The organism is Pseudomonas sp. H3_E04 (genome assembly GCF_054668915.1).
The window spans coordinates 2,625,366-2,682,192 of the sequence record NZ_CP162797.1 but is presented as its reverse complement, the minus strand read 5'-3'; the positions used below and the strand labels follow the sequence as shown (position 1 = coordinate 2,682,192).

At 60.4% G+C, this 56,827-nt stretch carries 51 protein-coding genes (2 of these 51 only partly in view); 36 read left to right on the top strand and 15 right to left on the bottom strand.

From position 1 onward, the window contains the following. The 10 genes from AB4N53_RS11975 to AB4N53_RS11930 form a co-directional block, all read left to right on the top strand. Positions 1-409, top strand: partial view of an N-acetyltransferase family protein gene (locus tag AB4N53_RS11975; protein WP_460120703.1) — the 3' portion only. 71 nt of this gene lie to the left of the window's left edge; only the last 409 of its 480 coding nucleotides appear in the window; its start codon lies beyond the left edge, outside the window; it ends in the stop codon at positions 407-409. Positions 410-568: 159 nt separating this feature from the next. Then, a complete protein-coding gene (locus AB4N53_RS11970; protein WP_460120701.1) occupies positions 569-1,231 on the top strand; it encodes a hypothetical protein in 663 nt (220 codons plus the stop codon). Beyond that, the gene (locus tag AB4N53_RS11965; protein WP_076563791.1) at positions 1,228-1,722 is read left to right on the top strand and encodes a PAAR domain-containing protein; all 495 of its coding nucleotides are present in this window, start codon (positions 1,228-1,230) and stop codon (positions 1,720-1,722) included. Before AB4N53_RS11970 ends, AB4N53_RS11965 begins: the two co-directional genes overlap by 4 nt. A 6-nt stretch (positions 1,723-1,728) precedes the next feature. Beyond that, the gene (locus AB4N53_RS11960) at positions 1,729-2,469 is read left to right on the top strand and encodes an alpha/beta hydrolase (RefSeq protein ID WP_460120699.1); all 741 of its coding nucleotides are present in this window, start codon (positions 1,729-1,731) and stop codon (positions 2,467-2,469) included. Then, on the top strand, positions 2,462-2,956 hold the full coding sequence (locus tag AB4N53_RS11955) for a hypothetical protein (protein WP_460120696.1): 495 nt from the start codon (positions 2,462-2,464) through the stop codon (positions 2,954-2,956). The genes AB4N53_RS11960 and AB4N53_RS11955 overlap by 8 nt, the downstream gene beginning before the upstream one ends. Before the next feature lie 205 nt (positions 2,957-3,161). Continuing rightward, positions 3,162-4,151, top strand: coding sequence for a 2-dehydro-3-deoxygalactonokinase (locus AB4N53_RS11950; protein WP_460120694.1), 990 nt, complete (start codon positions 3,162-3,164; stop codon positions 4,149-4,151). 19 nt (positions 4,152-4,170) lie between these two features. Further along, positions 4,171-4,791 carry a 2-dehydro-3-deoxy-6-phosphogalactonate aldolase gene (locus AB4N53_RS11945; protein ID WP_460120692.1) on the top strand — a complete coding sequence of 207 codons (621 nt, stop codon included), beginning with the start codon at positions 4,171-4,173 and terminating at the stop codon, positions 4,789-4,791. A gap of 61 nt (positions 4,792-4,852) precedes the next feature. Then, entirely contained in the window at positions 4,853-6,001 is a 1,149-nt protein-coding gene (dgoD, locus tag AB4N53_RS11940) for a galactonate dehydratase (RefSeq protein ID WP_016770960.1), read from the top strand. Between the two features lie 194 nt (positions 6,002-6,195). Then, entirely contained in the window at positions 6,196-7,506 is a 1,311-nt protein-coding gene (locus AB4N53_RS11935) for an MFS transporter (RefSeq protein ID WP_460120690.1), read from the top strand. 61 nt (positions 7,507-7,567) lie between these two features. After that, entirely contained in the window at positions 7,568-8,371 is an 804-nt protein-coding gene (locus AB4N53_RS11930; protein WP_016770958.1) for an IclR family transcriptional regulator, read from the top strand. On the opposite strand, the gene AB4N53_RS11925 is transcribed toward AB4N53_RS11930, so the two are convergent. Next, the gene (locus AB4N53_RS11925) at positions 8,368-9,420 is read right to left on the bottom strand and encodes an NAD(P)-dependent alcohol dehydrogenase (protein WP_460120688.1); all 1,053 of its coding nucleotides are present in this window, start codon (positions 9,418-9,420) and stop codon (positions 8,368-8,370) included. The genes AB4N53_RS11930 and AB4N53_RS11925 overlap by 4 nt on opposite strands. 190 nt (positions 9,421-9,610) lie before the next feature. Here AB4N53_RS11925 and AB4N53_RS11920 point away from each other — a divergent pair, with 190 nt between their 5' ends. After that, a complete protein-coding gene (locus AB4N53_RS11920; RefSeq protein WP_460120686.1) occupies positions 9,611-10,501 on the top strand; it encodes an AraC family transcriptional regulator in 891 nt (296 codons plus the stop codon). Positions 10,502-10,684: 183 nt separating this feature from the next. Here AB4N53_RS11920 and AB4N53_RS11915 read toward each other — a convergent pair whose 3' ends face one another. Then, positions 10,685-12,349, bottom strand: a complete 1,665-nt coding sequence (locus tag AB4N53_RS11915; RefSeq protein WP_024013896.1) for an electron transfer flavoprotein-ubiquinone oxidoreductase — start codon at positions 12,347-12,349, stop codon at positions 10,685-10,687. A gap of 550 nt (positions 12,350-12,899) precedes the next feature. On the opposite strand from AB4N53_RS11915, the gene AB4N53_RS11910 reads away from it, so the two are divergent. The 10 genes from AB4N53_RS11910 to AB4N53_RS11865 all read left to right on the top strand — a co-directional run bounded on the left by AB4N53_RS11910 (position 12,900) and on the right by AB4N53_RS11865 (position 22,328). Then, positions 12,900-13,649: an electron transfer flavoprotein subunit beta/FixA family protein gene (locus tag AB4N53_RS11910; protein WP_007908338.1), complete on the top strand. Its 750-nt coding sequence runs from the start codon at positions 12,900-12,902 to the stop codon at positions 13,647-13,649. After that, a complete protein-coding gene (locus AB4N53_RS11905; protein WP_460120684.1) occupies positions 13,650-14,579 on the top strand; it encodes an electron transfer flavoprotein subunit alpha/FixB family protein in 930 nt (309 codons plus the stop codon). A gap of 81 nt (positions 14,580-14,660) precedes the next feature. After that, positions 14,661-15,482, top strand: a complete 822-nt coding sequence (locus AB4N53_RS11900) for a substrate-binding periplasmic protein (RefSeq protein ID WP_460120682.1) — start codon at positions 14,661-14,663, stop codon at positions 15,480-15,482. Between the two features lie 9 nt (positions 15,483-15,491). After that, complete coding sequence (locus AB4N53_RS11895) at positions 15,492-15,854, top strand: DUF4398 domain-containing protein (RefSeq protein WP_172667940.1); 363 nt, start codon at positions 15,492-15,494, stop codon at positions 15,852-15,854. Then, on the top strand, positions 15,851-16,663 hold the full coding sequence (locus tag AB4N53_RS11890; RefSeq protein ID WP_101156315.1) for an OmpA family protein: 813 nt from the start codon (positions 15,851-15,853) through the stop codon (positions 16,661-16,663). Before AB4N53_RS11895 ends, AB4N53_RS11890 begins: the two co-directional genes overlap by 4 nt. Before the next feature lie 201 nt (positions 16,664-16,864). After that, positions 16,865-18,304 carry an aminotransferase-like domain-containing protein gene (locus AB4N53_RS11885; protein WP_024013893.1) on the top strand — a complete coding sequence of 480 codons (1,440 nt, stop codon included), beginning with the start codon at positions 16,865-16,867 and terminating at the stop codon, positions 18,302-18,304. A 78-nt stretch (positions 18,305-18,382) separates the two neighbouring features. Beyond that, positions 18,383-18,856, top strand: coding sequence for a translation initiation factor 2 (locus tag AB4N53_RS11880; RefSeq protein WP_460120678.1), 474 nt, complete (start codon positions 18,383-18,385; stop codon positions 18,854-18,856). Between the two features lie 163 nt (positions 18,857-19,019). Continuing rightward, positions 19,020-19,274 carry a YkgJ family cysteine cluster protein gene (locus AB4N53_RS11875; RefSeq protein ID WP_460120676.1) on the top strand — a complete coding sequence of 85 codons (255 nt, stop codon included), beginning with the start codon at positions 19,020-19,022 and terminating at the stop codon, positions 19,272-19,274. Positions 19,275-19,314: 40 nt separating this feature from the next. Next, the gene (locus AB4N53_RS11870; protein WP_460120674.1) at positions 19,315-19,920 is read left to right on the top strand and encodes an START domain-containing protein; all 606 of its coding nucleotides are present in this window, start codon (positions 19,315-19,317) and stop codon (positions 19,918-19,920) included. Between the two features lie 314 nt (positions 19,921-20,234). Next, positions 20,235-22,328: an LTA synthase family protein gene (locus AB4N53_RS11865; protein ID WP_460120672.1), complete on the top strand. Its 2,094-nt coding sequence runs from the start codon at positions 20,235-20,237 to the stop codon at positions 22,326-22,328. Positions 22,329-22,405: 77 nt separating this feature from the next. Here AB4N53_RS11865 and AB4N53_RS11860 read toward each other — a convergent pair whose 3' ends face one another. Next, positions 22,406-22,558, bottom strand: coding sequence for a DUF3309 family protein (locus AB4N53_RS11860; protein ID WP_003183939.1), 153 nt, complete (start codon positions 22,556-22,558; stop codon positions 22,406-22,408). 331 nt (positions 22,559-22,889) lie between these two features. On the opposite strand from AB4N53_RS11860, the gene AB4N53_RS11855 reads away from it, so the two are divergent. The 3 genes from AB4N53_RS11855 (at position 22,890) to csrA (ending at position 24,420) form a co-directional block, all read left to right on the top strand. After that, on the top strand, positions 22,890-23,705 hold the full coding sequence (locus tag AB4N53_RS11855) for an SDR family oxidoreductase (protein ID WP_460120670.1): 816 nt from the start codon (positions 22,890-22,892) through the stop codon (positions 23,703-23,705). A 63-nt stretch (positions 23,706-23,768) separates the two neighbouring features. Then, a complete protein-coding gene (locus tag AB4N53_RS11850) occupies positions 23,769-24,101 on the top strand; it encodes a YnfA family protein (RefSeq protein ID WP_125917295.1) in 333 nt (110 codons plus the stop codon). Between the two features lie 133 nt (positions 24,102-24,234). After that, positions 24,235-24,420 carry a carbon storage regulator CsrA gene (gene csrA, locus AB4N53_RS11845; protein WP_460120667.1) on the top strand — a complete coding sequence of 62 codons (186 nt, stop codon included), beginning with the start codon at positions 24,235-24,237 and terminating at the stop codon, positions 24,418-24,420. A 5-nt stretch (positions 24,421-24,425) separates the two neighbouring features. Here csrA and AB4N53_RS11840 read toward each other — a convergent pair whose 3' ends face one another. The 4 genes from AB4N53_RS11840 to AB4N53_RS11825 form a co-directional block, all read right to left on the bottom strand. Further along, complete coding sequence (locus tag AB4N53_RS11840; RefSeq protein WP_003172962.1) at positions 24,426-24,653, bottom strand: YheU family protein; 228 nt, start codon at positions 24,651-24,653, stop codon at positions 24,426-24,428. Positions 24,654-24,821: 168 nt separating this feature from the next. Then, positions 24,822-26,012, bottom strand: a complete 1,191-nt coding sequence (locus tag AB4N53_RS11835) for an osmoprotectant NAGGN system M42 family peptidase (protein ID WP_024013890.1) — start codon at positions 26,010-26,012, stop codon at positions 24,822-24,824. Positions 26,013-26,178: 166 nt separating this feature from the next. After that, positions 26,179-27,927, bottom strand: a complete 1,749-nt coding sequence (gene ngg, locus AB4N53_RS11830; protein ID WP_460120665.1) for an N-acetylglutaminylglutamine synthetase — start codon at positions 27,925-27,927, stop codon at positions 26,179-26,181. A gap of 3 nt (positions 27,928-27,930) precedes the next feature. After that, a complete protein-coding gene (locus AB4N53_RS11825) occupies positions 27,931-29,703 on the bottom strand; it encodes an N-acetylglutaminylglutamine amidotransferase (protein WP_460120663.1) in 1,773 nt (590 codons plus the stop codon). A 316-nt stretch (positions 29,704-30,019) separates the two neighbouring features. Here AB4N53_RS11825 and AB4N53_RS11820 point away from each other — a divergent pair, with 316 nt between their 5' ends. Next, positions 30,020-34,831, top strand: coding sequence for an NEL-type E3 ubiquitin ligase domain-containing protein (locus AB4N53_RS11820; RefSeq protein ID WP_460120661.1), 4,812 nt, complete (start codon positions 30,020-30,022; stop codon positions 34,829-34,831). 3 nt (positions 34,832-34,834) lie between these two features. Here AB4N53_RS11820 and mnmC read toward each other — a convergent pair whose 3' ends face one another. Next, positions 34,835-36,814, bottom strand: a complete 1,980-nt coding sequence (gene mnmC, locus AB4N53_RS11815) for a bifunctional tRNA (5-methylaminomethyl-2-thiouridine)(34)-methyltransferase MnmD/FAD-dependent 5-carboxymethylaminomethyl-2-thiouridine(34) oxidoreductase MnmC (RefSeq protein ID WP_460120659.1) — start codon at positions 36,812-36,814, stop codon at positions 34,835-34,837. 228 nt (positions 36,815-37,042) lie between these two features. Here mnmC and pap point away from each other — a divergent pair, with 228 nt between their 5' ends. Further along, a complete protein-coding gene (pap, locus tag AB4N53_RS11810; RefSeq protein WP_460120657.1) occupies positions 37,043-38,557 on the top strand; it encodes a polyphosphate:AMP phosphotransferase in 1,515 nt (504 codons plus the stop codon). Positions 38,558-38,660: 103 nt separating this feature from the next. Next, on the top strand, positions 38,661-39,845 hold the full coding sequence (locus tag AB4N53_RS11805; protein WP_262136223.1) for a thiolase family protein: 1,185 nt from the start codon (positions 38,661-38,663) through the stop codon (positions 39,843-39,845). A gap of 103 nt (positions 39,846-39,948) precedes the next feature. Here AB4N53_RS11805 and AB4N53_RS11800 read toward each other — a convergent pair whose 3' ends face one another. Next, complete coding sequence (locus tag AB4N53_RS11800; RefSeq protein WP_056788322.1) at positions 39,949-40,140, bottom strand: DUF6316 family protein; 192 nt, start codon at positions 40,138-40,140, stop codon at positions 39,949-39,951. A gap of 208 nt (positions 40,141-40,348) precedes the next feature. Here AB4N53_RS11800 and AB4N53_RS11795 point away from each other — a divergent pair, with 208 nt between their 5' ends. Further along, positions 40,349-41,302, top strand: a complete 954-nt coding sequence (locus tag AB4N53_RS11795; protein WP_460120654.1) for a DMT family transporter — start codon at positions 40,349-40,351, stop codon at positions 41,300-41,302. A gap of 85 nt (positions 41,303-41,387) precedes the next feature. On the opposite strand, the gene AB4N53_RS11790 is transcribed toward AB4N53_RS11795, so the two are convergent. Continuing rightward, the gene (locus AB4N53_RS11790; RefSeq protein ID WP_016770937.1) at positions 41,388-42,782 is read right to left on the bottom strand and encodes a class II fumarate hydratase; all 1,395 of its coding nucleotides are present in this window, start codon (positions 42,780-42,782) and stop codon (positions 41,388-41,390) included. A 191-nt stretch (positions 42,783-42,973) separates the two neighbouring features. Here AB4N53_RS11790 and AB4N53_RS11785 point away from each other — a divergent pair, with 191 nt between their 5' ends. The 7 genes from AB4N53_RS11785 to AB4N53_RS11755 all read left to right on the top strand — a co-directional run bounded on the left by AB4N53_RS11785 (position 42,974) and on the right by AB4N53_RS11755 (position 50,800). Then, complete coding sequence (locus AB4N53_RS11785) at positions 42,974-43,495, top strand: DUF2059 domain-containing protein (protein WP_039760068.1); 522 nt, start codon at positions 42,974-42,976, stop codon at positions 43,493-43,495. Positions 43,496-43,507: 12 nt separating this feature from the next. Then, positions 43,508-43,807 (top strand): BolA family protein, encoded by a 300-nt coding sequence (locus AB4N53_RS11780; RefSeq protein ID WP_041478259.1) that lies wholly within the window; start codon positions 43,508-43,510, stop codon positions 43,805-43,807. Positions 43,808-43,972: 165 nt separating this feature from the next. After that, positions 43,973-44,914 (top strand): oxygen-dependent tRNA uridine(34) hydroxylase TrhO, encoded by a 942-nt coding sequence (gene trhO, locus AB4N53_RS11775; protein WP_336353848.1) that lies wholly within the window; start codon positions 43,973-43,975, stop codon positions 44,912-44,914. A 35-nt stretch (positions 44,915-44,949) separates the two neighbouring features. Beyond that, positions 44,950-45,552 carry a DsbA family protein gene (locus tag AB4N53_RS11770; protein WP_177180902.1) on the top strand — a complete coding sequence of 201 codons (603 nt, stop codon included), beginning with the start codon at positions 44,950-44,952 and terminating at the stop codon, positions 45,550-45,552. Next, entirely contained in the window at positions 45,545-47,362 is a 1,818-nt protein-coding gene (locus AB4N53_RS11765) for an ABC transporter ATP-binding protein (RefSeq protein ID WP_460120651.1), read from the top strand. The genes AB4N53_RS11770 and AB4N53_RS11765 overlap by 8 nt, the downstream gene beginning before the upstream one ends. Positions 47,363-47,499: 137 nt before the next feature. Further along, complete coding sequence (locus tag AB4N53_RS11760) at positions 47,500-49,959, top strand: EAL domain-containing protein (RefSeq protein ID WP_460120649.1); 2,460 nt, start codon at positions 47,500-47,502, stop codon at positions 49,957-49,959. Positions 49,960-50,038: 79 nt separating this feature from the next. Beyond that, entirely contained in the window at positions 50,039-50,800 is a 762-nt protein-coding gene (locus AB4N53_RS11755; protein ID WP_166554491.1) for a TenA family transcriptional regulator, read from the top strand. A gap of 103 nt (positions 50,801-50,903) precedes the next feature. Here the strand turns inward: AB4N53_RS11755 and AB4N53_RS11750 are convergent, their stop codons facing one another. The 5 genes from AB4N53_RS11750 to AB4N53_RS11730 form a co-directional block, all read right to left on the bottom strand. After that, positions 50,904-51,830, bottom strand: a complete 927-nt coding sequence (locus tag AB4N53_RS11750) for a GGDEF domain-containing protein (protein WP_460120647.1) — start codon at positions 51,828-51,830, stop codon at positions 50,904-50,906. 362 nt (positions 51,831-52,192) lie between these two features. Continuing rightward, complete coding sequence (locus AB4N53_RS11745; protein WP_460120645.1) at positions 52,193-52,933, bottom strand: YciK family oxidoreductase; 741 nt, start codon at positions 52,931-52,933, stop codon at positions 52,193-52,195. 28 nt (positions 52,934-52,961) lie between these two features. Next, positions 52,962-53,633, bottom strand: coding sequence for an N-acetylmuramic acid 6-phosphate phosphatase MupP (mupP, locus tag AB4N53_RS11740; RefSeq protein WP_460120643.1), 672 nt, complete (start codon positions 53,631-53,633; stop codon positions 52,962-52,964). 4 nt (positions 53,634-53,637) lie between these two features. Further along, on the bottom strand, positions 53,638-54,336 hold the full coding sequence (gene ubiG / locus AB4N53_RS11735) for a bifunctional 2-polyprenyl-6-hydroxyphenol methylase/3-demethylubiquinol 3-O-methyltransferase UbiG (protein ID WP_007908399.1): 699 nt from the start codon (positions 54,334-54,336) through the stop codon (positions 53,638-53,640). 58 nt (positions 54,337-54,394) lie between these two features. Then, complete coding sequence (locus tag AB4N53_RS11730; RefSeq protein ID WP_460120640.1) at positions 54,395-55,729, bottom strand: TRZ/ATZ family hydrolase; 1,335 nt, start codon at positions 55,727-55,729, stop codon at positions 54,395-54,397. A 108-nt stretch (positions 55,730-55,837) separates the two neighbouring features. Here AB4N53_RS11730 and mtnA point away from each other — a divergent pair, with 108 nt between their 5' ends. Next, positions 55,838-56,827 carry the 5' portion of an S-methyl-5-thioribose-1-phosphate isomerase gene (gene mtnA, locus AB4N53_RS11725; RefSeq protein ID WP_016770927.1) on the top strand. 87 nt of this gene lie beyond the right edge of the window, so 990 of the gene's 1,077 nt are visible here — the first part of the coding sequence; the start codon lies at positions 55,838-55,840; its stop codon lies beyond the right edge, outside the window.

The following is a 56,827-nucleotide window of genomic DNA, read 5'->3' as shown; positions in this document are numbered from 1 at the left end:
AGATTTCGAAAAGGCCCGTCACGAAGTCATCGCCAGCGTCGCCGACATCGAACGCAGCCTGTTCGGCGAAGGCGCGACCGCCCATGGCCTGATCTGCCTGCGCGACGGCTTGCCAATCGGCTTTGCGGTGTTCTTCTTCAGTTATTCAACGTGGCTGGGCAGCAACTGCCTGTACCTCGAAGACCTCTACATCACCCCCGAACAGCGCGGCGGCGGCGCCGGCAAAACCTTATTGCGCCACCTGGCAAAAATCGCCTGCGCCAACGACTGCGGCCGCTTCGAATGGAGTGTGCTGGATTGGAACACTCCGGCCATCGAATTCTACAAATCCCTCGGTGCGCAACCGCAGGAGGAATGGGTGCGGTATCGCATGGATGGGAAGGTGTTGCGCGAATTTGCCGAGGGCTGAGCACAATGATGGCAATCTACTGCTGATTCAGTTGTCGCCACCGCTCTAGTCCGGCATTCTGTGCGCCATTTTTGCGCGCTCACGGACGACACCTGCAATGCATCTGGCAAAATTTCTCCGCGCCTGTGGAGCCCTCGCTGCGTCAATGAGTGACCAGCTATGAGCGGACTGCAGGCGTCCATGCGTCTGTATGGTCTGGTGAAAACCACCGGCTCTTCTGACGACCCGAATCGACAGGCTGTCGAAATCCTCTGCATGGCCCAGCGCACCGGCGGCCTGGCTATTCGGGCTTTCGTGTCGCGGCTCGACGCTGAGTTGATGTCGCGCAGCGCCGGCCTCGGCGAATACCGTGTGGTAGCGCTGAGAACCTTTGATCCCACAGCGATTATCGACGCTCATCAAGGCTGGCTGATGCTGCACATCTGTTGCGGCTTCGTCGCTCTCGCCGGCCATTCTCTGTTGGAAAACGGTGCGTTGATCCCGATGGGCTGGCACGTCTACTCCGAAGTGGGGCGCTGGACCTCCAGGCATCATCTGGACCTTGGCGTGGAAATGGGCGACTTGCTGCAATCGACTTTCGAGCGCAATCACCTGCGCAACTACAACGCCTGGCTCAACGAACTTGATGATGCAACGCCTGCCGAGTTGAGGTGGCAAGCCAACGAAGCCTGGCGTGCCATACAAACCGCGACATCACCTGAAAGCCGGGAGCATTGTCATGCTCTGTTCGACCCGGTCGACAATCGCTGGCGCTTTGCCGCGACCGACATCGACATCTATCAGCCATCCCCGGCACCCCTTAAGCAAGGAGCTTTGAATTGAGTGGTAAACCCGCAGCACGCGTCACCGACCCAACCGCCTGCCCACTGCCAGGTCATGGCACCAACCCGATTGTCTCCGGCTCGCCGGACGTATTCTTCGACGGCCTCGCTGCTGCACGCATGACCGATAAATCAGCGTGTGGCAGCCCTATCACCGGAGCGGTCTCCGGCACTGTTTTCATTAACGGCCTGAACGCCGCGATGCTCGATAGCACTGGTGGGCATGGCAATGTCGTGATCGGTGGCTCGGGCACGGTGATCATCGGCCAAAGTGGGGGAGGGGCTGCGTTTAGCGGGCTGTTGCCGATGCCGGTGCATTTCAACGATCGGATGCAAGTGATCAATGAGATCACAGGAGAGCCCATGCCGAATCATCCCTACGCGATTCAACGCGGTGATGGACGCGTCGAACACGGCGTTACCGATGGCAAGGGTTTCACTCACACGGTGAGCTCGCACCTGCCTGAATCCATCAAATTGTTCGTAGAGTAAGAAGCCATGGCCGCTGAAAATTCGCAATTGAAAGGCTGTCAAAGATTGGTCGTGACACACGAATTAACATGTAAAACCGACGCGACCGTAAAGCAGGCTACGGTTAGCCCGAAAAAAATTGTTTTATTTTTCGTCGGAGGGGCGGGAGACAAGGAGAGTTATTACGGAACGGGACCGAACAATAATGTGGCGGAGGCGCTGAAAATATTCATCAAGAATATGGATGCCGAAGGCCTTTGCGCTGATACCTACGACGCGTATCACATCGGTTATAACGACTTCATCAGTGACGAGGGATTGAAAGCGAATGTGTTGGCGAAGATTCCTGATCTCACAACTCCCGTTTACATCGTCGGCCATAGCCTGGGGGGCTGGAATGGAGCTCATCTGTCTAAAGTGCTGTCCGATAAAGGCTATCGAGTCGCGGTATTGGTTACTTTGGATCCCGTCGGAGAGGGCCAGATCGTATGGGGCATATCTAATATTTATCAAAAAGAGCCTACTCCCAAAGCTGAATATTGGGTGAATGTAAGGGCTGATGCCAAAGACTGGAACTTTTCTGATCTCGTGGCGGATTTTGGAGAGCAGTGGGACATGACAAGCGGCCCGAACATGAACGGCCGGGTAGATGTGAACCACGCCGACGCCTGGGCTATTTACATTGCCGTATTAAGTAGCGGAATGTCTGCTAGGGATGTTCTTATGCAGTCAGTGGTATTGCATTTCAAGGGGCGGAAATGTGCGTAAATTTTTACTGGTTTTAATGTTTTTGGTCTGTGCGTCATGCGCTATCAGTCACGGGCGGCCAACTGCCCATATTGAGTACATGAGTACGGAGCGTTATCTAAATCGAAATATTTACCAAGTCAAGTTTTCTTCTGACGTTGATGTGGGGCAGTTATTCGAGTCAAAAATAAGCCAATCGCTTCTCTGTTCTTTTGATCAAAAGACGGATTTCTCAACGGCGCAGAATCTGAAGGAATACGGCGAGGGCTGGCTAGAGCCGGTAAATTCAGGGGAAGGGATGGTCTTTAAAGCAGATCTGATGTTTTACAAGGTTAAGGAATCGACAAGTTATGCGCTTATGAGTAACGATGAGTTAAAGGCATTGCTGGCTCGTCAACAGTCAATAGCTTGTAAAGTCAGAATCAACTCATACTCTTACAAGATCTATTTATCGAAGGTCATGGAGATTCCAGTTGAAGATCTAATGAGAGAAGTCAATAAATACTGAGGTGGCAGGGCTCGCTGATTGATACGGGCATTTCGGGCCCGTAGGCCCGACCGATTCGCCAGCGCGACTGAGCCATCCTTTATGCAAGCCAAAAGCTAAAATGCATAATCCCACAATGTGGGATTGATATTTATATATTGAGATTTCCCGTCCCTCGGGTTTATAGTCCATCGCACTCACTGCCAAAAACAAAACAGGTGAAGCGATGCAGGCGCAATTGATCGCGCTCGATTGGGGGACGACCTCATTACGTGCTTACAAACTCGCGGCGGACGGTGTGGTGCTGGAGCAGCGTGCGCTGTCGTCCGGGATCATGCAGTTGCCCAAGACCCCGCGAATCATCCACGGGCGTGAATGCGCCGATGGTTTTGAACTGGCCTTTGACGAGGCCTGCGGTGACTGGCTCGATGCGCAGCCGGATCTGCCGGTGATCGCTTGCGGCATGGTCGGCAGTGCGCAGGGCTGGCGCGAAGCGGCTTACTGCGAAACGCCCGCCGACGTCGCTCATCTCGGAAATTCCCTACAAACCGTTATCAGTCTGCGCGGCAAGCCGGTGCATATCGTTCCGGGCGTGATCCAGCGTTCGCGACTGCCCAATGTAATGCGCGGCGAAGAAACCCAAGTCCTCGGCGTGCTGCAAAGTCTGCCGGCCGAGGCGGGTAATGATCTGCTGATCGGCCTGCCCGGCAGCCACTCGAAATGGGTGGAGGTGGTCGATGGCCGCATCATCCATTTCGATACGTTCATGACCGGCGAAGTTTTTGCCGTGCTCAGCGAGCACAGCATCCTTGGCCGTACACAGCAACCGAGCGCGACCTTCGATGCGCAAGCGTTCGATCGCGGCGTACAAATCGCGCTGTCGACGGATGCCGAGCTCGGTGTGCTCTCGACCTTGTTCAGCGCCCGCACCCTTGGCCTGACCGGTGAATTGAGCCCGACTGCTCAGGCGGATTATCTCTCCGGCCTGATGATCGGCCATGAGCTGGCAGCGCTTGCCAATGTGCAGCGGCGCCGGCGCAATCAAGCAAACCTTCCAGCGATCGTGCTCATCGGCAATGCGCAATTGTGCACGCGCTACCAACGTGCCCTCGACGCCTGCGGCTTTGCTCAGGTAACGCTGGCCGAGCAGGCGACCGAGCGTGGCCTGTGGCAACTGGCGCGTGCCGCCGGACTGATCGATTCCTCATCCCGTTAACCCTGACTGGAGGCCTGACATGCTCAAGCAAGCACTGGCACAAAACGGTCTGATCGCGATTCTGCGTGGCCTGCAACCGCAGGAAGCGGCGGCTGTCGGAGAAGTCCTGTATTCCGCCGGATTTCGCGTCATCGAAGTACCGCTCAATTCCCCATCGCCATACGAAAGTATCCGCATCCTGCGCGACGCGCTGCCCGCCGATTGCCTGATCGGTGCCGGCACGGTGCTCACCCCCGAGCAGGTCGAGCAGGTCAAAGCTGCTGGCGGACAAGTGATCGTCATGCCGCACAGCGATGCCAAGGTGTTGCGCGCCGCGAAAGCGGCGGGGCTGTACCTGTCGCCTGGTGTGGCCACGCCGACCGAAGCCTTCGCCGCTTTGGCCGAGGGTGCGGACATTCTCAAGCTGTTTCCGGCCGAGCAAATGAACCCGGCAGTCGTCAAAGCCTGGCTCGCGGTGTTGCCGGCCGGCACGGTGCTGGCGCCGGTGGGCGGGATTACGCCGGACAACATGCAGGCCTTTATCGACGCCGGGGTGAAAGGTTTCGGCCTAGGTTCCGGCCTGTTCAAACCGGGCATGACCCCGCAGCAAGTGGAGGTCAATGCCAAGGCCTACGTGGCTGCCTGGAAAGCCCTGCGTTAAGACTTTTTGGCGCTGTGTGCGCTGCATCTAATAAAAGCTGCATTTACAAAAGAGAGCAGAGATGAAAATCACCAAACTCACGACCTTCATCGTTCCGCCGCGCTGGTGCTTCCTCAAGGTCGAAACCGACGAGGGCGTGACCGGTTGGGGCGAGCCCGTGGTCGAAGGGCGCGCGCACACGGTTGCCGCGGCGGTGGAAGAATTGTCCGACTACCTGATCGGCAAAGACCCACGCAATATCGAAGACATCTGGACGGTGCTTTATCGCGGCGGCTTCTACCGTGGCGGCGCGATCCACATGAGCGCACTGGCCGGTATCGATCAGGCGTTGTGGGACATCAAGGGCAAGGCCCTCGGCGTGTCGGTCAGCGATCTGCTCGGTGGCCAGGTACGCGACAAGATTCGTGTGTACTCGTGGATCGGCGGCGATCGTCCGGCCGACACCGCGCGTGCGGCGAAAGAAGCAGTAAGCCGTGGTTTCACGGCGGTGAAAATGAACGGCACCGAAGAATTGCAGTTCCTCGACACCTTCGAGAAAGTCGACCTCGCCTTGGCCAACGTTGCCGCCGTGCGTGATGCGGTGGGGCCGAACGTCGGTATCGGCGTTGACTTCCACGGCCGCGTGCACAAGCCGATGGCCAAGGTGCTGATGAAGGAGCTCGACCCGTACAAACTGATGTTCATCGAAGAACCGGTGCTCAGCGAAAACTACGAAGCGCTGAAAGAACTGGCGCCGCTGACCAGTACGCCGATTGCCCTGGGCGAGCGGCTGTTCTCGCGCTGGGACTTTAAACGGGTGTTGAGCGAAGGCTACGTCGACATTATCCAGCCGGATGCCTCCCACGCTGGCGGCATCACCGAAACCCGCAAGATCGCCAACATGGCCGAAGCCTACGACGTCGCGCTGGCACTGCATTGCCCGCTGGGACCGATCGCGCTGGCGGCCTGTTTGCAACTCGACGCGGCTTGTTACAACGCGTTTATCCAGGAGCAGAGCCTCGGCATCCATTACAACGAGAGCAACGACTTGCTCGACTATGTGAAGGATCCGCGCGTCTTCGACTACGACCAAGGCTTCGTGAAGATTCCAAACGGCCCGGGGCTGGGCATCGAAATTAACGAGGAATACGTGATCGAGCGTGCGGCGGTCGGCCACCGCTGGCGCAACCCGATCTGGCGTCATGCCGATGGCAGCTTTGCCGAGTGGTGATCTTCTGATTCAGCACTGATCCCTGTGGGAGCGAGCCTGCTCGCGAATGCAATGTCACATCCGCCATCCATGTGACTGACCCGACGCTTTCGCGAGCAGGTCGAATCGTCGCACCGTCGCTCCCACAGTTTTTGATCTCCAGGGAGAGGAGATCTGCGTCATGACCTCAACAAACATAAAAAGAGGCATCTCTCATGCAAACGCACACCCTCTCCGGGCAGGCGTCTTTAGTCACGCCTAGCCGCAAGCGATTTTTCATCATGGTGTTGCTGTTCATCACCGTGGTCATCAATTACCTCGACCGCAGCAACCTGTCGATTGCCGCGCCGGCGCTGACCAGTGAGCTGGGCATTGATCCGGTTCATGTCGGTCTGATCTTCTCCGCCTTTGGCTGGACTTACGCCGCGATGCAGATCCCCGGCGGCTGGCTGGTCGATCGCGTGCCGCCACGGATCCTTTACAGCGTCGCGCTGCTGCTGTGGTCGGTGGCCACGGTGATGCTCGGTTTCGTCAGCAGCTTCATCGCCCTGTTCGTGCTGCGCATGGCCGTCGGTGCGCTGGAAGCGCCGGCCTATCCGATCAACAGCCGCGTGGTTACCACCTGGTTTCCCGAGCGCGAACGCGCCACGGCAATCGGTTTTTACACCTCCGGGCAGTTCGTCGGTCTGGCCTTCCTGACCCCGGTGCTGGCGTGGCTGCAACATGAATTCGGCTGGCACATGGTGTTCGTCGCCACCGGCGCGGTGGGCATTCTCTGGGCGCTGATCTGGTACGCGGTGTATCGCGAGCCGCGCGATTTCAAAGGCACCAACCAGGCGGAAATCGACCTGATCCGCGAAGGCGGCGGGCTGGTGGATATCCAGGCCGAGACGGCCAACGTCAAGGCCAAATTCAGCTGGTCCGATCTGGGCATCGTTCTCAGCAAGCGCAAGTTGTGGGGTATCTACCTCGGCCAGTTCTGCCTGAACTCGACGCTGTGGTTCTTCCTCACCTGGTTCCCGACCTATCTGGTGAAATATCGCGGCATGGACTTCATCAAGTCCGGCCTGCTCGCGTCCCTGCCGTTTCTTGCCGCGTTCGTCGGTGTGTTGTGCTCGGGATTCTTTTCCGACTTCCTGATCCGTCGCGGCTACACCGTGGGCTTCGCGCGCAAGTTGCCGATCATTGGCGGACTGCTGATTTCGACTTCGATCATCGGCGCCAACTTTGTCGAGTCGACGCCGCTGGTGATTGCCTTCCTCGCCCTGGCATTTTTCGGCAACGGTCTGGCGTCGATTACCTGGTCGCTGGTGTCGACGCTGGCCCCGGCGCGTTTGCTCGGTCTGACCGGTGGCGTGTTCAACTTCATCGGCAACCTGTCGGCGATTGCTACGCCGATCGTGATCGGCTTCCTCGCCAGCGGCGATTCGTTCGCTCCGGCGATCACCTACATCGCCGTGCTCGCGCTGGTCGGTGCCTTGTCCTACGTGCTGCTGGTGGGCAAGGTCGAGCGTATCGAGTTGTAGTGCTCTGCGTCGGGCGACCATAATGCCGCCCGTTCCTTCGCTCAACGGTAAAAGGCTGGATATGCAGGAAGACGCCCCGGAAAAAACCAAGGACGCCGCGCCCACCGGCACCCAGACGCTGCTGCGCGGCCTCGGTGTGGTGCAGGCGGTAGCCAGTGGCGCGCGTGATCTCAAGGAGATTGCCCGGCTGATCGGCACCACGCGCAGCACCACCCATCGTCTGGCCAGTTGCCTGGTCGACGAGCGTTATCTGCGCGTGGTCCCGCAGATCGGTTATCTGCTCGGGCCGAAGCTGATCGAACTGGGCTTTCAAGCCCGCGAAGAGTTGCCACTGGTGACGTTGGCCGGGCCATATCTGGACGAGTTGTCGGCACTGACCGGCGATACCGTGCACCTCGGGATCCGCGAGGGCGACGAAGTGCTGTATCTATTGAAGAATCCTGGACGCAACGGCCCGGAAATGCGCTCACGGGTCGGCCATCGCATGCCGCTGGTACGCACCGGGATCGGCAAGGCCTTGATGCTCGATGACTCGCCACAGGATTGGCGGCGGCTGTACGACATCAGCCTGCCGGCGGGTGGCAAAAGTCAGTTCTGGCCGCAGCATCCCCAGCAGTCGTGGGAACAGCTTGAGCAGCGCATGGGCGAATACGTCGCCGGTGGCTACGCGTTCGATCTGGAAGACAACGAACCGTCGATCCGCTGCGTGGCGGCGCCGATTCGTGATGCGAGCAAGGGCATCGTCGCGGCAATCAGTATCGCCAGCACCGTGCCGTACATGCCGCTGGAAAAAATGGCCGAGTTGATCCCCCTGCTCAAAGGGGTTACAACCCGGCTATCAGCTGAGCTAGGGCTTAAGGTTTAAGCCTTCAGCGTCGCCATGTCGATGACGAAACGGTATTTCACGTCACCGGCAATCATCCGCGCGTAGGCTTCATTGATATTGCGGATGTCGAGCATTTCGATGTCGCAGGTGATGTTGTGCTCGGCGCAGAAATCCAGCACTTCCTGGGTTTCGGCGATACCTCCGATCAAGGAGCCGGCCAGCATGCGGCGGCTCATCACCAGTTTGCCGGCGTGGACGGGCGGGTTCACTGGCTCGATCAGGCCGACCAGAATGTGCACGCCGTCGAAACGCAGCGTGTCGAGGTACGGGTTCAGATCGTGCTGCACCGGGATGGTGTCGAGCAAGAAGTCGAAGTAGCCGGCAGCGGCCTTCATTTGCTCTGCATCGGTGGAGACGATCACATGATCGGCGCCCTGACGGCGACCTTCTTCAGCCTTGCTCGCCGAGCGGGTGAACAGCGTGACTTCCGCGCCCATCGCCTTGGCGAACTTGATGCCCATGTGGCCGAGGCCGCCCATGCCGAGAATCCCGACCTTGTCACCAGCCTTGACGCCGTAATGCTTGAGCGGCGAGTAGGTGGTGATGCCGGCGCAGAGAATCGGTGCGGCGCTGGCCAGTGCCAGTTTCTCGGGGATGCGCACAACAAAGTGTTCGCTGACCACGATGCTGTCGGAGTAACCGCCCATGGTGTTGCTGCCATCGACCCGGTCCGGGGTGGCGTAGGTCATGGTCGGGCCTTCGAGGCAATATTGCTCGAGGTTCGCCTGGCAGGCTTCGCAGCTGCGGCAAGAGTCGACCATGCAGCCGACGCCAACCAGATCGCCTACTTTGTGACGGGTAACATTCGCACCGACAGCGGTGACTTTTCCGACGATCTCATGGCCGGGCATCAGCGGATAAACGGCGATGCCCCATTCATTGCGTGCCTGATGGATGTCGGAATGGCAGACGCCGCAGTACAGAATTTCGATCGCCACGTCGTCGGCGCGCGGGCTGCGGCGTTCGAATTTCATCGGGGCGAGGGGAGTGGTGGCCGACTGGGCGGCATAGCCGATGGCGGTATACATGGGTGACCTCGCAAAAACAGTGACAAGTGAGGCGGTGAATTCTGGGCGCCAGACGCGGGTGCGGCCATGACGATTTCTCCGGGTCTCATGCCTAATCCTCCGGCATGCGGGTTTCGGCCATCGCATTGGCCAGCGGATCTGCGATGATGTTTTCATCCCTTTTTCCGTGATTTTTACGAAGACTAATTCGATGCAGTTGACCCGTCATCTTGATGCCAATGCCCGGCTGGTTTCGTTGATCGAACCGCTGGCGCTGCGCGATGGCTACAGCCAGACCGGTCTGCCCGGTGTGCAGATCTTGCGCGCCAGTTGCGACGTCGCCCGTGGCCCGCATATCTACGAGCCGAGCCTGATGATCATCGCCCAGGGCAGCAAACTGGCGTTCCTCGGCCCTCGGACTATGGAGTACGGCGCCGGCCACTACCTGATTCAAGCGCTGCCGGTGCCGTTCGAATGCGAAACCTTTGCCTTGCCCGATGCGCCATTGCTCGGTGTGTCGGTGGCGATCGATCGCGTTCTGCTCGGCGAACTGGTGCTGGCCATGGGGCTGGCTCCGGGGCGGCATATTCCGGCGCAGACGCCGGAGTCGATGACCTCGGTGGTGCTCGACGATGGCATGCGTGGCTGTGTTGAGCGGCTGCTCAGCTGTCTGCACGATCCGCTGGAATGCCAGATTCTCGGCCCGGCGCGGATTCGCGAATTATTGTTCGTCGCGCTGCGCGGGCCGCAAGCGGATGTGCTGCGTGCGCTGGTCGAGCAACAAGGGCAATTCGCCCGGGTCGCGGCATCGATCAGCCATCTGCATGCGCATTACACCGAGCCGCTGAATGTCGAGACATTGGCTGGTTGCGCGAACATGAGCGTGTCGACCTTTCATGAGCATTTCAAACGCAGCACATTGTTGTCGCCGGTGCAGTATCTGAAACGTTTGCGCTTGTTGAAGGCGCAGACGCTGCTGGTGGCGGAGGGGCTGGGCGTGGCGCAGGTGGCGCATCGGGTGGGTTATCAGAGCACGTCGCAGTTCAGCCGCGAGTACAAGCGTTACTTCGAACGCAGCCCGGGGGACGAGCGCGCAGCCTGATCCGACGATATCCCCTGTGGGAGCGAGCCTGCTCGCGAAGGCGGTGTATCCGTCGACATCATCTTTATATGACGCACCGCTTTCGCGAGCAGGCTCGCTCCCACAGTTGTTTTGTGGTCTCAGAGCAATTTTGGGCAACAAAAAGGCCCCCACTTCGGGAGCCTTGTTGTTCAGCGTTTCGACTTACATGTTCGGGTAAGTCGGGCCGCCGGCACCTTCCGGTGCCACCCAGGTGATGTTCTGCGCAGGGTCCTTGATGTCACAGGTCTTGCAGTGCACGCAGTTCTGGGCGTTGATCTGGAAGCGCTTCTCGCCGTCTTCCTTGGTGATCACTTCGTACACGCCGGCCGGGCAGTAACGCTGCGCCGGTTCGTCGTACAGCGGCAGGTTTTTGCTGATCGGGATGCTCGGATCGGTCAGCTTCAAGTGGCACGGCTGCTCTTCTTCGTGGTTGGTACCGGAGATGAACACCGAGCTGAGTTTGTCGAAACTCAGTTTGCCGTCGGGTTTCGGATAGTCGATCTTCTTGCAGTCGGCCGCGAGCTTGAGGCAGGCGTAATCCGGCTTGGTGTCGCGCAGGGTGAACGGCAGTTTGCCGCCGAAGATGTTCTGGTCCAGCCAGTTGAAACCACCACCGATGATTGCGCCGTACTTGTGAATCGCCGGGCCGAAGTTACGGCTGGCGAACAGTTCTTCATGCAGCCAGCTGTTCTTGAACGCGTCGACGTAAGTGGTCAGTTCGACGGTGCAATCCTGCTCGGCGAACAGCGCATCTGCCACCGATTCCGCCGCGAGCATGCCGGACTTCATCGCGGTGTGGCTGCCTTTGATCTTGGCGAAGTTCAGGGTGCCGAGGTCGCAACCGATCAGCGCGCCGCCCTTGAAGACCATTTTCGGCAGCGAGTTCAGGCCGCCCTTGGCGATGGCGCGGGCGCCGTAGCTGACGCGCTTGCCGCCTTCCAGATATTGCTTGAGCACCGGGTGATGCTTGAGGCGCTGGAACTCATCGAACGGCGACAGGTAAGTGTTGCTGTAGGACAGGTCGACGATCAGACCGACCACCACCTGATTGTTTTCCAGGTGATAGAGGAACGAGCCGCCAGTGTTTTCGGTGCCCATGATGTCCAGCGGCCAACCGGCGGTGTGCACCACCAGGCCCGGCTGATGCTTGGCCGGGTCGATTTCCCAGATTTCTTTCAGACCGATGCCGTAATGCTGCACGTCGGCATCGCTGTCGAGGTTGTAGCGCTTGATCAGTTGCTTGCCGATGTGGCCACGGCAGCCTTCGGCGAACAGCGTGTATTTGCCACGCAGTTCCATGCCCGGGGTGTACAGGCCTTCTTTCGGATGGCCTTCGCGGTCGACGCCCAGATCACCGGTGATGATCCCGCGCACCACGCCGTTTTCATCGATCAGCGCTTCCTGAGCGGCGAAGCCCGGGTAGATTTCCACACCGAGGTTTTCAGCCTGTTGAGCCAGCCAGCGGCACAGGTTGCCGAGGGAGATAATGTAGTTGCCTTCGTTGTGCATGGTCTTGGGCACAAAGAAGTCAGGAATCTTCTGCGCACTGTCGGCGTTTTTCAGCACGAAAATGTCATCGCGTGTGACGGGCGTGTTCAGCGGCGCGCCGAGTTCTTTCCAGTCCGGGAACAATTCGTTCAATGCGCGGGGTTCGAACACCGCACCGGAGAGGATGTGCGCGCCGACTTCGGAGCCTTTTTCGACCACGCAGACGCTGATTTCCTTACCGGCATCAGCGGCCTTCTGCTTCAAGCGGCAGGCGGCGGACAGACCAGCGGGGCCGGCACCGACGATGACGACGTCGAATTCCATGTATTCGCGTTCCACAGGCTATCTCCTACTCAAGGCTCAACAGTTTTTTTTCTAATATGGAGGTTTGATCTCGCATCCGTATTGCCTTTACGTTAACGTCAAAGGGAATATTGGCGAATCCACCTTTCTCTCTAGGCGGCGCATTATATCTACACCACTCCCAGCGTCCAATACAAACGTTTGTTTGAATCGCCTCCAGCCCTGATAAATCAAAGAAGCGCGGCTTATGACAGGGCATTTTGGCGTATTGACCAGAATGGGCGTTCCGGTCAAGATACGGGCGGTTTTGCGCTCGCCGTAGGCAGACTGGCGGTTTCAAGAGCACCTCTAAAGACAGGGCACAGGCAGTAGACGGTGATGCGCAGCGCAAGTCCGGCGCGCAGTTTACACAGCGTGAGAATGAATGACCCGGCAGTCACCCCTGACGAACGGTCAACTCCCTTCGCGAAGTGAATCACCTCACATTCAAGCCGGCGTTTTTAGAGGTGCCCTTGTCGCCCGATGAGCATCATCCGCCAGGTTCGCCTAGGCGACTTTCTTTTCACCGGAGAGTAACGAGGAATCCATGAAGGTTCTTGTAGCTGTCAAACGCGTTGTGGATTACAACGTCAAGGTCCGCGTCAAGGCGGACAATTCCGGCGTCGACCTCGCCAACGTCAAGATGTCGATGAACCCATTCTGCGAAATCGCCGTGGAAGAAGCCGTGCGCCTGAAAGAGAAGGGCGTTGCGACTGAAATCGTCGTCGTCTCCATCGGCCCGACCACCGCTCAGGAGCAGCTGCGTACCGCACTGGCTCTGGGTGCCGACCGCGCCATCCTCGTCGAATCCGCTGAAGACCTGACCTCGCTGGCCGTGGCCAAGCTGCTCAAGGCTGTGGTCGACAAGGAACAACCTCAGCTGGTGATCCTGGGCAAACAGGCGATCGACAGCGACAACAACCAGACCGGCCAGATGCTCGCGGCACTGAGCGGCTACGGTCAGGGCACCTTCGCTTCGAAAGTCGAAGTCTCCGGCGACAGCGTTGCCGTGACTCGCGAAATCGACGGCGGCGCGCAGACCGTTTCGCTGAAACTGCCCGCCATCGTCACCACCGACCTGCGTTTGAACGAGCCGCGCTACGCGTCCCTGCCAAACATCATGAAAGCCAAGAAGAAGCCTCTTGAAGTGCTGACTCCGGACGCTTTGGGCGTTTCCACCGCCTCCACCAACAAGACCCTGAAAGTCGAAGCGCCGGCTGCACGCAGCGCAGGCATCAAGGTCAAGTCGGTGGCTGAACTGGTTGAAAAACTCAAGAACGAAGCGAAGGTAATCTAAATGACTATCTTGGTTATTGCTGAACACGACAACAAAGTGCTGGCCCCGGCCACACTGAACACCGTGGCCGCTGCTGCCAAAATCGGCGGCGACATCCACGTTCTGGTAGCAGGTCAGGGCGCAGGCCCGGTCGCCGAAGCCGCAGCGAAAATCGCTGGCGTGAGCAAGGTCCTCAACGCTGACAACGCCGCCTACGCGCATCATCTGCCGGAAAACGTCGCGCCGCTGGTTGCTGAGCTGGGCGCTGGCTACAGCCACATCCTTGCTGCCGCCACTTCCAATGGCAAAAACATCCTGCCGCGCGTCGCCGCTGCGCTGGACGTTGACCAGATCTCCGAGATCATCTCGGTGGAAAGCGCTGACACTTTCAAGCGCCCGATCTACGCCGGTAACGCCATCGCCACCGTGCAATCGACCGCCGCGATCAAAGTAATCACCGTGCGTGCCACCGGTTTCGATCCGGTTGCCGCTGAAGGTGGTTCGGCTGCCGTTGAAGCCGTGGGTGCTGCCCACGACGCTGGTACTTCGAGCTTCGTCAGCGAAGAGCTGGCCAAGTCCGACCGTCCTGAGCTGACCGCTGCCAAGATCGTCGTTTCCGGCGGTCGCGGCATGCAGAACGGTGACAACTTCAAACACCTGTACGCGCTGGCCGACAAGCTCGGCGCTGCTGTGGGCGCCTCGCGCGCTGCGGTCGACGCAGGTTTCGTACCGAACGACATGCAGGTCGGTCAGACCGGCAAGATCGTTGCGCCACAGCTGTACATCGCCGTCGGTATCTCCGGCGCGATCCAGCATCTGGCCGGCATGAAGGACTCCAAGGTGATCGTTGCGATCAACAAGGACGAAGAAGCGCCGATCTTCCAGGTGGCCGATTACGGTCTCGTGGCGGATCTGTTCGAAGCAGTACCTGAGCTGGAGAAGCTGGTCTAATCCGGCGGCTTCACTTATAAAGAGCCCGGCCTGTTGGTCGGGCTTTTTTTTGTCTCGGATTTGAGTGGGGAGCGTTTTGCCATGGATCTGCGCTGCGGATGGTTATTGGGATTGATGCTGTTGCCCGGTTTGGCCATGGCCGCTGGCAAGTGCGAGCGCCTGGTCGTCACCGGCAGCCCGGATGCGCCGCCGTACCTGTGGCAGGACCCGCAAAACCCCAAGCTCCTGATCGGTGCGAGTGCCGATCTGTTGCAGCAAGTGGCCAAGGATCTGGGCATCAAAGTCGACCTGCTCTACGCCGGCAAACGCTCGCAGGCCCTCGATGAGGTGCGCAGCGGGCGCATGGACATGCTGGCCGACGCGCCGCTGACCGTGACCGAGCTGGAAAACCTTGACTTCATTCATCCGCCACTGCTGGAAAACGACTATCTGGTGTGGACGCGCAAAGGCTCGACGCTGACCTATGCCGAGGCCAGCGACCTTAAAGGCCACGCCGGTGCGGTGTCGGAAAAGTCGCGGATGACCCAGGCATTCGGCACTTTCGCCGAGCAGAATCTGACCCTGATCCGCACAGCAAACCTTACCGAGGCACTACAGAAGTTGCTGTTGGGCGAGGTGGAATATGTCCTCGCCGGACGTTACTCAGGCCTTGCCGCCGCGCAGACATTGGGCATGACCAGCGATCTGCTGGCGTTCGAGCAACCCATTGATCGCCCGGGGCTGTTCCTCGCGGTTTCGCATAACTCGGCCTGCAACGATCCGTGGTTGCGCGGACAGCTCGCCAAAAAGATGACAGAATTGCCCGCGTCCGGACTGACGGAAGCCGCGCTGCAACGCAACATCGAGCGCTGGAAGGCGCAACAGCAACAGCCGCCGCAACCTGTCAGTGCCCCAAAACAGTAGGGATTCTTAGTGAGTATTCGACCTCTTTTCGCGGCTGTGGCCGTTCTGGCCCTGGCCGGGTGCGCAACCGATCCGGCACCCAGTGAACAAATGCGTTTGACCGAACAGGCCATCGTGCAGGCCAAGGCAGTCGGCGCCACCGCTGACGAGGTGCCGGAAATGCAACTGGCCGAAACCAAGTACAACCGCGCCAAAGGCAACATGGCGGACGAGTCCTATCGCAATGCGCGCATGCGTGCCGAGCAGGCCGAACTGGATGCACGTCTGGCCGAAGCCAAGGTGCTGACGAAAAAAAGCGAAGAGCAACTGAATGTGCTCAATACCCGCATTGTTCGCCTGCGCAAGCAGCTGCAACTGGGGGAAGCGCAATGAGCCTCAAGTCCAATGCTCTCGGCATTCTGCTCCTCGCCGGTTGCGCCAGCCTGTACGGCTGCGCCGGCCAGCACAGCGAGGCGGCGCTGCAACAGGCCGGCGCTGATTTCCAGAAGGTCAAGGAAGATTCCAACGTGCTGCGCATCGCGCCGAAAGACGTGATCCGCGCTGGCGAATCCCTGGCCCGCGCCGATCGGCTGTCGACCTATTGGGGCAGCGGTGCCGACGTGGTGCATTACGCCTACCTGAGCCAGCGCTACAGCGAAATCGCCCGCGAGCACACCAATCAGGCGCTTAACGAGGAGCGCGCCGCCAAGCTTGAGCTTGAGCGGCAACGCCTGCAATTAGCCCTGCGCGAATCGAAACTGCTCAGCGTGCAGCAACAAGGCAAGTGGCTGGAGGAACAGATCGTGGCGCTGGCGACCACGCAGACCGATCGGGGTCTGGTGATGACCCTCGGCGACGTGTTGTTCGACACCGGCCAGGCGGAACTGAAAAACTCGGCCAACCGAGTCGTGCTGAAGATCGTCCAGTTCCTGCAGCTCAATCCCAAGCGCGTGGTGCGCATCGAGGGTTACACCGACAGCACCGGGGGCAAGCAGGAAAACCTCAAACTGTCCCGCGACCGCGCGCAATCGGTGGCTGACGTGCTGGTCGATCTGGGTATCGACGAAAAGCGCATCCAGGTCGAAGGTTACGGTGATCAGTTCCCGGTCGATGCCAACGCCTCCGAGCGTGGGCGGGCGCAGAATCGCCGTGTAGAGATCGTGTTCTCTGACGAAAAAGGCCAGCTCGGCGCCGCCCGCTGAGGGCTGCGTCTCTGGAAAGCCCGGACTGTCATGCAGTGCCGGGCTTTTTCATGTCTGTCGATTGCCGCGCAAATCCGTACAGATGGGGCAGACACCGCACTGTACGGTCGAGTAATCTGGCAACTGTCCCAGTACACTTCTAAACTGTTCCGGTATTGTTCCACACAAGAATAAAACGCCCGTGAAATCGAGTGCTGCGTCATGACCAATCTCTTGCTCTATCAGCGTATTGCTCAGCAACTGGCCGAAGACATCCGCCGTGGTGTCTATCAACCGGGGGAGCGCGTGCCCTCGGTGCGCAAGATGAGTTCGCAGCTCAACGTCAGCCACGCGACGGTATTACAGGCATATGCCAACCTCGAAGATCAGGGCCTGATCCGCGCTCGCCCGCAGTCGGGTTATTACGTCCACCAGACCCCCGCGCTGACCGCGCCGACGCCGGACATCGCCCGGGTCGAACGGCCGGGACTGGTGACGCGCAGCAGCATCATTCAGCAGGTATTGGTCGAATCCCGCCGCGAAGGCGTGTTTCCGCTGGGCGCTGCGGTGCCGAGTGTCGATTATCTGCCGGTACGTGCGCTGCATCAGCAGTTGGCCAAGGTGACCCGGTTTCACAGCCCACGGGCATTCAGCTACATGTTCAGCCCCGGCTTCGAACCGTTGCGTCGGCAAGTCGCGATCCGCATGCGTGACGCTGGCGTGGTGGTCGATCCGTCGGAAGTGGTGATCACCCACGGCTGTGTCGACGCCTTGCAGATGTCATTGCGTGTGCTGACGCGGCCGGGCGATCTGATCGCTGCCGAATCGCCGACCTATTACGGCCTGCTGCAACTGGCCGATCTGCTTGGCCTGAAAGTCATCGAAATTCCCAGCGACCCCGCCACCGGGATGAGTCTGGAAGCCTTGCAACTGGCCGCCAACCAATGGTCGATCAAGGCGCTGGTGCTGACCACGCGCCTGAGCAATCCCCTCGGCGGGACCATGCCGGAAGAGCGGCAGAAACAGTTGCTGCGCCTGGCCTCGGATTTCGATATTCAGATTGTCGAAGATGATATTTACGGCGAACTGATGTTCGAACAGGGCCGCACCAAGGCGTTGAAGGCCTACGACCGCCTGGATCGGGTGATTTACTGCTCGAGCTTCTCCAAAACCCTGTCGCCCGGTGTGCGCATCGGCTGGATGATCGCCGGCAAGTACCAGCAGGAAATCCAGCGCCTGCAAACGTTCAGTACCCATTCAGCGTGCAGCGTCACGCAGATGGCGATTGCCGCGTATCTGGAAAACGGCGGTTATGACCGGCATTTACGCTACATCCGCCAGGAGTACCGGAAAAACCTCAGCGCGTTCCAGCTGGCGGTGCAGCAGCATTTCCCCGAGGGCACGCAAATGTCCCGACCTACGGGCGGTTTCATCCTATGGGTGAGCTTGCCGGGGCGGGTCAATACCCAGGAATTGCATGTTCGCGCGCTGCAACAAGGCATCAGCATCGCGCCGGGGCTTATCTTCAGTAACACCGAGCAGTTCAACCACTGTATCCGCCTCAATTGCGGCATTCCGTGGAACCGCGAGGCGGAGCGGGCGCTGATGACGCTGGGTCTGTTGGCCACCCAACTGTGTCAGGAAACCGCTGGCGGATTCTGAAGGAGAAGGGCGGTGGTGCTTGTCATGTGACGCACAACAGGCGAGCATGTGGCCCTCTGCCGTTAGTTCGTTGGGTCCATGAAAGCGATTGTTCCTGCCGCGTGGGTATTGCTGGGTTTGCTGATGATCGGTCAGGCACCGGGTGCCATGGCGGCCGCAACCCAGGAAAAACCGGCAGCGACCAGTACGACGAAGAAAACCGTTAAAACCACGGCGCCAGCAAAAAAAGCCCAGGCCAAAAAAAACGCCACGGTGAAGAAGCGCCGCCCGGTTGCCTCGAAATCGAAACCTGCCAGCGAAGTGGCCAAGACCAAATTGCCGCCGGCAAAACTCGATCTCAGCCTGCCCAAGGATATGGTTGAAGATCTGAAGCCAAAGGGCACCGTGGAGCTGCCCAAACGCGAGGCGATCCTGCCGCAGATGTTTGGCGAAAAAGATAATGGCTTCCAGCTCAACGGCCGCTTGCTCAGCAATGAAATGGAGTTGCAATTGCGCAACGAAGCGCGACGCGATGTGGAAGGCGCGGCGCTGGATTTCGAATTCAAGCAATAGATGCAGCCCTCTGCAACGCGCAGAGCAGACGCTTCGTCGGAGACTGCCCGGTCACTTTTACTTATCGTTGAAAAGCCGCTTGTAGCAATTTGAAACAGCCGTTTTAGCGGTTACTCTGTTTCCCGTCTCTTTACACATCGCCCGTCGCGAGGATCTGTTCGTCATGAAATGCCGTGAAGGCTGTGGCGCTTGCTGCATTGCCCCCTCCATCAGTTCGCCGATCCCCGGCATGCCCGACGGCAAACCCGCCGGCGAACGTTGCGTGCAACTGTCGGTCGATAACCTGTGCAACATTTTCGGCCGCCCGGAGCGTCCGCCGGTTTGCTCGGGTTTCGCTGCGGATGTCGAGGTATGCGGCAGCAGTTCTGAAGAAGCGATCAGATTGATCGGCTGGTGGGAGCAGATGACGGCGGCGTGATGTGTTCACGAACGGAACTTCAACAATAAGGAATAACACTATGGGTTCGCTGCACCGTTTCGCTGTGTTGTGTGGTCTGACTGCCGTACTTGCCACTTCGGTCGCCCAGGCGGAAGACTGGAAAGTCGCCAAGAACGAAGACGGCATCAAGGTTTCCCTGAGCGAAATACCCGGTTCGGACTACAAGTCCTATCAGGGCGTCGCGCTGATGAAGACCACCATCGCCAAACTGCGCGCCTTGCAGGAAGACGTCTCCGGCGCGTGCGCGTGGATTCACGAATGCAAGAGCCAGAAACTGCTCAAGCATGAAGGCGATCTGAGCTGGACCTATTCGCAATTCAACACGCCGTGGCCGGTGACCCCGCGTGATTCGGTGCTGAAGATCACCACCGTTGAGGGCGCCGATGGCAGCCTGACCCGCAACCTTGAAGGTGTACCGACTTATCTGCCGGAAGAAAAAGGTTTCGTACGGGTTCAGCAAGTCAAAGGCTTCTGGAAGTTCGTGCCTAAAGGCGATCAGGTCGAAGTGACTTATCAGGTGCACACCGAGCCGGGCGGTAGCGTACCGGCCATGGTCGCCAACAAGTTCGTGGTCGATGCGCCATTCAATACCCTGAAAGCGCTGAAAGAACGCGCCGAGAAATAATCAATTCGCTGTAAGCAAAACGCCCCGACCGCTTCGGGGCGTTTTGTTTTGTCTCTAAATTGTATTTCCAGATATGCGTTGCACGAAATTTTCACAAAGTCTCCAAGACAATTCGCCCGCACTTGTTGCCTGCCATTGCGCTGCCAGCCCTTTGAGTGAAAGTCTCGAAGAGCAGGGCAGTAATCAATGGCAATGGTGTGAACGATCGTGCAACATTTGCGCACCGCGCACGCCCCGGGGTCTGGACTGACCAATAGAGGGCCTGGCGCCGCTGTATTTTTGCAACTTCAACTTCCAATGGGTCCTAAAACGACATGGCAAACCCGGACGCCCTGAATCAGCAGCGATCTTCTGCTCGCCTGCTGCAACCGACCGTCAAATCGCATCTGGCCTACACGCTGCTGTGCGCACTGGTCATGATGGTCATGTTTTCCGCGCTGCGCCTTGCGCTGCTGGTCTACAACCGCGAGATGATCCTCGACACCCCGGCCGCGACCTTCCTCGAAGCGTTCGTCAACGGTCTGCGTTTCGACCTGCGCCTGGTGGTGTACCTGTGCATTCCGCTGGTGCTGGCGCTGTTCAGTGCCCGTGCCATGGCCGCGCGCGGTTTCTTTCGCCTGTGGCTGACCATCGCCTCGAGCATCGCGCTGTTCCTCGGCCTGATGGAAATGGACTTCTACCGCGAGTTTCACCAGCGGCTCAACGGTCTGGTGTTCCAGTACGTGAAGGAAGACCCGAAAACCGTAATGAGCATGCTCTGGTACGGTTTCCCGGTGGTTCGCTACCTGCTGGCGTGGGTCATCGGCACGGTCATTCTGACCCTCGCATTCAAGGGCGCCGACCGTGCCACCCGCCCGCGCGGGCCGTTCAGCGGCGGCAGCGTCAGCTCCCGTCAGGTTGCACCGTGGTACACCCGTCTGGCGGTGTTTGTGGTCTGCCTGCTGATCTGCGTGGTTGCCGCGCGTGGCACCCTGCGTCAAGGCCCGCCAATGCGCTGGGGCGACGTGTACACCACTGATTCCAACTTCGCCAACCAGCTCGGTCTCAATGCCACGCTGTCGTTGATCGAGGCCGCTAAGTCGCGCATGGGCGAAGATCGCGACAATATCTGGAAAGCCACGCTGCCGCAGGACCAGGCGCAGAAAATCGTGCGTGACATGCTGCTGATGCCGGACGACAAACTGGTCGACGCCGATATTGCCGCCGTGCGCCGTGATTACACGCCGCCAGCCGACAAGACCCTGCCGGTCAAGAACGTCGTCGTGATCCTCATGGAAAGCATGGCCGGTCACTCGGTAGGCGCCTTGGGGGCTCCGGGCAACATCACGCCCTACCTGGACAAGCTGTCCAAGGAAGGTCTGCTGTTCGACCGTTTCTTCTCCAACGGCACCCACACTCACCAGGGCATGTTTGCGACCATGGCCTGCTTCCCCAACCTGCCTGGCTTCGAATACCTGATGCAGACCCCCGAAGGCAGCCACAAGCTGTCCGGCCTGCCGCAGGTGCTCAGTGCCCGCGACTATGACGACGTGTACGTCTACAACGGCGATTTCGCCTGGGACAACCAGTCGGGCTTCTTCAGCAACCAGGGCATGACCAACTTCGTTGGCCGCAACGACTTCGTCAACCCGGTGTTCTCCGATCCGACCTGGGGCGTGTCCGACCAGGACATGTTCGATCGTGGCCTGCAAGAACTGAAGGCGCGGGAAAACGGCAAGCCGTTCTACGCGCTGCTGCAAACCCTGTCCAACCACACGCCGTACGCCTTGCCGACGCCATTGCCGGTCGAGCGCGTTACTGACCGTGGCAGCCTCAACGAACACTTGACCGCCATGCGCTACTCCGACTGGGCGCTCGGCCAGTTCTTCGAGAAGGCGCGCAAAGAGAAGTACTTCAACGAAACCCTGTTCGTCATCGTCGGCGACCACGGCTTCGGCAACGAGCGCCAGATCACTGAAATGGACCTGGGTCGCTTCAACGTGCCAATGCTGATGATCGCCCCGGGCATTCAGCAGAAGTTCGGTGCCCGTGACCACACCGTGGGCACGCAGATCGACATCGTGCCGACCATCATGGGCCGTCTCGGTGGTGAAGTGCGTCACCAGTGCTGGGGTCGTGACCTGCTCAACCTGCCGCAGGGCGATACCGGTTTCGGTGTGATCAAGCCTTCGGGCAGCGAGCAGACCACCGCCATTGTCACCGCCGACCAGATTCTGGTGCTGCCGCGTGACAAGGATATGGGCCCGAAAATCTGGCAATACCAGCTCGGTGCCAATCCGCACGCCGAAGTTGTGCCGGACGCGCCGCGCACTGCCGAACTCAAACTCAAACTTGAAGCGTTCCTGCAAACTGCGACCAAGAGCCTGCTCGACAATACCGCCGGTGTGATTCACGGCACGCCGGACTGATGCCGGGTTAACAAAAAGTCCACGCAATAAAAAAGAGGCCCTTGAACAAGGGCCTCTTTTTTTACAGCTTCAAGTCGTCATATCTTGCCGAGTAACAACAGCACCAGCAGCACGACCAACACCACGCCGATAATGCCCGACGGGCCATAACCCCAACTTCTGGAGTGCGGGAAGACCGGCAGACCACCGATCAGCAACAGGATCAGGATGATGATTAGAATTGTGCCCATGGGTGATTTCCTTGTTCAGATTCTGGAAGAGTCTTGATGCTCAGTGGGCAGCTGGAGAGCAACTAAATTCCAGCCGGCTTACATGTTCCGACTTGCGCCGGTGAAAAATAATTCAATGTTTTTTTAATGTATTTGGATTGCTCTGTTATTTCCTTTCCAGCAAAAAGATCGCAGCCTCGTTGCACTCGTCAGCTCCTACATGAGACCAACCGGGGAACTATGACGGCAGCAATCTTTTGATCCTCCATTCAGCAACTGGATGGAGCGTGGGCGGCGCTGGATCCTTCGCTACACTCGGCGCATCTCTCCCGGAACAACAAGGCTGTCCGCTATGCAAAATCGCATGATGATCACTGGTGCAGGCTCAGGCCTGGGTCGCGAAATCGCGCTGCGCTGGGCCCGTGAAGGTTGGCGGCTGGCCTTGTCCGATGTCAGTGAACCCGGTCTGCAGGAAACCCTGAAGCTGGTGCGCGAGGCGGGCGGTGACGGTTTCATCCAGCGCTGCGACGTGCGCGATTACAGCCAGCTCACCGCGTTCGCTCAGGCCTGTGAAGAGAAGCTCGGCGGCATCGATATCATCGTCAACAATGCCGGCGTCGCCTCGGGCGGATTCTTCAGCGAGTTGTCGCTGGAAGACTGGGACTGGCAGATCGCGATCAACCTGATGGGCGTGGTCAAGGGCTGCAAAGCGTTCCTGCCGCTGCTGGAACTGAGCAAGGGCAAGATCATCAACATCGCCTCCATGGCCGCGCTGATGCAAGGCCCGGCGATGAGCAACTACAACGTGGCCAAGGCGGGTGTGGTGGCGTTGTCGGAAAGTCTGCTGATCGAACTGGCGCAGCAGGAAGTGGCGGTGCATGTGGTTTGCCCGTCGTTCTTCCAGACCAACTTGCTCGATTCATTCCGTGGCCCGACCCCGGCAATGAAAGCCCAGGTCGGCAAGTTGCTGGAAAGTTCGCCGATCAGCGCGGCCGACATCGCTGACTACATCTATCAGCAAGTCGCTGCCGGCGAGTTCATGATCCTGCCCCACGAACAAGGGCGCATGGCCTGGGCGCTCAAGCAGAAGAATCCGCAGCTGCTCTACAACGAAATGACTTCAATGGCCGAGAAAATGCGCGCCAAGGCCAAACAAAACAACGCTTGATCTTGTTCGTTGCCCGCCGCGTCGTTAGGGTGGCCGCCATGGTCACCCTGTCGAGACGCCTCCATGCTCAATTACTTGTGGTTCTTCCTTGCGGCGCTGTTTGAAATCGCCGGCTGTTTTGCTTTCTACATGTGGCTGCGCCAGGGCAAGAGTGCGTTGTGGGTGATTCCCGCATTGCTCAGCCTGACCCTGTTCGCACTGTTGCTGACGCGCGTTGAAGCAGCCTATGCCGGGCGCGCCTATGCGGCGTACGGCGGAATCTACATCGTTGCTTCGATTGGCTGGCTGGCGGTGGTCGAGCGGGTGCGTCCGCTGGGCTCGGACTGGATCGGCATGGCGCTGTGCGTGGTCGGTGCCAGCATTATTCTGTTCGGGCCGCGCTTTACCGCTGCCTGATGGTTTTGTGCGAAGCGTCTGACGGCTGCGGGCGTGGGAGGCTGTAGGGCAAGACTGAATTGCTCGTCATGCATTGTGGAGCGGCTGTAAGCCGCGCATCTTCAGGGTTTGCCAGTCCTGAAGGATGAATCCCATGCTTGTACTCAGCCGTGTGGTCGGTGAGTTGATTTCAATCGGCGACGACATCACCCTGCGTGTTCTGTCAGTCAGTGGCTCCAGCGTGCGCTTCGGCGTCGAGGCGCCGAAAAAAGTCCATGTGCACCGCGCCGAGGTCTATGACCGGATCAAGCGCAAGGAGGCCGCGGCGAAGGCTGGCTGACGGCTTCAGTCGAACAAATGCTTGGGTACGTCGTGCTTGAGCATCAGCTGGCACTGTTCGCTTTCCGGGTCGAACACGATCAATGCCTGGCCTTTGGTCAATGCCTGACGCACGCGCAGGACGCGGGTTTCCAGCGGAGTGTCATCGCCGTTGTCGGTACCGTCGCGGGTGACGAAATCCTCGATCAGGCGGGTGAGGGTGTCAACTTCAAGCGCGTCGTGGGGAATGAGCATGGGCACCTCGGTCAAATCAATGTCGGGATGCTACGGGGATTGGGTTTTGCCTGCCAGTTCTGTATTGGCCGTGCCGGCCCATTCGCGAGCAGGCTCGCTCCCACATTTGAATGCGATCCCTGTGGGAGCGAGCCTGCTCGCGAAGACGGTTATGTGATCACCGAAGATTCAACTGTCGGAACGCTGCCCCACCAGGCTGTCCACCGGCGGCACGCGGGTTTCGCTTTCCATCTGGGTGTCATGCTCAATCTGATGGCTGAAGCGATCCAGTGAAGCATTGGCCGGCGCCGCATCGCTGGCAAACACCGGCGGGCTAAGAATGTACGCGCCGAGTAAGCGACTGAGCGCCGCCAGGCTGTCGATGTGCGTGCGTTCGTAGCCGTGGGTGGCATCGCAGCCGAAGGCGAGCAGGGCGGTGCGAATGTCGTGACCGGCGGTGACGGCCGAGTGCGCATCGCTGAAGTAATAGCGGAACATGTCGCGACGCACCGGCAATTCGTGTTCATCGGCCAGACGCAACAAATGCCGCGACAGATGATAGTCATACGGCCCGCCGGAATCCTGCATCGCCACGCTCACCGCGTGTTCGCTGGAGTGCTGACCGGGGGCGACCGGTGCGATGTCGATGCCGACAAACTCGCTGACATCCCAAGGCAATGCCGCCGCCGCACCGCTGCCGGTTTCCTCGGTGATGGTGAACAGCGGATGGCAATCGATGTTCAGTTCCTGGCCACTGTCGACAATCGCCTTGAGTGCCGCGAGCAGCGCAGCGACGCCGGCCTTGTCGTCGAGGTGGCGGGCGCTGATATGGCCGCTTTCGGTGAACTCCGGCAGCGGGTCGAACGCCACCACGTCGCCGACATGAATGCCCAGCGACTCGCAATCGGCTTTGGTCGTGCAGTAGGCGTCCAGCCGCAGTTCGACATGGTCCCAACTGATTGGCATCTCATCGACCTGGGTATTGAACGCATGCCCGGACGCCATCAGCGGCAACACGCTGCCGCGAATCACCCCGGTGTCGGTAAACAGGCTGACCCGGCTGCCCTCGGCAAAGCGGCTCGACCAGCAACCGACCGGCGCGAGGGTCAGGCGACCGTTGTCTTTCACCGCACGCACGGCGGCGCCGATGGTGTCCAGGTGCGCCGACACGGCGCGGTCAGGACTGCTCTTTTTGCCCTTCAACGTCGCGCGAATGGTGCCGCGCCGGGTCATTTCGAACGGAATACCCAGCTCTTCGAGACGCTCGGCGACATAGCGCACGATGGTGTCGGTGAACCCGGTCGGACTGGGAATGGCGAGCATTTCCAGCAGGACTTTTTGCAGGTAAGCCAGATCCGGTTCAGGGATTTGTGTGGTCATGGTCATGGAAACTCCTGATGGGTTGAGCACATCGATGGTTTCGATGAGGAAGGTTTGCGGGGCGGTTCAGGGCCTCTTCGCGAGCAGGCTCGCTCCCACATTTGGAATGCATTCACCCTGTGGGAGCGAGCCTGCTCGCGAAGGCGTCAGTAGAGGCGCTGCATAATCACGAAACAGCCGGCTGACTATGCGGAAACAACAGATCGACAAAGCGTTCCGCCGTCGGCTGCGGTTCATGGTTGGCGAGGCCGGCGCGTTCGTTGGCTTCGATGAACACGTACTCGGGCTGATCCGCCGCCGGCACCATCAGATCGAGCCCGACCATCGGAATGTCCAGCGCCCGCGCCGCGCGCACTGCCGCGTCGACTAGGGTCGGATGAAGAATGTCGGTCACGTCTTCCAGCGTCCCGCCGGTGTGCAGATTGGCCGTGCGCCGCACGAACAGATGCTCGCCGGCCGGCAGGATGCTGCTGTAGTCGTACCCGGCCGCGTGCAGCGTGCGTTGGGTTTCGTGGTCCAGCGGGATCTTGCTCTCGCCGCTGGTGGCCGCTTGCCGACGACGGCTCTGCGCCTCAATCAGCGCACCGATCGAATGCTGACCATCACCGACCACTTCGGCGGGCTTGCGAATAGCGGCTGCCACCACTTCAAAACCGATCACCACAATGCGTAGATCGAGACCTTCGTGGAAGCTCTCCAGCAACACGCGACTGTCGAACTGCTTGGCGGTTTCGATGGCCTGCTGCACCTCTTCGATGGTGCGCAAGTCCACAGCGACGCCTTGGCCTTGTTCACCATCGAGCGGTTTGACCACCACGCGCTGATGTTCATCGAGGAAGGCCAGATTGTCGTCGGCATTACCCGCCAGTTGCTGTGCCGGCAGTTTCAGGCCGGCCGCCTTGAGCACTTTGTGGGTCAGGCTTTTGTCCTGACACAAGGTCATGCTGATGGCGCTGGTCAGGTCGCTCAGCGACTCGCGGCAGCGCACGCGGCGGCCGCCATGGCTGAGGGTGAACAGCCCGGCGTCGGCGTCATCCACTTGCACGTCGATACCGCGTCGATGCGCTTCTTCGACGATGATCCGCGCGTAAGGGTTGAAATTGGCTTCCGGCCCCGGGCCGAGGAACAGCGGCTGGTTGATGCCGTTCTTGCGCTTGATGGCGAAGGTCGGCAGGTTGCGGAAACCCAGTTTGGCGTAGAGGTTTTTCGCCTGACGGTTGTCGTGCAGCACCGACAGATCCAGATAAGCCAGGCCGCGACTCATGAAGTGCTCGACCAGATGTCGCACCAGCACTTCGCCGACGCCGGGGCGCGAGCAATGCGGGTCGACCGCCAGGCACCACAGGCTGCTGCCGTGTTCCGGATCGTTGAAGGCTTTTTGATGATTGAGGCCCATGACACTGCCGATCACCGCGCCGCTGTCCTCGTCTTCCGCCAGCCAATACACCGGGCCGCCCTGATGATGTGGGGTGAGCAGCTCCGGATCGATCGGCAACATGCCGCGCGCCTGGTACAAACGGTTGATGCCTTGCCAGTCGGTTTCGCTCTGCGCGCGACGAATGCGGAAGCCGCGAAACACCCGCGTGGCCTGCCGGTAATCGCTGAACCACAGACGCAGGGTGTCGGATGGATCGAGAAACAGCTGCGTCGGCTCGAGGCCGAGAATCTGCTGTGGTGCGGCGACATACAGGGCGATATCGCGCTCGCCCGGCTGCTCGTTGAGCAGCTCCTGCGCCAGCGACGCCGGATCGGGGAAAGTGTGACCGATCAGCAGTCGGCCCCAGCCGCAATGCACGGCAATCGGGGCGCTGGCAGGCTCGCTGCCGTCTTCGGCCAAGCGTGCCTGCAAACGTTCATACGAGGGAGCCTGACCACGCAACAGGCGTTGGTTGATGGACGTGGCATGGGGTTTCATCAATCAGATTCCTTGTTCACTGAGCCACAGGTTCAGGGCTGCCAGTTGCCACAGTTTCGAACCGCGCAACGGGGTCAGTTGGCCTTGCGGGTCAGTCAAAAGCTTGTCGAGCATGGTCGGGTTGAACAGGCCGCGATCCTGGCTCGGATCCAGCAGCAGCTCGCGCACCCAATTGAGCGTGTCGCCCTGCAAGTGCTTGAGGCCCGGCACCGGGAAATAGCCTTTCTTGCGGTCGATCACTTCGCTTGGAATGACCCGGCGCGCAGCTTCTTTCAGCACTTGCTTGCCGCCATCGGGCAGCTTGAATTGACCTGGTACACGAGCAGACAGCTCGACCAGTCGATAGTCCAGAAACGGCGTACGCGCTTCTAGCCCCCAGGCCATGGTCATGTTGTCGACGCGTTTGACCGGGTCATCGACCAGCATCACCGTGCTGTCCATGCGCAGGGCTTTGTCCACCGCGGCATCGGCGCCAGGCTGGGCAAAGTGCTGTTTGACGAAGTCGCCCGCCGCATCGTGGTCGACCAGCCATTTCGGCTGAACCGTCGCCGCGTAGTCGTCATAGCTGCGGTCAAAGAACGCATCGCGATAGGCCGCATAAGGATCTGCTGCGCCGTCGACCTGCGGATACCAGTGATAACCGGCAAACAACTCATCCGCGCCTTGGCCGCTCTGCACCACTTTGCAATGCTTGGCTACTTCACGGGACAACAGATAGAAAGCGATGCAGTCATGGCTGACCATCGGCTCGCTCATCGCACGGAACGCGGCGGGCAGTTGCTCGATGATTTCTTTCTCGTCGATCCGAAGTTGATGGTGGCGGGTACCGTAGTGCTTGGCGATCAGGTCCGAATACTGGAACTCGTCGCCGCGCTCGCCGCCGGCGTCCTGGAAACCGATGGAGAAGGTCGACAGATTCTCTACGCCGACTTCGCGCAACAGGCCGACGAGCATGCTCGAATCGACACCGCCTGAGAGCAACACACCGACATCCACCTCCGCGCGCTGACGAATCGCCACCGCTTCGCGGGTGCTGTCGAGGACGCGATCAACCCAGTCTTCAAGGTTGAGGTTTTTCTCGTCCTCATGTGGGCCGTAGGGCAGGGTCCACCAGGTTTTCTGCTCGGTGCGGCCATCGGCCTCAACGCGCATCCAGGTGGCAGGCGGCAGTTTTTCGATACCGGCCAGCAAGGTGCGCGGCGCAGGCACCACCGCATGGAAATTCAGGTAATGGTTGAGCGCCACCGGATCAAGAATCGGGTTGATGTCGCCACCCTTGAGCAAGGCCGGCAGTGCCGAGGCAAAGCGCAGGCGTTGGCCAGTGCGCGACAGATACAGCGGCTTCACGCCGAGACGGTCACGGGCAATGAACAGGCGCTTGGTGTCGCGCTCCCAGATGGCGAAAGCAAACATGCCATTGAGCTTCGGCAGCAGCGCCTCGCCCCAGGCGTGATAACCCTTGAGCAGCACTTCGGTGTCGCCACCGGAATAAAAGGCATAACCCAGTGCCTCGAGCTCTGCGCGCAATTCCGGGAAGTTATAGATCGCACCGTTGAACGCCAGGGACAGGCCCAGTTGGCTGTCGATCATCGGCTGCGCCGAGCCGTCCGACAGGTCCATGATTTTCAGGCGTCGATGGCCCAGGGCAATCGGCCCTTGGGCATGGAAGCCCCACGCGTCGGGGCCGCGAGGGGCCAGGTGATGGGTGATTCTCTCGATCGCTGCAAGGTCTGCAGGTTGTTGATCAAAACGTAACTCGCCAGCTAATCCGCACATAAAGTCCTTACCGGTTTTTCCGTTGGGGAAGGTCAAGCCGTACCGCGCGAAAAGTGCGGGTACTCAGAAACTGACCTGTCTCGGTAGGCGGAGTTTTAGATCGATAAGTTATAAGCGAGCCGTTTGCGCCGAGGTGCGGCGGTTAGCCAGGAGCAAGCAGCGTGGACAAACGACTCTGAACGACCGGGTGGTAGCGGGCTGTTTTATCGGTCGCAAATCCTGTTCGGTTGCCGGGTTTTCTCCAAGCTTTTTGAATTATCAATTCGCCTGCGGCATCGCTAAGGTCACAGGCTTACCGCAATAAAGGACTATTGCCATGCCTTCCAAAGAAAACAACGTCGCAACCACTCAAGCCACGATTCTCGGCACATTGCTTGAGGCTACCGGTGACCTCGATATTGCCGAAGCCCTGCAGAAAAACCTGCCGCCGCATTTGCTCACGGCCTCGCCTGCGACGCTCGCAGTGCTCGATGAAACCGTCAGACATCTGCATACCCTGCAACTGCGGGTCGAAAAGGACTTTCGGCGCCTGGAGTCATTGCCGCATTTCTGCATCCGCGAGCTGACCGCTGCGCTGAACCGCAAATGGCCGGCGGTCTATGACGTCGAGCGGGATCTGCTGAGCCTGCCCGGTGTCGACTGCGGTTGTGAGGCGGTCACTGCCGATGAGTCCGGCGTCGAAGTGATCAAACATGCCACGCAAACCCTGCTGCAGGCGGCGATGCAGAATTTCACCGAGGATGAAGAACAGGCGGATGCGTTCCCCGCCGGCAGTCTGGTGCGCGTCCATAGTGCGCCCGGTGGGATCAAGGATCTGACGCCGGCGGCGTTCGCCACGTTGTGCCGCGAACTGGATCTGGGCAAGCAATACCAGCTGCATTTGCAGAAAACCTTCGGCCTTGTAGACGATGGCGGGGAGGTCTTGGCCAGCAGTGCCATGACCCGCGACATCATCGCGATGAAAAAGCATCTGTTACGACTGGACGCCGAGCTGGCCTGGCTCAAAGGCGACATCACCTCATCCGGGCTGCGCATGGTCAAGGATCTGATCGAGGCCGATGGCGTGGCGTCGCCGCAAACCCTGCGCTACGGCAAGGACCCGATGGTCATGCAGGGCATTGAAATATTCGACAGCTGCGTCTGGGGCGTTGTGGTTTTCAGCGCACGTTCCCTCGAACAACATCCCGAGGATGGCTGCCTGGTGTACATGCCTGGCGAGTCCGCACGAGCGCTGTACGAGTACCCCAATCTGGCGGCCTTCAAGCTCTACCTTACGCAACAAATGCAGACGACGGACTACCGCGAATACTTCGCTCGCAGTCTGGATGAAGATGACCGGGCCGATTTTTTCAAGGCATTCGCCGACAAGAAAGAGGTGGGCGTTATCAAGCAGTTGTCGATCGATGTGTCGCTGTTCGAATTCATGCTGCAGAGTTACATCGGCAAGCGCCAGATCGATGCGCGCAAGCTGGCGGTGCCGACCGCCGATGTTGACGAAGATGCGCGTCAGAAACGCTTGCTGGACTGGCTCGAGTCGGGGGTGACCCTGGCGTCTGTGGCAGGGCTGTTCGTGCCGGTGCTCGGGCAATTGATGATGGGCGTCGCAGTGGGCCAATTGCTCGGCGAGGTGTTCGAGGGCGTCGAAGACTGGCAGCGCGGCGACCACCAGCAAGCCCTGTCGCATGTGCTCAGTGTGGTCGAGAACATTGCGCTCATGGGCGTCTTCGCCGGTGGGCAAAAAGCACTCGGAGCCTTGAGCCGCAAGCTGCTGCGCAGCCATCCCGAATTTTTCGGACAATTCGCTGCGATTCTCGATCACGCCGCAAAACCGCGCTTGTGGAAGCCTGAGCTCAGCCATTATGAGCACGCGCTTCCAGCCGGTTTCACCATCGATGCGGGCTCCGAGGAGTTCTACCGGATCGGGGTCAAAACCCTGGGCCGTGTCGATCATCGACTGCTTGCCGGCAAGTACGACGCGCAGAGCCAGATCTGGTACCTCGAACACGCAGAGCGTGCGCAAGCCTATGCCCCTGAATTGATCCGGCATGTCGAGGGTGGCTGGCGAATTCCCAACGAGGCGCCGGAAGAATGGAGCAGCTCGCCCTACACGCTCAAGCGCACCGATCCGCAACTCAGCGAGTTCGTCGATGATGATCTGGACATGATGCGCCGGCTCAGCGACACCTCGCACGAGACGCTGTTACAAACCTTCAATGACAACCTGAAGCTGCCGGTGCGCTTGCGCGACACCGTGGAGCGCGTGCGCCTGGTCCGGCAATTGCGCGAGCTGACAATCGAATTGCACAGCGGCGAGTACCATTCCGGTCAGCCTGTCGAGGAGCAATTGCACGCCTTGCCGACGCTGCCGGGCTGGCCGACAGACCGTTATATCGCTGTAACCACCGCCGGAAAAGCCATCGAAGCAACCTATCCTGCGACTCGCTTGCTCGACGACACCCTCGGCGTGGAGGTGACGCGCGAACAATTGTCCCGGGGGCAATTGCTGCAAGCCGTTGTCGATGGCCTGCACGCGCACGAAGTCAATGCGCTGCTCGGCGGCAAAGTGGCCACGTCTACCGAAACCTCGGCGCTGGCCAAAAAGCTGGCCGCGGCGCTCACTGCGGATCATCGCGCCGCCTTCGAGCGCATGTACCAGCGTTACGACCAGAGCGAGGCGGATGAGCTGGTGAAATTACGCCAGGTATTTGCTGACATTCCTGCGCGCCATGGGCAACGCTTGATCGACCGCGCCACGAGCGTCGAGCGCCAGCACCTGCGCTCGACAGGACGAGTGCCGTTGCGGCTTGCGCAGCGCGCTACGGCCGGCATCGACGAAGTGCGCCTCGATCGCGCGCTGACGGGGTTTCACTGGCCGCGTCTGGCCAACGCCGACACTGATGCGCTGGCGATCCGTCTGCTGCCGCGCCTGAGCGGTTGGGACGCGCAATTGCGTTTGCAGTTGCGCGAAAACACCTTGGAGGGAGCGGTTCTGGAAGAAGTCGGCGACACGGCGGCCAGCGCTGAAAACACCGGCACGCTGGTGAAGTCCGCCTCAGGTTATGAAGCGTTCAGCGGCGCGGGAAAGTCCTTGGGCAAGGTGGGCAAGGCGCCTGAAGCGTTGTTCACGGCGATTTTCAAGGCATTGCCGCAGGGGCAACGAACGGTACCGGGGTTTGCCAAGAACGCCCGGCAATTGCGCAGCAAATTGCTCGATGCAGCACTGGAAGAGCGCCAGGCCTCGGCCGACACATTGCGTAATCCAGGTGCCGTAAAGATTGCAGAGCCTGCGTGTGTGCAAGGCGATCAGGCGCCCGCAACCCGACATCCGCGCGGGTTACTGCGCAAAGTCCGCAGGCTTTACCCGCGCCTGAGCGAAACCCAGGCCAGCCAACTGATCGATGGCCTCGGCGCGGATCCGCTGAGCCGGGCAACGCGGGTCAAAGCGCTGCAGCAGGAACTGAAAGTCCTGCGTGACGCCTTGTTTGTGTGGAGCGAGGACGCACTTGGCCTGAAGGCCTTGGGGGGTGACCTGGCAGAAGCGCGCCACGGCCGAAAAATGACCGCAGAACTGATCGAGGAGGGTTTTCGCCGGTTTCACTGGGTGCCTGACGAACAAGGCAAATCCCTCTGCACGCTCAACCTTGATGGCATGCGCGTCGGCAAGCTGCCAACACTGCCGCCGGGGGTGAGCTTTGATCACATCCAGCAGCTGTCGATGAAAAACATGGCCCAGGGCGACGATGTCGCGCACTTTCTCAAGTCCTTCAAACAGCTCGAGTCGCTGGAGCTCGACAACAACAGCGTAACCCGCCTGCCGGAAATGCTCTCGTACATGCCCAAACTGCAGCGGCTGAGTCTGGCACACAATCAGCTGCGGCTGACGGAGCCGACGCTGGCCAAGCTCAAGCGCATGACCACGCTGCATTACCTCAATCTCAATGGCAATCCGTTGGGCGCGACGCCGGACGTCAGTGCCATGCGCGGTTTGCGCCGATTGCTGCTGCGTGAAACAGGGCTTACGGAGATTCCCGTCGGCCTTGAAAAACTGCCCTGCGCCGAGTGGATGGATCTGCGCAGCAATCAGATCAAAGACTTGCCGGACTGGCTGTTCCAGACCCGGCGGGCGTTCAGTCAGGCGCTCAATCTGCGCTTCAATCCGTTGTCTGCCAGCAGCGCGACTCACCTCGAAGACTACCGCACCAACACCGGCATCGGCATGGGCTATCTGGAGGATGACATTGCGCGCCTGGACGAGCAGAAGGCGCGCTCGCTGTGGTTGACTGACAGCCCGTCCGCGCAGACTGTCGAGCGTGAACGAATCTGGGCCGCATTCAAGGACGACGAGCGCGGCGAAGCCTTGTTTCACTTGTTGTCGGAACTGGGCGATACCGCTGATGCGACGCAAGGCAGCGCCGACATGCGTGAGCGGGTCTGGGCTGTATTGGAGGCGGCGCAGCGTGATCCGGCGCTTTGCGATCAATTGCTCAACCTGGCTGCCAATCCGATCAACTGTACGGACAGCGCGGCGATGAATTTCAGTCATCTGGAAGTGGCGGTCGAAGTTGATCGGGTCAGCAACGCCGCCGGCGGGCGGCCAGTCACGGCCAAACCGCTTCTCGAACTGGGAAAGCGTCTGTTTCGTCTGGAAAAGCTCGGCGACATTGCGCTTGAACATGCGCGCAAACATCCGAAAGCCGACGCGCTGGAAGTCAATCTGGCCTATCGCACCGGCCTTGCCGAGGCGCTCGATTTACCCGGACAGCCGCGACGGATGCAATTCGCCGAACAGGGTGGAGTGACTGCCGCCGATCTGGAAGTCGCCAAGAACCGGATCACCACGGCGGAGCTGTCGTCCGAATGGCTGAAATTCATGCAGCGGCAAGGGTTCTGGACAGACTATCTGCAGCGCACGTTCGTGCGAAAGTTCTCGCCAATCGATGCGCTCTACGCACCGCGTATCGATGCTGTATTCGAACAGGCCGAAACGCTGCCCTCCGCCGATTACCTGAGCCAGATGGATGCCATCAGGCTCGAGCGCGATCAGGCACAACAAGCCGTGATCAAGCGCCTGACCGAAGAGTCGATACGCCTGATGGACCTCGGCCTCTGTGTGATGCCCGACGAGTGAGGCTCACTTGCCGCGAATCAGCTGGCGCAGGGCAAACCGGTTGGGGTGACAGGCTTCGGCTACGCTGCGCGGCAACGGCAGCGGCTCGTTGTCCAGCCACGCGGCGAGCAGTTCGCCGGACAATGGCGCGGTGATCAGCCCGCGAGAACCGTGGCCGCTGTTGACGTACAGACCGTCGAGCCACGGGCAGACGACGTCCGGCACTTGCCGGGCGTCCTTGCTCAATGCCGCGTAAGTCTGGACGAAGGCTGCGCGGTCAGCGAGCGGGCCAACGATCGGCAGGTAATCGGGGCTGGTGCAGCGGAAGGCGGCGCGGCCCTCAAGGTTCTCAAGTGGCTGCTCGTTGATGTTGAGGCGTGTCAGCAGGTCGCTGGAAATTTCTTCGAGCATCGCCAGATTGCCTTCGTGCTCGGCAATTGTGGGTGTCAAATCATCGCTGTTGAAGTCGAAGCTGGCGCCCAGGGTGTGCTCGCCCAGACGCGCCGGGGCGACGTAGCCCTCGGCGCACACCACGCTGGCCAGCGCATGACTGTCTGAGGTTTCAGCCAGCCGGGTAATCTGTCCGCGAATGCGCTTGAGCGGTAATTCGGCACTCTGGGCAAAGCGTTTGATCTCGGCAGCGCCGGCCAGCACCACAACCGCCGCACTGGCGAGCAAACGCTCGCCGTCGAAGGCTTGCCAATGGTCAGCGACTTTGCGCAGCTCCAGCGCATCGTGATGGCTGAGCAATTCAATGTTGGCGTGCATTGCCTGAGCCTGACACAGCGCCGGCGGATGCACCCAGCCGCCTTCGGGGTAGAACAAACCACCATGGGCCACGCCGACACCGGCGCGGGCCTGGGCTTCTGGTTGCTCCAGCCACTGCAAAAGATCTTCCGGAAATGCCGCCGCCAGTTGCGCGTGGCGCTCGGCTTCCTTGGCATTGAACGCCAGTTGCAGCACGCCGCAGTCATCCCAGTCGCTGCCGCGCTGTAGCGTTTCCAGCAGGCGCCGGGTGTAACCGAAGCCGCTGAGGATCAATTGCGACAACGCCGTGCCATGGGCGGACAGCTTGAGATAGAGCACGCCTTGCGGGTTGCCCGAAGCTTCTTGCGCCACCGCCGCATGCCGCTCCAGCAGACTCACTTGCCAGCCGCGCGCCGCCAGGCTCGATGCTGTCGCGCAGCCGGCCAGACCGGCACCGATCACCAGCGCCCGGCGTTCACCGTTAACCGGAGCAGGGCGGGCGAACCAGGGTTTCGCCGGTATCGGCGCCGCCACCTCGGCGGGCCAGCCAAGAAATTCGCCACGCAGGATTTCCCACTTGTGGCCGATGCCCGGCGTGCGCTTCATCTTGAACCCGGCGGCGTTGAGCAGACGCCTTACCCAACCGGTGCTGGTGAAGGTGCTGATGGTCGAGCCCGGCGCGGCCAGACGCGCCAGTTCGACGAACAGTTCAGCAGTCCACATGTCCGGATTTTTTGCCGGGGCGAAACCGTCGAGAAACCACGCGTCGACCTGTGCATCGAGTTGCGGCAGTTGCTCCAGCGCATCGCCGATCAGCAAGGTCAGCGTCACGCGGCCATTGGCCAGAGTGATGCGTTGAAAGCCTTGATGAATCGCCACGTAGTGTTTAAGCAACTGATCGGCCAATGGCTTGAGTTGCGGCCACAGTGCCAAAGCCCGGCGCAGATCCGCTGGCGCCAGCGGGTACTTTTCCACGCTGACAAAATGCAGGCGTGCGCCGGCCACTGCGTGTTGTTCGAACAACTGCCAGGCGCAGAGAAAATTCAGTCCGGTGCCGAAGCCGGTTTCGCCAATCACCAGTCGACCATCCGCCGGCAGCGCGGTGAAGCGTTCGGCCAGACGGTTCTGTTCGAGGAACACGTAACGGGTCTCCTCCAGCCCCGACTGGTCGGAAAAATACACGTCATCGAACACTCGCGAACGTGGGCGTCCCTGGTCGTCCCAGTCGAGTTGGGCGTGGGGCATTTCGGCTTTCATGGCAGGCTCGGCAAACACAAGGCGGCCATTCTAGCCGATCGGGCGAGGGTTGCCTGATCCAGCGCAAGACAGGATTTGGTCGTGTCAGGAAAAATCTCAAAAGATCGCAGCCTTCGGCGGCTCCTACAGTCAAACGCATTTGCAAATGCAGGCGCTGGCGAAGGCTGCGATCTGTTCAGGTGCTGCAATCATCCGCTAGTCTTGCTGAACCCTGGAAGGAGCCGTCCCATGTTCGAATCCGCTGAAATCGGTCACGCCATCGACAAAGACACTTATGAGGCGGCGGTCCCTGCGCTGCGTGAAGCCTTGCTTGAAGCCCAGTTCGAGCTGCAGCAGCAGAAGCGCTTTCCGGTGATCATCCTGATCAACGGCATCGAAGGGGCGGGCAAGGGCGAGACGGTCAAGCTGCTCAACGAGTGGATGGACCCGCGCCTGATCGAAGTGCGCACTTTCGACCAGCAAACCGATGAAGAACTGGCGCGGCCACCGGCGTGGCGCTACTGGCGCATGCTGCCGGCCAAAGGGCGAATGGGGGTTTTCTTCGGCAACTGGTACAGCCAGATGCTCCAGGGCCGGGTCCATGGTTTGTTCAAGGATCCGCGCCTGGACCAGGCCATCGCCGGCGCCGAGCGTCTGGAAAAAATGCTCTGCGATGAAGGCGCGTTGATTTTCAAATTCTGGTTTCACCTGTCCAAGAAGCAGATGAAAGCGCGGCTCAAATCGCTGGCCGACGACCCGCTGCACAGTTGGCGCATCAGTCCGCTGGACTGGCAGCAATCACAGACTTACGACAAATTCGTCAAATACGGCGAGCGGGTGTTGCGCCGCACCAGCCGCGATTACGCGCCGTGGCATGTCATCGAAGGTGCCGATGCCAATTACCGCAGCCTGGCGGTGGGCAAGATTCTCCTCGAAGGCCTGCAAAGTGCGCTCAAGCGGGCCGACGTCAATCCCCACGAAATCAGTGCCGCGCCGCTGGGTACGCCGGTCGATCAGTTGAACCTGCTCGACAGCCTCGACCTGACACAGCGTCTGGACAAGAAAGATTACGAAGAGCAATTGATCACCGAGCAGGCGCGGCTGTCCGGGCTGATGCGCGACAAGCGCATGCGCCGCCATGCGCTGGTGGCGGTATTCGAAGGTAACGACGCGGCGGGCAAGGGCGGGGCGATTCGCCGCGTGGCAGCGGCGCTCGACCCGCGTCAGTACAGCATCGTGCCGATCGCCGCGCCGACCGAAGAGGAACGCGCGCAACCGTACCTGTGGCGGTTCTGGCGGCACATTCCGGCGCGAGGCAAATTCACCGTGTTCGACCGCTCGTGGTATGGGCGGGTGCTGGTCGAGCGGATCGAGGGCTTTTGCCCCCCGGCCGACTGGCTGCGCGCCTACGGCGAGATCAATGACTTCGAAGAGCAACTGGCCGACGCCGGGGTCATCGTCGTCAAGTTCTGGCTGGCCATCGACAAGGACACGCAGATGGAGCGCTTTCAGGAGCGCGAAGAGATTTCCTTCAAGCGTTTCAAGATCACCGAGGACGACTGGCGCAACCGGGAAAAGTGGGACGACTATCGTATGGCGGTCGGCGACATGGTTGATCGCACCAGCACCGAGATCGCGCCGTGGACGCTGGTCGAGGCCAACGACAAACGCTGGGCACGGGTGAAAGTGTTGCGCACCATCAACCGCGCGCTGGAAGAAGCGTTCGAGAAATCCGACAAGAAGGCCAGGAAGCACAAGGACTGAAGCGATGGCCGCGCATACGCCGGGTGAATGATCCTCGCGGTCGGCAAGAAGGTGGACTTATGCTCAGGTCCACTTTCAACCGACAACAACAATGAGGTATGCCATGCGTGAAGTGGTGATCGTCGACAGCGTGCGGACCGGCCTGGCCAAATCCTTTCGCGGCAAGTTCAACCAGACCCGCCCCGATGACATGGCGGCCCACTGCGTCAACGCGCTGCTGACCCGCAACGATATCGACCCGGCCAGCGTCGAGGACTGCATCGTCGGCGCCGGCTCCAACGAGGGCGCGCAGGGCTACAACATCGGCCGCAACGTCGCGGTGCTCTCGCGCCTGGGCACTGGCACTGCCGGCATGACCCTCAACCGTTTCTGCTCGTCGGGTTTGCAGGCGATCGCGATTGCCGCCAACCAGATCGCCTCCGGTTGCAGCGACATCATCGTTGCCGGCGGCGTCGAGTCGATCAGCCTGACCCTGAAAAGCGTCAACACTGATCACCTGATCAATCCGCTGCTCAAGCAACAGACCCCCGGCATCTACTACACCATGGGCCAGACCGCCGAAGTGGTGGCACGCCGTTACGGCGTCAGCCGCGAGGCCCAGGATCGCTACGCGCTGCAAAGCCAGCTGCGTACGGCCCAGGCCCAGGCTGCGGGTTTGTTCGATGATGAAATCGTGCCGATGGCGGTGAAATACCGCGTCGAGGACAAGAACAGCGGGGAAGTGCAGATTGTCGACGGCGTCGTCGAGCGCGACGACTGCAACCGCCCGGACACCACCTACGAAAGCCTTGCCGGACTGAAACCGGTGTTCGCCGACGACGGTTCGGTGACGGCGGGCAATTCCTCGCAGCTGTCCGATGGTGCCTCGATGACACTGGTGATGAGCCTGGACAAAGCGCTGGAGCTGGGGCTCAAACCGAAAGCGTTTTTCCGTGGCTTCACCGTCGCCGGTTGCGAGCCGGACGAAATGGGCATCGGCCCGGTGTTCTCGGTGCCGAAACTGCTCAAGGCCAAGGGCCTGCAAGTGGCGGATATCGATCTGTGGGAATTGAACGAGGCATTCGCTTCGCAGTGCCTGTACAGCCGAGATCGGCTGGAGATCGACAACGACAAGTACAACGTCAACGGCGGCTCGATCTCCATCGGCCACCCGTTCGGCATGACCGGCTCGCGTCAGGTCGGGCATCTGATCCGGGAATTGCAGCGGCGCAATTTGCGTTACGGCATCGTCACCATGTGCGTGGGTGGCGGGATGGGGGCGAGTGGGTTGTTTGAGGCGGTGCGCTAAAGGATTGGTTGCCTGTTCAGGCCCCTTCGCGAGCAGGCTCGCTACCACAGGTGATCGCATTCCCCTGTGGGAGCGAGCCTGCTCGCGAAGGCAGCGCCACGGTTCAGCGGCTGGAATCCCGCCGCTGCATCCGCGCTATATAAGCCTGAATCTCCCGCTCGATCACCTGACTGTCATACGGCCCTTCGAGGGTATTTTCCCGGGTGCTGAAATACAGCTCGCCATTGACCCGACACACGCGGTCGCTGCGAAAACGGGTGGCGGGGGCGCTGTCCTCGGCGCGCATGGCGTACATGTAGGTCTCCCTGCTATGCGTTGAAAAGTCTGCAATCAGCTTATGCCTGAAGCACTTGGCGCGCCTGCCCGGCCGATCAACGGCGGCGCGCCGGTTTACTGCTGCGACCTGCACAGTTTCATTCGCGGCCTGCCGGCAACTGTCCCTGTGTTGCACGGGACAGGGCGCCTAGAATGCAGGCTCTTGTCAGCAGGCTTTCGGGGTTCGTATGCACATTTCATCGGGGCGCTGGGTGTACGGACTGTTCCTGGCGCTGCTGACCGCGTTTCTGTGGGGCATCCTGCCGATCAAGCTCAAACAGGTATTGCAGGTGATGGACCCGGTCACGGTGACCTGGTTTCGCCTATCGGTGTCCGGCGGCTGCCTGTTCATTTATCTGGCGTCGGTCAAACGCCTGCCGAGTCGCAAGGTGCTCGGGCCCAAGGGCGGCTGGCTGGTGCTGATGGCGGTGTTGGGGCTGGTCGGCAATTACGTGTTGTACCTGATGGGCCTCAACCTGCTCAGCCCTGGCACCGCGCAACTGGTGGTGCAAATGGGCCCGATCATGCTGCTGATCGCCAGTCTGTTCGTGTTCAAGGAGCGCTTCAGCATCGGCCAGGGCCTCGGCTTGCTGGTACTGCTGATCGGCTTCGGCCTGTTCTTCAATCAGCGCCTGGCCGAGCTGCTGACTTCGCTGTCCGATTACACCGCCGGTGTGTTGTTGGTGCTGCTGGCGTCGACGGTCTGGACCTTCTATGCGCTGGGCCAGAAGCAATTGCTGACGGTGTGGAATTCGCTGCAAGTGATGATGGTGATCTACCTGTTCTGCGCGCTGTTGCTGACGCCGTGGGTGCATCCGCTGGAAGCGCTGAATCTGAGCCCGTTGCAGGGCTGGCTGCTGTTGGCGTGCTGCATGAACACCTTGATCGCCTACGGCGCATTCGCCGAAGCACTGGCGCATTGGGAAGCGTCGCGGGTCAGCGCGACACTGGCGATCACGCCGTTGGTGACGTTTGCGGCAGTGGCGATTGCGGCGCGGATCTGGCCGGACTATGTGCATGCCGAACAGATCAATGCGCTGGGCTATGGCGGGGCGGTACTGGTGGTGGTGGGTTCGGCACTGGTCGCGTTGGGGCCATCGTTGGTTGCCGGGCTCAGGGCGCGGCGGATGCGTATGGCCTGAAGATCAAAAGATCGCAGCCTGCGGCAGCTCCTACAATTGGAATGCGTTTCCCTGTAGGAGCTGCCGAAGGCTGCGATCTTTTGCTTTAGCCCTTGGCGCCAGCCTCGATCATGTTCTCCGGGCGCACCCAGGCATCGAACTCTTCATCAGTCAGATAACCCAGCTGCAACGCCGCCTCACGCAAAGTCAGCCCTTCGCTGTAAGCCTTCTTGGCGATCTCCGCCGACTTGTCATAACCGATGTGCGGGTTCAGCGCGGTCACCAGCATCAGCCCACGTTCCAGATGCTTGGCCATGACCTCCGCATCCGGTTCGAGCCCGGCGATGCAGTGCTGCTGGAAGTTGCTGCAGCCATCACCAAGCAGACGGATCGATTGCAGCAGGTTGTGGATGATCACCGGTTTGAACACGTTCAACTGCAAGTGCCCCTGACTGGCAGCGAAACCGATTGCCACGTCGTTGCCGAGCACCTGGCAGGCGAGCATCGACAGCGCTTCGCACTGGGTCGGGTTGACCTTGCCGGGCATGATCGAACTGCCCGGTTCGTTGGCCGGCAGCTTCACTTCAGCGAAACCTGCGCGAGGACCTGAGCCCAGCAGACGCAGGTCGTTGGCGATCTTCATCAAGGCCACGGCGAGGGTTTTCAGCGCGCCGGACAGGGTCACCAGCGGTTCATGGCCGGCCAGTGCAGCGAACTTGTTCGGCGCGGTGACGAACGGCAGACCGGACAGTGCTGCGAGTTCGGCGGCAATCGCCTCACCAAAGCCGTGCGGTGAATTCAGCCCGGTGCCGACCGCAGTGCCGCCCTGAGCCAGTTCGCAGACTGCCGGCAGCGCGGCACGAATCGCGCGCTCGGCGTAATCCAGTTGCGCGATGAAGCCGGACAGTTCCTGACCGAAGGTGATCGGCGTCGCGTCCATCATGTGCGTGCGCCCGGTCTTCACCAGTTTCATGTGCCGCGCCGCCAGTTCGGCAAGGCCGCCGGACAGCTCGGCAATCGCCGGCAGCAGTTGTTCCTGCACCGCTTTGGCGGTGGCGATGCTCATGGCGGTAGGGAAGCAGTCGTTGGAACTTTGCGAGCGGTTGACGTGATCGTTGGGGTGCACCGGCGACTTGCCGCCGCGCGGGTTGCCGGCCAGTTCGTTGGCGCGACCGGCGATCACCTCGTTGACGTTCATGTTGCTCTGGGTGCCGCTGCCGGTCTGCCAGACCACCAGCGGAAACTGCTCGTCATGCTCGCCGGCGAGGACTTCATCGGCGGCCTGTTCGATCAGGCGGGCGATGTCGGCGGGCAAGTCGCCGTTGCGGTCGTTGACCCGCGCGGCGGCTTTCTTGATCAGGGCGAGGGCGTGCAGCACCGGTAGCGGCATGCGTTCCTGACCGATGGCGAAGTTGATCAGCGAGCGTTGCGTCTGAGCACCCCAGTAAGCGTCGTCCGGGACCTCGATCTGGCCCAGGCTGTCGGTTTCGATACGGCTCATCGTGCACACTCCTGTTGGTCTGTTGGCGCAATTTAGGCCGGCGTCGGCCCGGGTGGTTCCATCGACTCGATTGTTGACCGCAAAACCCCGCCAATCAAGCGCGGCAAGGGCCGGGGGTTGAGCCACAGCGATTGTTAGGCGCAGAATGGTCGCCCTTGGGGTTCGACCTCGCTTTGCTTAAAGGAAACTCGATGACTCGTCTTCGCGCCATCTGTACCGCGGTTGCACTGGTTTGCGCCAGCGGCCAGGTGCTTGCCGATACCGCCAGCCACAACGCCAGTGCCGAAGCTTTCCTGACGCTGGCTCACGCTGACAAGCTGGGCACCCCGGTGTACATGCAAGTGCAGCAAATGTTCGCCCAGCGCTTTGAACAGACCAAAGCCCCTGAATCGAAGAAAGCCGTGCTTGAAACCTACCAAGCCAAGGCCAACGCCGCGCTGGACCAGGCCATCGGCTGGAACAAGCTCAAGCCGGACATGGTCAAGCTCTACACCAGCAACTTCAGCGAATCCGAGCTCAAGGACCTGGTTGCTTTCTACCAGTCGCCACTGGGCAAGAAAGTCCTGGAAAAAATGCCGCAGCTGACCCAGCAATCGGCGCAGATGACCCAGGGCAAACTGGAAAGCGCGGTGCCTGTGGTCAACAAGCTGCTCGACGACATGACCAAAGAGCTGGACCCGAAAGGCGCTGCTGCGCCGGCCAAGAAGAAGTAAGCGGAGTTCGTGATGACCATGCAACAACGCATCGAATCGACGCTGGCCCTGTTACAGCCTGAGCACCTGCAAGTGTTGGACGAAAGCCACATGCACAGTCGCGGGTCACAGACCCACTACAAAGCGGTGGTGGTCAGCGCGCAGTTCGAAGGCCTGAACCGGGTCAAGCGCCACCAGAAAGTCTACGGCACGCTCGGCGAGCTGATGGGCGAGTTCCATGCGTTGGCGCTGCACACCTATACCCCGCAGGAATGGGCAGAGATCGATGGCGCCCCGGCGTCGCCGACCTGTGCAGGAGGGGATCAGCGGTAAGCTTCGAGCTGCAAGCTTCAAGCAGAATCAAAAGCAGCGACGTACCGCTTGAAGCTTGGAGCTTGCAGCTGCTTTTTTGCTAGAATCCCGACGCGCCGCTTAGCCGGCGCGTTTTTTTTGAATCCGGTTCACCCTTTGCGAGGGTAGCCACCTGGAGAAATACCCATGACACAATCGATTGTCGTGGCGGCACTGTACAAGTTCGTCACCCTCGAAGATTACGTTGACCTGCGCGAGCCACTGCTGCAAGCAATGGTCGACAACGGCATCAAAGGCACTCTGCTGATCGCCGAAGAAGGCATCAACGGCACGGTTTCCGGCAGCCGCGAAGGCATTGACGGCCTGCTCGCCTGGCTCAAGAACGATCCACGCATGGTCGACATCGACCACAAGGAATCGTACTGCGACGAGCAGCCGTTCTATCGCACCAAGGTCAAGCTGAAGAAAGAGATCGTCACCCTCGGCGTCGAAGGCGTTGACCCGAACAAGAAGGTCGGTACCTACGTCGAGCCGCAGGACTGGAACGCGCTGATCAGCGACCCGCAAGTGCTGCTGATCGACACGCGCAACGATTACGAAGTGTCGATCGGCACCTTCGAAGGCGCCATCGATCCGAAAACCACCAGTTTTCGCGAGTTTCCCGACTACATCAAAGAACACTTCGACCCGGCCGTGCACAAGAAGGTCGCAATGTTCTGCACCGGCGGCATTCGCTGCGAGAAAGCCTCGAGCTACATGCTCGGCGAGGGTTTCGAAGAGGTTTATCACCTCAAGGGCGGCATCCTGAAGTACCTCGAAGAGGTGCCGCAGGAAGAAACCAAGTGGCGCGGCGACTGCTTCGTCTTCGACAACCGCGTCACCGTGCGCCACGACCTGACGGAAGGCGACTACGATCAATGTCATGCCTGCCGCACACCGGTCAGTGTTGAAGATCGCGCCTCCGAGCATTACGTCGCGGGTATCAGTTGCCCGCATTGCTGGGACAAGCTCAGCGAGAAAACCCGGCGCAGCGCCATCGATCGGCAAAAGCAGATCGAACTGGCCAAGGCGCGCAACCAGCCGCACCCGATCGGCTACAACTATAAGCAAGCATCCACCGAGGCTTAACCATGTCTGCGCGCCTGCTCTATGTGATGGATCCGATGTGTTCATGGTGCTGGGGGTTTGCTCCGGTGGCCAAGGCACTGGTCGAGCAGGCGCAGGCAGCCGGGGTCGAGCTGCATCTGGTAGTGGGCGGCTTGCGTACCGGCAGCGGTTCGGCGCTGGAGCCGACCACGCGGCGCTATATTCTCGAGCACTGGCAAGCGGTCACCGAGGCCACCGGCCAGCCGTTCAAGTTCGACGGCGCGCTGCCCGACGGTTTTGTCTACGACACCGAGCCTGCCTGTCGCGCCATTGTCACCGCGCGCAGTCTGGCGCCGGATTGCGCGTGGACACTGGTCGGGCTGATCCAGCAGGCGTTTTACGCCGAGGGTCGCGATGTCACCCAGGCCAGCGTGCTGGTCGAGCTGGCGGAACAGGCCGGGGTGCCGCGTATCGAATTCGCGGCGTTGTTCGATCATGCCGATCAGCACAAGGCGACCCAGGCTGATTTCACCTGGGTACAGGATCTGGGCATCGCCGGTTTTCCGACTCTGCTGGCCGAGCGCAACGGGCAACTGGCGCTGCTGACCAATGGCTATCAACCGCTCAGCGAGCTGTCGCCATTGCTCGGCCGCTGGCTGGAGCGTGCGGCCTGTGTCTGACCGCGCCGATGACACGCCAGCCGTAGAGCGTGTCGACCGGCTGAGCTGGGCTGAAGTCCGGCGTCTGGCACTGCATCACAAGAAATCCCTGTGGATCGCCAACGGCGTGGCCGTGCTGGCGACGCTGTGCAGCGTGCCGATTCCATTGCTGCTGCCATTGCTGGTCGACGAAGTGCTGCTCGGCCACGGCGATGCTGCGCTGAAAGTCATGAACCATTTCCTGCCGGGCATGTGGCAGCAGGCAGCGGGTTATATCGGCCTGATGCTGGTGGTGACCCTGACCTTGCGTTGCAGCGCCCTGTGTTTTGGCGTGTTGCAGTCGCGGCTGTTCGCGCGGCTGGCCAAGGACATCGTCTACCGCATTCGCGTGCGCCTGATCGAGCGGCTCAAGCGCATTTCCCTCGGCGAGTACGAAAGCCTCGGCAGCGGCACGGTGACCACCCACCTGGTCACCGATCTGGACACCCTCGACAAATTCGTCGGCGAAACCCTCAGCCGCTTCCTCGTCGCCATGCTGACGCTGGTCGGCACCGCCAGCATCCTGATGTGGATGCACTGGAAGCTGGCACTGCTGATTCTGCTGTTCAACCCGCTGGTGATCTACGCCACGGTGCAGTTGGGCAAGCGCGTCAAGCATCTGAAGAAACTGGAAAACGACAGCACCTCGCGCTTCACTCAGGCGCTGAGCGAAACCCTCGATGCGATTCAGGAAGTGCGCGCCGGCAACCGCCAGGGCTATTTCCTCGGGCGCCTCGGTTTGCGCGCGCAGGAAGTGCGCAACTACGCAGTCAACTCGCAGTGGAAAACCGACGCCTCGAACCGCGCCAGTGGTTTGCTGTTCCAGTTCGGCATCGACATCTTTCGCGCGGCGGCGATGCTCACCGTGCTGTTTTCCGACCTGTCGATCGGGCAGATGCTCGCGGTGTTCAGTTACCTCTGGTTCATGATCGGCCCGGTCGAACAGCTGCTCAATCTGCAATACGCTTATTACGCAGCGGGCGGCGCGCTGACGCGGATCAATGAACTGCTGGCGCGCGCCGATGAGCCGCAGTACCCCGGCGGCGTCGATCCGTTCAAGGGCCGCGACACTGTCGGCATCGAGGTACAAGGCCTGAGCTTCGGTTATGGCGACGAGCTGGTGCTGGATCAGATGAACCTGTCGATCCTGCCCGGTGAAAAAGTCGCGATCGTCGGCGCCAGCGGCGGCGGTAAAAGTACCTTGGTGCAATTGCTGCTGGGCCTGTACACGCCAGCGGCCGGGACCATTCGCTTCGGTGGGTCGACTCAGCAGGAAATCGGTCTGGAGACCGTGCGCGAGAACGTCGCAGTGGTGCTGCAGCATCCGGCGCTGTTCAACGACAGCGTGCGCGCCAACCTGACCATGGGCCGCATGCGCAGCGACGAAGCCTGCTGGCAGGCTCTGGAAATCGCGCAAATGGCCGCGACCATTCGCGCGCTGCCCAACGGCCTCGACAGCATCGTTGGTCGCTCCGGCGTGCGTTTGTCCGGCGGCCAGCGCCAGCGTCTGGCGATTGCGCGGATGATTCTCGCCGAGCCTAAAGTAGTGATTCTCGACGAAGCCACCTCGGCCCTCGACGCCGCCACCGAGTACAACCTGCATCAGGCGATGGCGAAATTTCTCAATGGCCGTACTACGCTGATCATTGCCCATCGCCTGTCGGCGGTGAAACAGGCCGACCGGGTGCTGGTATTCGACGGCGGGCAGATCGCCGAGGACGGCGACCACCGCCAACTGATCGCCGACGGCGGTCTGTACGCCAAGCTCTACGGCAACTTGCAACAGCATTGATCGAAACCCTTGCCGACCTGTCAGACGTTCTGCGCGCGGCGTACAGCCGCGCCTTGCCTTGAACGAGAACCCCACCTAGTCTCGTCATAGCGAATTCGCCCGGAAGGCGAGCAGGCAGTGCTCATGCAAGGAATCTCATGAAGCAAAAGCAGACTCTGGGAACACCACGGTTGTTGGGTATCGTCTGGCCCTTTATTGCTGTCGTGGTGTTCCAGGCATTACTGGGGGGCGTGAGCCTTTATGTGCTATCGGCCGTGCGTGGCTACGTGGCTGGCGAAAGCCTGTGGTCCAAGGGCCAGAAAGATGCCATCTATTACCTGAACCTCTACGCCGACAGCCGTGACGAGGCGATCTACCGCAAATACCTGTCGGCGATCGCCGTGCCGCAGGGCGGGCACCAATTGCGTCTGGCGCTGGATCGCCAGCCGCCGGATCTGCAAGCCGCGCGCGAAGGCATCCTCAAGGGCGGCAATCACCCGGACGACGTCTCCAGCCTGATCTGGCTGTACCTCAATTTTCGCCATTTCAGTTATCTGGAAACTGCGATAGATCGCTGGACAATCGGCGATGCGTATCTCGACCGATTGCACGAAGTTGCGCAGGAGATGCATCAAGGCATTGCGCAGAACCAGGCCAGCCCCGGCGATGTGCAACGCTGGAAAGTACAGATCTTCGCGATCAACGATGCAGTGACTCCAGCCGCCAGAGCCTTCAGCGATGCCTTGGGCGAAGGCTCGCGGGTGATCATGCGCCTGCTGCTGTTCACCAACCTGGCCACCGCGCTGGGTCTGATCGTGCTGGCGCTCTGGCGCACGCACAAGTTGCTCAAGCAACGCCATGAATTTGCCCAGGCACTGCAGCTGGAGAAGGATCGCGCGCACATTACGCTACAGTCGATTGGCGATGGCGTGATCACCACCGACGTCAACGGCGCGATTGATTACATGAACCCGGCCGCCGAGGTCATGACTCACTGGAAGGCCGAACAGGCGGCGGGCCTGCCGTTGTCGGCGCTGTTCAACCTGCTCGACGAGAACGCCCAGACCGAAGGGCTGACCTTGATCGAGCACATTCTCAGCGGCCAGCTCAGCGGCGGTAGCGAACATTCCAAATTGATCCAGCGTCTGGACGGCAGCACGTTGTCGGTGACCCTGGTCGGCGCGCCGATCCGCAATGCCGGGAATGTCAGCGGCACGGTGCTGGTGCTGCACGACATGACCCAGGAGCGGCAGTACATTGCCAATCTGTCCTGGCAAGCGACCCATGATGCGCTGACCGGTCTGGCCAATCGCCGCGAATTCGAATATCGACTCGAACAGGCCTTGCATAACCTGACACGCCAGCCAGGGCGGCATGCGCTGATGTTCCTCGATCTCGACCAGTTCAAACTGGTCAACGACACCTGCGGGCACGCGGCGGGCGATGAATTGCTGCGGCACATCTGCACGCTGTTGCAATCAGACTTGCGCGAGGGCGACACGCTGGCCCGGCTGGGCGGCGACGAGTTCGGCATTCTGCTGGAGAACTGCCCGCCGGAGGTGGCGGAGAAGATCGCCGAGAGCCTGCGCCAGACCGTGCAGAACCTGCACTTTGTCTGGAAAGGCCGACCGTTCCTGACCACAGTCAGTATCGGCCTAGTGCATGTGGCGCAGAATCCGACCACCCTCGAAGCCTCGCTGCGGGCGGCGGACATGGCTTGCTACATGGCCAAGGAAAAGGGCCGCAACCGCGTGCAGGTCTATCACGCCGACGACTCAGAGCTTTCCATGCGTTTCGGTGAAATGGCCTGGGTGCAGCGACTGCACATGGCGCTGGAAGAGAACCGCTTCTGCCTTTACGCCCAGCAGATCGCGCCACTCAAACCGCATGCAGGTCAGGCCGGACACATCGAGATTCTGCTGCGTTTACATGATGAATCGGGGCGGATGATTCTGCCTGACAGCTTTATCCCGGCGGCGGAGCGATATGGTTTGATGACCCAGTTAGATCGCTGGGTAGTTCAAAATGTTTTCAAGGTTATTGCTCAGTGCATTGAACAGGAACATGAACTTCCTTTAGCGATGTGTGCGATTAATCTGTCAGGCATTACTATCGGAGATGACGCCTTTTTGCACTTCCTGCGGGAACAGTTTGCTAACTACGCTATACCGCCTGAAATGATTTGTTTTGAAATTACTGAAACCAGTGCAATTGCAAATCTTGGCAGTGCAATTCGTTTTATCAATGAACTCAAAGGCTTAGGTTGTCACTTTTCGCTGGACGACTTTTGTGCCGGAATGTCTTCATTCGCTTACTTGAAACATTTGCCTGTAGACTTCCTGAAGATCGACGGGAGTTTCGTAAAGGACATGCTGGACGACCCGATTAATCGGGCAATGGTCGAAGTGATCAATCACATCGGCCATGTTATGGGTAAGCAGACAATTGCCGAGTTTGTTGAAACTAACCAGATCGAACAGGCGTTGCTTGAAATAGGTGTGGATTACGCTCAGGGGTATGTTATCGAGCGGCCACAGTTGTTTACCTGTGACAGTTTGCAAAGTCGCCCTGCCAGACCGCAGCCGTTGTTGTTCAAAGCGCCTGGCACGTTCCGTTGAAGTCTCTCGCCGATCCTTGCCATCACAACTCAAAAGGAGCCGAACAGTGATCGACACATTCAACCGAACCGGACCCCTCATGGAAGCTGCAAGTTATCCTGCCTGGGCCCAACAGCTCATCAAGGATTGCAGCGAGAGCAAGCGCCGGGTTGTCGAACATGAACTTTATCAGCGCATGCGCGACAACAGACTCAGCGCGAAAACCATGCGCCAGTACCTTATCGGCGGCTGGCCGGTGGTCGAGCAGTTTGCCTTGTACATGGCGCAGAACCTCACCAAGACCCGCTTCGCCCGCCATCCCGGCGAGGACATGGCGCGGCGCTGGCTGATGCGCAATATCCGCGTCGAACTCAATCACGCTGACTACTGGATGCACTGGAGTCGCGCCCATGGCGTCAGCCTCGAAGATCTCCAGGCCCAGCAAGTGCCGCCGGAGCTGCACGCGCTGAGTCACTGGTGCTGGCACACCAGCTCGGCGGATTCGCTGATCGTGGCGATTGCCGCGACCAACTATGCGATCGAAGGCGCGACCGGGGAGTGGTCAGCGGTGGTCTGCTCGACCGGGGTCTACGCGGCGGCGTTCCCGGAAGAGGACCGCAAGCGCGCGATGAAGTGGTTGAAGATGCACGCCCAGTACGACGATGCCCACCCATGGGAAGCGCTGGAAATCATCTGCACCCTGGCCGGCATGAACCCGAGCAAGGCCTTGCAGGCGGAACTGCGTCAGGCGATCTGCAAGAGCTACGACTACATGTACCTGTTCCTGGAACGGTGCATGCAGCTCGAGACCTCGGAGCGGTTGCTGGTCAACCGCGAGCGCAGGACCGTAACCGAAAGCTGATTGAAACTGTGGGAGCGAGCCTGCTCGCGAAAGCGGTGGGTCATTCAACGACTCGTTGTCTGACGCTCCCTCTTCGCGAGCAGGCCCGCTCCCACAATGATTTTTAGCCGGCCATCGCCAGCCGGTTCCGCCCCTCGCGCTTTGCGACATACAACGCACTGTCGGCCCGGCGCAGCAAGCTTTCCGCCGATTCGCCCGGCAGTAACGTCGAGCATCCCAGGCTCACGGTGATCTCGATCAACTGACCATCGGCAAAGTATTCCTCCGACTGCGTCGCCTGGCGCAAACGCTCGCCAACCATTGCCGCCGCTTCGCGACCGGTGTTGGACAGCAGGATCAGAAACTCTTCGCCGCCATAACGGAACACCATGTCGACGTTGCGCAGTTGCGCCTTGATCGACGCCGCAATGGCTCTGAGCACCTCATCACCGGCGCCATGCCCGTGGTCATCGTTGACTCGTTTGAAGTGGTCGATGTCGAGCATCAGCACCGACAGCGGCTGCGCATGGCGGCGCGACATGTCGATTTCGCGCTGCAGGGTCTGCTCCATGGCCACTCGATTGCCGGCACCCGTCAACGGGTCGCGCAATGCACTTTGCGTTGCAGCGCGGTACAGCAGAGCGTTGCGCATCGGGTACAGCAGGCACGACAGCAGCGACTCGAGGTCGCCCTGTTCCTTGTCGTTGAAACGCTGATTGCGGCGAAAGACCAGCTCGCCCATGTGCTCGCCTTCGTGGCTGAGGGTGTAGCTCACCGAATGGTGGCCGCGTGCACCGAACTCGAGGCGCAGGTCACTGGCCTGATGCACATAGCTCAGGGCGTCCAGTGGCACCAGGCGTTGGATTTCGCGGAAGAACAGGCCAAGGATGCGCTGAGGCTCCAGGCTGGTTTGCAGTTGCAGGCTCATTTGCTGACGCAGTTGCGCCAGGCTGGTCGGGCGCTCGATCAGCGCCGGTAGTTGACCGAAGCCCAGGCGCTGCAATTTGGCACTGTCAAAGTCAATTGCATGGGTCTGGGAAGGAGATTTCATATGGCGTGAGCCCCTAAGCAGTAAGTCTGTCTTACAGGCTGGGTGAGAGCGGCTATGGGCTGCGCGTCGTACTGATCCATCAGTCCCGTAGGACGTCTGGCGTAAGTTTAGTCTGCCGCAAGACGATCAGTCAGCTATCGAAATCGGCGTCTGCCCCATGGCCATCACACGGCATGTTTTGAGGGAATTTAGAGCGAAACCCGTGCCATTCGGTTCGATTTTATTTAAAGCTTTTCGAATCAATGAGTTGCTGGCGGTTCACGGAATGCCGCGCTGGGTTATTGGCGGCATTGCGAGGGTTTTAAGCGGCAATGGCTTGCCGCGACAGCATTCTGCCGCGGCAACAAATGCGACGTATGGCGCTACTGGGCGTTGAAAGCCTGGCCATTGACGCCCGCGCTGTCGGGGCCCATCAAGTACAGATACACCGGCATGATCTCTTCCGGGGTCGGATTGTTCAGCGGATTTTCCCCCGGATAAGCCTGCGCGCGCATGCTGGTGCGTGTGCCGCCCGGGTTGATGCTGTTGGAGCGTACCGGCGCAACGCCTTCCACTTCATCGGCCAGGGTTTGCATCAGCCCCTCGGTGGCAAACTTCGAAACACCGTAAGCGCCCCAATACGCACGGCCCTTGCGCCCGACGCTGCTGGAAGTGAACACCACCGAGGCGTCCTGCGAGAGCTTGAGCAGTGGCAGCAGGGTGCTGGTCAGCATGAACATGGCGTTGACGTTGACCTGCATGACCCGCATGAAGTTTTCGCCGGAGAGTTGCTCGATCGGCGTGCGCGGGCCAATGATCGAAGCGTTGTGCAGCAGGCCATCGAGGTGGCCGAACTCGGTTTCGATCATCGCTGCCAGCTCATCGTACTGATGGGGCAGGGCGGTCTCGAGATTTAAAGGGATCACCGCCGGTTGCGGGTGGCCCGCTGCTTCGATTTCGTCGTAGACCTCGGTCAGATTGGCTTCGGTCTTGCCCAGCAGCAGCACGGTCGCACCGTGGGCGGCATAGGTTTTCGCCGCAGCCGCGCCGATACCGCGCCCGGCACCGGTGACCAGAATGACCCGATCCTTGAGCAATTCAGGACGAGCGGTGTAATCAAACATAAAAACCTCATAGTCCTTTTGATTTTGATCAGCAGCTGCAAAGCGCGCTATCTAGCACCTTGCGCAACTCCAGCGGGTGATCCACCACCACGTCCGCGCCCCAATGCCGCGGATTGTCGTCCGGGTGAATGTAGCCGTAGGTCACCGCAGCGGTCTTGGTGCCGGCTTCGCGGCCCGATTCGATATCGCGCAGATCATCGCCGATAAACAGTACGGTCGACGGATCCAGATCAAGCATGTTGCAGGCGAGGATCAAAGGCTCCGGATCCGGCTTGCTGTTCTTCACATGATCCGGGCAGATCAGCAGCGCCGAACGCTCGGCCAGCCCCAGACGTTGCATGATCGGCTCGGCGAAGCGCAGCGGTTTATTGGTCACCACGCCCCAGATCAGGTTGGCCTTTTCGATGTCCGCGAGCAGTTCGCCCATGCCGTCGAACAGTTTGCTGTGCACCGCGCAACCGACCAGATAGCGTTCGAGAAACTCCAGGCGCAGCTCCTCGAAACCCGGCGATTCCGGATCCATCGAGAACGTCACCGCAACCATGGCCTTGGCCCCGCCGGAAATCTCGTCGCGGATGTGCTTGTCGTTGATCGGCGGCAGACCGCGATCGGCGCGCATCGCCTGGCAGATAGCGATGAAGTCCGGCGCGGTGTCGAGCAGGGTGCCGTCCATGTCGAAAAGTACCGCTCTGATGGCCATCGGCTTATTCCTCGCGCAGGGTCTGGATCATGTAGTTGACGTCAACGTCGTTGGCCAGTTTGTAGTGCTTGGTCAGCGGGTTGTAGGTCAGGCCGATGATGTCTTTTACTGTCAGACCGGCCATGCGGCTCCACGCACCGAGCTCCGACGGGCGGATGAATTTCTTGAAGTCGTGGGTGCCGCGTGGCAGCAGCTTCATGATGTATTCGGCGCCGATGATCGCGAACAGATACGCTTTCGGGTTGCGGTTGATGGTCGAGAAGAACACCTGGCCGCCCGGCTTGACCATGCGGAAGCAGGCGCGGATCACCGAGGATGGATCCGGCACGTGTTCGAGCATTTCCAGGCAAGTTACGACGTCGAACTGCTCGGGCATCTCTTCGGCGAGGGCTTCGGCGGTGATCTGGCGATATTCGACGCTGACTCCGGATTCCAGCTGATGCAGTTGCGCGACCGCCAGCGGCGCTTCGCCCATGTCGATGCCCATCACCGTGGCGCCACGCTGGGCCATGGCTTCGCTGAGAATGCCGCCGCCGCAACCGACGTCGAGGACTTTCTTGCCGGCCAGATTGACTCGTTCGTCGATCCAGTTGACCCGCAGCGGGTTGATGTCGTGCAGCGGCTTGAATTCGCTTTCACGGTCCCACCAGCGATGGGCCAGGGCCTCGAATTTGGCGATTTCGGCGTGGTCGACGTTGCTCATGTTCAATTCCTCGAAAAACCTGAAAAGGGCTGTAGCCGCGGAGATTGCGCCGCGGTGTTTACGATTCGGTGTGGCCGCTGATGCGCTGGCCCCAGTGGCGGGCGGTCGCGCCCAACTGTTGTTCGTCCATGCGGGTCAGGCGCCGGTCGTCGAGCAGTTGCCTGCCAGCGACCCACAGGTGTTTCACGCAATCACGCCCGGTGGCATAAATCAGCTGCGACACCGGGTCATACACCGGTTGCTGCGCCAGCCCGGACAGGTCGAAAGCGACGATGTCCGCAGCTTTGCCGATCTCCAGCGAGCCGACCTGCGCCTCGATCCCCAGCGCACGGGCGCCATTGAGAGTGGCCATGCGCAAGGCGCGGTGGGCGTCCAGCGCGGTGGCGGAACCGGCGACGGCCTTGGCCAGCAGGGCAGCGGTGCGAGTTTCGCCGAGCAGATCGAGATCATTGTTGCTCGCCGCGCCATCGGTGCCGACGGCGACGTTCACCCCAGCCTGCCACAAACGCTCGACCGGGCAGAAGCCGCTGGCCAGTTTGAGGTTGGACTCCGGGCAGTGGATCACGCTGCTGTTGCTTTCTACCAGCAGCGCGAGGTCTTCATCGCTGATCTGGGTCATGTGCACCGCCTGGAAGCGCGGGCCGAGCAGGCCAAGGCGGCCGAGCCGAGCCAGTGGCCGCTCACCGGTCTGCTCGACGGCCTGCTGCACTTCGAAAGCGGTCTCGTGCACGTGCATGTGTATCGCGGCGTCCAGTTCCTCGGCGATCACCCTGATTTTTTCCAGATTCTCATCACCGACGGTGTAGGGTGCATGCGGGCCAAAAGTGATCTTGATGCGCTCGTGATGCTTGAGGTCGCCGAACAATTCGACGCCCTGACGAATGGCTTCGTCGGCGTTGCTGGCGCCCGGAATCGGGAAATCGAGGATCGGAATGGCGATCTGCGCGCGGATACCGCTGTTGTGTACGCGCTCGCTGGCGACTTTCGGGAAGAAATACATGTCCGAGAAACAGCTGATGCCGCCCTTGATCTGCTCGGCAATGGCCAGGTCGGTACCGTCGCGGACGAAATCTTCATCGACCCATTTGCCCTCGGCCGGCCAGATATGATTTTCCAGCCAGGTCATTAATGGCAGATCGTCGGCCAGGCCACGGAACAGCGTCATCGCCGCATGGCCGTGGGCGTTGATCAGCCCTGGTGCCAACAGAACATCCGGCAGTTCACGGATTTCTGTCGCGTTACACTTCAATGCTTCGGCGCGCGGGCCGATAAACACGATGCAACCGTCACGGATGCCCAGGCCGTGCTCCTTGAGCACCACGCCTGCCGGTTCAACGGGGACCAGCCAGGTCGGCAGCAATAACAGGTCGAGCGCAATGGCAGGTTTCGGCATCGAGGGTCGGTTCCAGTGCTTTTGTAAAGGATGGCGAAGTATACCCGAGCGTCTTCGCGGGGGGATCGCTATAATCGGCGGCTTTTGTTCATGAGTGCGGGGTGTGGGATGCGCGATCGACTGTTGGCTGCGGAGAAAGTGAAGGCCATCGATTGGCGTGATGGCGCGCTGCACCTGCTGGATCAGCGTATTTTGCCGTTCGAGGAAACCTGGATTGCCTACACCAGCGCCGCCGGCGTGGCCGAGGCGATTCGCTCGATGGTCGTGCGCGGCGCACCGGCCATCGGTATCAGCGCGGCCTATGGCATCGTCCTCGCAGCGCGGGCGCGGATTGCCGAAGGCGGCGACTGGTATGCGGCGCTGGAAGAGGATTTTGCCCTGCTCGCCGATTCGCGTCCGACCGCGGTCAATCTGTTCTGGGCGCTGGGGCGCATGCACGATCGCCTGGATCGGCTGAAAAGCAACGCCGATCCGCTGGCGGCGCTGGAAGCCGAGGCCATCGCCATTCATGAAAGCGATCGTGAAGCCAATCTGACCATGGCGCAGCTTGGCGTCGATCTGATTCGCAAGCATCAGGGCAACGCTCAGGCGATTCTGACCCACTGCAACACTGGCGCGCTGGCCACCGGCGGGTTCGGTACCGCGCTGGGGGTGATCCGCGCAGCTTATATAGAAGGCATGGTCGAGCGCGTTTACGCCGATGAAACCCGGCCGTGGCTGCAAGGCTCGCGCCTGACCGCGTGGGAGCTAGCCAACGAAGGCATCCCGGTGACCCTGAACGCCGACTCCGCCGCCGCGCACATCATGAAAACCAAAGGCGTGACCTGGGTGATCGTCGGCGCCGACCGCATCACCGCCAATGGCGACGTGGCGAACAAGATCGGCACCTATCAACTGGCAGTCAACGCCATGCACCACGGCGTGCGCTTCATGGTCGTGGCGCCAAGTTCGACCATCGACATGAACCTGGCCAGCGGCGATGACATTCCGATCGAAGAGCGTGATGGCGCCGAGCTGCTGGAAGTCGGTGGCAAGCGCGTCGGGGCCGATGTTGAAGCGTTCAACCCGGTGTTTGATGTCACCCCAGCGGATCTGATC

What these genes read in the sequence shown, in the direction of transcription:
- AB4N53_RS11730 (WP_460120640.1), bottom strand. Translation starts at nt 55,729, where the DNA reads ATGCCGAAACCTGCCATTGCGCTCGACCTGTTATTGCTGCCGACCTGG.
- AB4N53_RS11875 (WP_460120676.1), top strand. Translation starts at nt 19,020, where the DNA reads ATGAAATGCCGTGAAGGCTGTGGCGCTTGCTGCATTGCCCCCTCCATC.
- AB4N53_RS11930 (WP_016770958.1), top strand. Translation starts at nt 7,568, where the DNA reads ATGCAGGAAGACGCCCCGGAAAAAACCAAGGACGCCGCGCCCACCGGC.
- AB4N53_RS11960 (WP_460120699.1), top strand. Translation starts at nt 1,729, where the DNA reads ATGGCCGCTGAAAATTCGCAATTGAAAGGCTGTCAAAGATTGGTCGTG.
- pap (WP_460120657.1), top strand. Translation starts at nt 37,043, where the DNA reads ATGTTCGAATCCGCTGAAATCGGTCACGCCATCGACAAAGACACTTAT.
- mupP (WP_460120643.1), bottom strand. Translation starts at nt 53,633, where the DNA reads ATGGCCATCAGAGCGGTACTTTTCGACATGGACGGCACCCTGCTCGAC.
- AB4N53_RS11935 (WP_460120690.1), top strand. Translation starts at nt 6,196, where the DNA reads ATGCAAACGCACACCCTCTCCGGGCAGGCGTCTTTAGTCACGCCTAGC.
- AB4N53_RS11755 (WP_166554491.1), top strand. Translation starts at nt 50,039, where the DNA reads ATGGAAGCTGCAAGTTATCCTGCCTGGGCCCAACAGCTCATCAAGGAT.
- AB4N53_RS11805 (WP_262136223.1), top strand. Translation starts at nt 38,661, where the DNA reads ATGCGTGAAGTGGTGATCGTCGACAGCGTGCGGACCGGCCTGGCCAAA.
- csrA (WP_460120667.1), top strand. Translation starts at nt 24,235, where the DNA reads ATGCTTGTACTCAGCCGTGTGGTCGGTGAGTTGATTTCAATCGGCGAC.
- AB4N53_RS11885 (WP_024013893.1), top strand. Translation starts at nt 16,865, where the DNA reads ATGACCAATCTCTTGCTCTATCAGCGTATTGCTCAGCAACTGGCCGAA.
- AB4N53_RS11780 (WP_041478259.1), top strand. Translation starts at nt 43,508, where the DNA reads ATGACCATGCAACAACGCATCGAATCGACGCTGGCCCTGTTACAGCCT.
- AB4N53_RS11970 (WP_460120701.1), top strand. Translation starts at nt 569, where the DNA reads ATGAGCGGACTGCAGGCGTCCATGCGTCTGTATGGTCTGGTGAAAACC.
- AB4N53_RS11865 (WP_460120672.1), top strand. Translation starts at nt 20,235, where the DNA reads ATGGCAAACCCGGACGCCCTGAATCAGCAGCGATCTTCTGCTCGCCTG.
- AB4N53_RS11890 (WP_101156315.1), top strand. Translation starts at nt 15,851, where the DNA reads ATGAGCCTCAAGTCCAATGCTCTCGGCATTCTGCTCCTCGCCGGTTGC.
- AB4N53_RS11745 (WP_460120645.1), bottom strand. Translation starts at nt 52,933, where the DNA reads ATGTTTGATTACACCGCTCGTCCTGAATTGCTCAAGGATCGGGTCATT.
- AB4N53_RS11925 (WP_460120688.1), bottom strand. Translation starts at nt 9,420, where the DNA reads ATGTATACCGCCATCGGCTATGCCGCCCAGTCGGCCACCACTCCCCTC.
- AB4N53_RS11905 (WP_460120684.1), top strand. Translation starts at nt 13,650, where the DNA reads ATGACTATCTTGGTTATTGCTGAACACGACAACAAAGTGCTGGCCCCG.
- AB4N53_RS11880 (WP_460120678.1), top strand. Translation starts at nt 18,383, where the DNA reads ATGAAAGCGATTGTTCCTGCCGCGTGGGTATTGCTGGGTTTGCTGATG.
- AB4N53_RS11900 (WP_460120682.1), top strand. Translation starts at nt 14,661, where the DNA reads ATGGATCTGCGCTGCGGATGGTTATTGGGATTGATGCTGTTGCCCGGT.
- AB4N53_RS11825 (WP_460120663.1), bottom strand. Translation starts at nt 29,703, where the DNA reads ATGTGCGGATTAGCTGGCGAGTTACGTTTTGATCAACAACCTGCAGAC.
- AB4N53_RS11795 (WP_460120654.1), top strand. Translation starts at nt 40,349, where the DNA reads ATGCACATTTCATCGGGGCGCTGGGTGTACGGACTGTTCCTGGCGCTG.
- ngg (WP_460120665.1), bottom strand. Translation starts at nt 27,927, where the DNA reads ATGAAACCCCATGCCACGTCCATCAACCAACGCCTGTTGCGTGGTCAG.
- AB4N53_RS11855 (WP_460120670.1), top strand. Translation starts at nt 22,890, where the DNA reads ATGCAAAATCGCATGATGATCACTGGTGCAGGCTCAGGCCTGGGTCGC.
- ubiG (WP_007908399.1), bottom strand. Translation starts at nt 54,336, where the DNA reads ATGAGCAACGTCGACCACGCCGAAATCGCCAAATTCGAGGCCCTGGCC.
- mnmC (WP_460120659.1), bottom strand. Translation starts at nt 36,814, where the DNA reads ATGAAAGCCGAAATGCCCCACGCCCAACTCGACTGGGACGACCAGGGA.
- AB4N53_RS11820 (WP_460120661.1), top strand. Translation starts at nt 30,020, where the DNA reads ATGCCTTCCAAAGAAAACAACGTCGCAACCACTCAAGCCACGATTCTC.
- AB4N53_RS11790 (WP_016770937.1), bottom strand. Translation starts at nt 42,782, where the DNA reads ATGAGCCGTATCGAAACCGACAGCCTGGGCCAGATCGAGGTCCCGGAC.
- AB4N53_RS11760 (WP_460120649.1), top strand. Translation starts at nt 47,500, where the DNA reads ATGAAGCAAAAGCAGACTCTGGGAACACCACGGTTGTTGGGTATCGTC.
- AB4N53_RS11860 (WP_003183939.1), bottom strand. Translation starts at nt 22,558, where the DNA reads ATGGGCACAATTCTAATCATCATCCTGATCCTGTTGCTGATCGGTGGT.
- dgoD (WP_016770960.1), top strand. Translation starts at nt 4,853, where the DNA reads ATGAAAATCACCAAACTCACGACCTTCATCGTTCCGCCGCGCTGGTGC.
- AB4N53_RS11835 (WP_024013890.1), bottom strand. Translation starts at nt 26,012, where the DNA reads ATGACCACACAAATCCCTGAACCGGATCTGGCTTACCTGCAAAAAGTC.
- AB4N53_RS11770 (WP_177180902.1), top strand. Translation starts at nt 44,950, where the DNA reads ATGTGTTCATGGTGCTGGGGGTTTGCTCCGGTGGCCAAGGCACTGGTC.
- AB4N53_RS11850 (WP_125917295.1), top strand. Translation starts at nt 23,769, where the DNA reads ATGCTCAATTACTTGTGGTTCTTCCTTGCGGCGCTGTTTGAAATCGCC.
- AB4N53_RS11750 (WP_460120647.1), bottom strand. Translation starts at nt 51,830, where the DNA reads ATGAAATCTCCTTCCCAGACCCATGCAATTGACTTTGACAGTGCCAAA.
- AB4N53_RS11870 (WP_460120674.1), top strand. Translation starts at nt 19,315, where the DNA reads ATGGGTTCGCTGCACCGTTTCGCTGTGTTGTGTGGTCTGACTGCCGTA.
- trhO (WP_336353848.1), top strand. Translation starts at nt 43,973, where the DNA reads ATGACACAATCGATTGTCGTGGCGGCACTGTACAAGTTCGTCACCCTC.
- AB4N53_RS11950 (WP_460120694.1), top strand. Translation starts at nt 3,162, where the DNA reads ATGCAGGCGCAATTGATCGCGCTCGATTGGGGGACGACCTCATTACGT.
- AB4N53_RS11920 (WP_460120686.1), top strand. Translation starts at nt 9,611, where the DNA reads ATGCAGTTGACCCGTCATCTTGATGCCAATGCCCGGCTGGTTTCGTTG.
- AB4N53_RS11910 (WP_007908338.1), top strand. Translation starts at nt 12,900, where the DNA reads ATGAAGGTTCTTGTAGCTGTCAAACGCGTTGTGGATTACAACGTCAAG.
- AB4N53_RS11785 (WP_039760068.1), top strand. Translation starts at nt 42,974, where the DNA reads ATGACTCGTCTTCGCGCCATCTGTACCGCGGTTGCACTGGTTTGCGCC.
- AB4N53_RS11840 (WP_003172962.1), bottom strand. Translation starts at nt 24,653, where the DNA reads ATGCTCATTCCCCACGACGCGCTTGAAGTTGACACCCTCACCCGCCTG.
- AB4N53_RS11945 (WP_460120692.1), top strand. Translation starts at nt 4,171, where the DNA reads ATGCTCAAGCAAGCACTGGCACAAAACGGTCTGATCGCGATTCTGCGT.
- AB4N53_RS11800 (WP_056788322.1), bottom strand. Translation starts at nt 40,140, where the DNA reads ATGTACGCCATGCGCGCCGAGGACAGCGCCCCCGCCACCCGTTTTCGC.